Source organism: Arthrobacter sp. S39 (assembly GCF_004320525.1).
In the GTDB taxonomy this organism is placed as follows: Bacteria; Actinomycetota; Actinomycetes; order Actinomycetales; family Micrococcaceae; genus Arthrobacter.
Genome location: NZ_SIHX01000014.1, coordinates 1 through 56,079 on the forward strand (window position 1 = coordinate 1; position 56,079 = coordinate 56,079).

The 56,079-nt window shown below is 66.5% G+C and carries 52 protein-coding genes, 1 tRNA gene and 1 pseudogene (1 of these 54 only partly in view); 26 read left to right on the forward strand and 28 right to left on the reverse strand.

Features of this window, described 5'->3' with window-relative positions:
• Nucleotides 1-429: 429 nt before the first annotated feature.
• From EYS21_RS20225 to EYS21_RS20245, 5 genes are all read left to right on the forward strand, one after another.
• Nucleotides 430-1,998 (forward strand): NCS1 family nucleobase:cation symporter-1, encoded by a 1,569-nt coding sequence (locus tag EYS21_RS20225; protein ID WP_131135040.1) that lies wholly within the window; start codon nt 430-432, stop codon nt 1,996-1,998.
• Between the two features lie 34 nt (nt 1,999-2,032).
• The gene (locus EYS21_RS20230; RefSeq protein WP_131135041.1) at nt 2,033-2,782 is read left to right on the forward strand and encodes an aspartate/glutamate racemase family protein; all 750 of its coding nucleotides are present in this window, start codon (nt 2,033-2,035) and stop codon (nt 2,780-2,782) included.
• Between the two features lie 29 nt (nt 2,783-2,811).
• Entirely contained in the window at nt 2,812-3,579 is a 768-nt protein-coding gene (locus EYS21_RS20235; protein WP_131135042.1) for an SDR family oxidoreductase, read from the forward strand.
• Between the two features lie 218 nt (nt 3,580-3,797).
• A complete protein-coding gene (dctA, locus tag EYS21_RS20240; protein ID WP_131135043.1) occupies nt 3,798-5,309 on the forward strand; it encodes a C4-dicarboxylate transporter DctA in 1,512 nt (503 codons plus the stop codon).
• A 114-nt stretch (nt 5,310-5,423) separates the two neighbouring features.
• Nucleotides 5,424-6,095 carry a Pr6Pr family membrane protein gene (locus tag EYS21_RS20245; protein WP_131135044.1) on the forward strand — a complete coding sequence of 224 codons (672 nt, stop codon included), beginning with the start codon at nt 5,424-5,426 and terminating at the stop codon, nt 6,093-6,095.
• Between the two features lie 9 nt (nt 6,096-6,104).
• On the opposite strand, the gene EYS21_RS20250 is transcribed toward EYS21_RS20245, so the two are convergent.
• Genes EYS21_RS20250 through EYS21_RS20260 form a run of 3 tightly spaced genes read right to left on the reverse strand, consistent with a single transcriptional unit; the run spans nt 6,105 to nt 9,150 of the window.
• The gene (locus EYS21_RS20250) at nt 6,105-6,482 is read right to left on the reverse strand and encodes a sterol carrier family protein (protein ID WP_131135045.1); all 378 of its coding nucleotides are present in this window, start codon (nt 6,480-6,482) and stop codon (nt 6,105-6,107) included.
• A 37-nt stretch (nt 6,483-6,519) separates the two neighbouring features.
• Entirely contained in the window at nt 6,520-7,536 is a 1,017-nt protein-coding gene (locus EYS21_RS20255; RefSeq protein WP_131135046.1) for an asparaginase, read from the reverse strand.
• Nucleotides 7,537-7,572: 36 nt separating this feature from the next.
• Complete coding sequence (locus EYS21_RS20260) at nt 7,573-9,150, reverse strand: molybdopterin-dependent oxidoreductase (RefSeq protein ID WP_131135047.1); 1,578 nt, start codon at nt 9,148-9,150, stop codon at nt 7,573-7,575.
• A gap of 102 nt (nt 9,151-9,252) precedes the next feature.
• Between EYS21_RS20260 and purD the strand changes: the two genes are divergently transcribed.
• Both purD and EYS21_RS20270 read left to right on the forward strand, forming a co-directional pair.
• A complete protein-coding gene (purD, locus tag EYS21_RS20265) occupies nt 9,253-10,569 on the forward strand; it encodes a phosphoribosylamine--glycine ligase (RefSeq protein WP_131135112.1) in 1,317 nt (438 codons plus the stop codon).
• A 1-nt stretch (nt 10,570) separates the two neighbouring features.
• On the forward strand, nt 10,571-11,524 hold the full coding sequence (locus tag EYS21_RS20270) for a phosphoribosylaminoimidazolesuccinocarboxamide synthase (protein ID WP_131135048.1): 954 nt from the start codon (nt 10,571-10,573) through the stop codon (nt 11,522-11,524).
• A 57-nt stretch (nt 11,525-11,581) separates the two neighbouring features.
• On the opposite strand, the gene EYS21_RS20275 is transcribed toward EYS21_RS20270, so the two are convergent.
• Nucleotides 11,582-12,853, reverse strand: a complete 1,272-nt coding sequence (locus EYS21_RS20275; RefSeq protein ID WP_131135049.1) for a helix-turn-helix transcriptional regulator — start codon at nt 12,851-12,853, stop codon at nt 11,582-11,584.
• Nucleotides 12,854-12,985: 132 nt separating this feature from the next.
• Between EYS21_RS20275 and EYS21_RS20280 the strand changes: the two genes are divergently transcribed.
• Complete coding sequence (locus EYS21_RS20280) at nt 12,986-13,204, forward strand: hypothetical protein (protein ID WP_131135050.1); 219 nt, start codon at nt 12,986-12,988, stop codon at nt 13,202-13,204.
• Nucleotides 13,205-13,428: 224 nt separating this feature from the next.
• On the opposite strand, the gene EYS21_RS20285 is transcribed toward EYS21_RS20280, so the two are convergent.
• The 6 genes from EYS21_RS20285 to EYS21_RS20310 form a co-directional block, all read right to left on the reverse strand.
• A tRNA-Pro gene (locus EYS21_RS20285) sits at nt 13,429-13,505 on the reverse strand.
• Between the two features lie 75 nt (nt 13,506-13,580).
• Entirely contained in the window at nt 13,581-14,294 is a 714-nt protein-coding gene (locus EYS21_RS20290) for a GntR family transcriptional regulator (protein ID WP_131135051.1), read from the reverse strand.
• A gap of 115 nt (nt 14,295-14,409) precedes the next feature.
• A complete protein-coding gene (locus EYS21_RS20295) occupies nt 14,410-16,278 on the reverse strand; it encodes an ABC transporter ATP-binding protein (RefSeq protein ID WP_131135052.1) in 1,869 nt (622 codons plus the stop codon).
• Nucleotides 16,275-18,095, reverse strand: a complete 1,821-nt coding sequence (locus EYS21_RS20300; protein ID WP_131135053.1) for an ABC transporter ATP-binding protein — start codon at nt 18,093-18,095, stop codon at nt 16,275-16,277. The genes EYS21_RS20295 and EYS21_RS20300 overlap by 4 nt, the downstream gene beginning before the upstream one ends.
• Nucleotides 18,096-18,240: 145 nt before the next feature.
• On the reverse strand, nt 18,241-19,188 hold the full coding sequence (locus tag EYS21_RS20305) for a metallophosphoesterase (RefSeq protein ID WP_131135054.1): 948 nt from the start codon (nt 19,186-19,188) through the stop codon (nt 18,241-18,243).
• A 6-nt stretch (nt 19,189-19,194) separates the two neighbouring features.
• Nucleotides 19,195-21,465 carry a transglycosylase domain-containing protein gene (locus EYS21_RS20310; protein ID WP_131135055.1) on the reverse strand — a complete coding sequence of 757 codons (2,271 nt, stop codon included), beginning with the start codon at nt 21,463-21,465 and terminating at the stop codon, nt 19,195-19,197.
• Nucleotides 21,466-21,502: 37 nt separating this feature from the next.
• On the opposite strand from EYS21_RS20310, the gene EYS21_RS20315 reads away from it, so the two are divergent.
• From EYS21_RS20315 to EYS21_RS20325, 3 genes are read left to right on the forward strand one after another with little or no spacing between them, the layout of a single operon-like run.
• A complete protein-coding gene (locus EYS21_RS20315) occupies nt 21,503-21,658 on the forward strand; it encodes a DUF4177 domain-containing protein (RefSeq protein WP_011693223.1) in 156 nt (51 codons plus the stop codon).
• A 2-nt stretch (nt 21,659-21,660) separates the two neighbouring features.
• Nucleotides 21,661-22,194, forward strand: coding sequence for a RidA family protein (locus tag EYS21_RS20320; RefSeq protein ID WP_131135056.1), 534 nt, complete (start codon nt 21,661-21,663; stop codon nt 22,192-22,194).
• Nucleotides 22,195-22,209: 15 nt separating this feature from the next.
• A complete protein-coding gene (locus EYS21_RS20325; protein ID WP_131135057.1) occupies nt 22,210-23,121 on the forward strand; it encodes an NUDIX hydrolase in 912 nt (303 codons plus the stop codon).
• Here the strand turns inward: EYS21_RS20325 and EYS21_RS23810 are convergent.
• Nucleotides 23,007-23,489, reverse strand: a complete 483-nt coding sequence (locus EYS21_RS23810) for a GIY-YIG nuclease family protein (RefSeq protein WP_347559584.1) — start codon at nt 23,487-23,489, stop codon at nt 23,007-23,009. The genes EYS21_RS20325 and EYS21_RS23810 overlap by 115 nt on opposite strands.
• Nucleotides 23,490-23,689: 200 nt before the next feature.
• A complete protein-coding gene (locus EYS21_RS20335) occupies nt 23,690-24,367 on the reverse strand; it encodes a Crp/Fnr family transcriptional regulator (protein WP_131135058.1) in 678 nt (225 codons plus the stop codon).
• 275 nt (nt 24,368-24,642) lie between these two features.
• Here EYS21_RS20335 and EYS21_RS20340 point away from each other — a divergent pair, with 275 nt between their 5' ends.
• Nucleotides 24,643-25,827, forward strand: coding sequence for a MarP family serine protease (locus tag EYS21_RS20340; RefSeq protein WP_131135059.1), 1,185 nt, complete (start codon nt 24,643-24,645; stop codon nt 25,825-25,827).
• Between the two features lie 47 nt (nt 25,828-25,874).
• Here the strand turns inward: EYS21_RS20340 and EYS21_RS20345 are convergent, their stop codons facing one another.
• From EYS21_RS20345 to EYS21_RS20380, 9 genes and pseudogenes are all read right to left on the reverse strand, one after another.
• Nucleotides 25,875-26,939 carry a DUF2332 domain-containing protein gene (locus tag EYS21_RS20345; protein WP_131135060.1) on the reverse strand — a complete coding sequence of 355 codons (1,065 nt, stop codon included), beginning with the start codon at nt 26,937-26,939 and terminating at the stop codon, nt 25,875-25,877.
• 2 nt (nt 26,940-26,941) lie between these two features.
• Nucleotides 26,942-27,400, reverse strand: a complete 459-nt coding sequence (aroQ, locus tag EYS21_RS20350) for a type II 3-dehydroquinate dehydratase (protein ID WP_131135061.1) — start codon at nt 27,398-27,400, stop codon at nt 26,942-26,944.
• A 41-nt stretch (nt 27,401-27,441) separates the two neighbouring features.
• Nucleotides 27,442-27,921: a type II 3-dehydroquinate dehydratase gene (locus EYS21_RS23815; protein WP_278184759.1), complete on the reverse strand. Its 480-nt coding sequence runs from the start codon at nt 27,919-27,921 to the stop codon at nt 27,442-27,444.
• Nucleotides 27,907-28,125, reverse strand: a pseudogene (locus tag EYS21_RS23820) (LacI family DNA-binding transcriptional regulator); the annotation flags it as partial. The pseudogene EYS21_RS23820 and the gene EYS21_RS23815, both read right to left, overlap by 15 nt.
• Nucleotides 28,126-28,147: 22 nt before the next feature.
• On the reverse strand, nt 28,148-29,161 hold the full coding sequence (galE, locus tag EYS21_RS20360; RefSeq protein WP_131135063.1) for a UDP-glucose 4-epimerase GalE: 1,014 nt from the start codon (nt 29,159-29,161) through the stop codon (nt 28,148-28,150).
• 93 nt (nt 29,162-29,254) lie between these two features.
• Nucleotides 29,255-31,444: an alpha-galactosidase gene (locus EYS21_RS20365; protein WP_131135064.1), complete on the reverse strand. Its 2,190-nt coding sequence runs from the start codon at nt 31,442-31,444 to the stop codon at nt 29,255-29,257.
• 94 nt (nt 31,445-31,538) lie between these two features.
• Complete coding sequence (locus EYS21_RS20370; protein ID WP_131135065.1) at nt 31,539-32,885, reverse strand: sugar ABC transporter substrate-binding protein; 1,347 nt, start codon at nt 32,883-32,885, stop codon at nt 31,539-31,541.
• Nucleotides 32,886-32,955: 70 nt separating this feature from the next.
• Nucleotides 32,956-33,855, reverse strand: coding sequence for a carbohydrate ABC transporter permease (locus EYS21_RS20375; RefSeq protein ID WP_131135066.1), 900 nt, complete (start codon nt 33,853-33,855; stop codon nt 32,956-32,958).
• A gap of 12 nt (nt 33,856-33,867) precedes the next feature.
• Nucleotides 33,868-34,809, reverse strand: coding sequence for a sugar ABC transporter permease (locus EYS21_RS20380; RefSeq protein WP_131135067.1), 942 nt, complete (start codon nt 34,807-34,809; stop codon nt 33,868-33,870).
• Between the two features lie 213 nt (nt 34,810-35,022).
• Here EYS21_RS20380 and EYS21_RS20385 point away from each other — a divergent pair, with 213 nt between their 5' ends.
• Entirely contained in the window at nt 35,023-36,225 is a 1,203-nt protein-coding gene (locus EYS21_RS20385; protein ID WP_131135068.1) for a Gfo/Idh/MocA family oxidoreductase, read from the forward strand.
• A gap of 14 nt (nt 36,226-36,239) precedes the next feature.
• Nucleotides 36,240-37,259, forward strand: coding sequence for a LacI family DNA-binding transcriptional regulator (locus EYS21_RS20390; protein WP_131135069.1), 1,020 nt, complete (start codon nt 36,240-36,242; stop codon nt 37,257-37,259).
• A gap of 18 nt (nt 37,260-37,277) precedes the next feature.
• Here the strand turns inward: EYS21_RS20390 and EYS21_RS20395 are convergent, their stop codons facing one another.
• Both EYS21_RS20395 and acs read right to left on the reverse strand, forming a co-directional pair.
• Nucleotides 37,278-38,063, reverse strand: coding sequence for a DeoR/GlpR family DNA-binding transcription regulator (locus tag EYS21_RS20395; protein ID WP_131135070.1), 786 nt, complete (start codon nt 38,061-38,063; stop codon nt 37,278-37,280).
• A 173-nt stretch (nt 38,064-38,236) separates the two neighbouring features.
• Nucleotides 38,237-40,249, reverse strand: a complete 2,013-nt coding sequence (acs, locus tag EYS21_RS20400) for an acetate--CoA ligase (protein WP_131135113.1) — start codon at nt 40,247-40,249, stop codon at nt 38,237-38,239.
• Between the two features lie 419 nt (nt 40,250-40,668).
• Between acs and EYS21_RS20405 the strand changes: the two genes are divergently transcribed.
• The 3 genes from EYS21_RS20405 to EYS21_RS20415 all read left to right on the forward strand — a co-directional run bounded on the left by EYS21_RS20405 (nt 40,669) and on the right by EYS21_RS20415 (nt 43,648).
• Complete coding sequence (locus EYS21_RS20405; protein ID WP_131135071.1) at nt 40,669-42,075, forward strand: NADH-quinone oxidoreductase subunit J; 1,407 nt, start codon at nt 40,669-40,671, stop codon at nt 42,073-42,075.
• A 128-nt stretch (nt 42,076-42,203) separates the two neighbouring features.
• Entirely contained in the window at nt 42,204-42,974 is a 771-nt protein-coding gene (gene nth / locus EYS21_RS20410; protein ID WP_242633537.1) for an endonuclease III, read from the forward strand.
• Complete coding sequence (locus tag EYS21_RS20415) at nt 42,971-43,648, forward strand: CoA pyrophosphatase (RefSeq protein WP_131135073.1); 678 nt, start codon at nt 42,971-42,973, stop codon at nt 43,646-43,648. Before nth ends, EYS21_RS20415 begins: the two co-directional genes overlap by 4 nt.
• A gap of 15 nt (nt 43,649-43,663) precedes the next feature.
• Here EYS21_RS20415 and EYS21_RS20420 read toward each other — a convergent pair whose 3' ends face one another.
• On the reverse strand, nt 43,664-43,858 hold the full coding sequence (locus tag EYS21_RS20420; protein ID WP_131135074.1) for a DUF1508 domain-containing protein: 195 nt from the start codon (nt 43,856-43,858) through the stop codon (nt 43,664-43,666).
• Between the two features lie 206 nt (nt 43,859-44,064).
• Nucleotides 44,065-45,783 (reverse strand): bifunctional 3'-5' exonuclease/DNA polymerase, encoded by a 1,719-nt coding sequence (locus tag EYS21_RS20425; RefSeq protein WP_131135075.1) that lies wholly within the window; start codon nt 45,781-45,783, stop codon nt 44,065-44,067.
• A gap of 166 nt (nt 45,784-45,949) precedes the next feature.
• On the opposite strand from EYS21_RS20425, the gene ssd reads away from it, so the two are divergent.
• The 7 genes from ssd (at nt 45,950) to EYS21_RS20460 (ending at nt 51,334) form a co-directional block, all read left to right on the forward strand.
• Complete coding sequence (gene ssd / locus EYS21_RS20430; RefSeq protein WP_242633530.1) at nt 45,950-47,152, forward strand: septum site-determining protein Ssd; 1,203 nt, start codon at nt 45,950-45,952, stop codon at nt 47,150-47,152.
• Nucleotides 47,153-47,223: 71 nt separating this feature from the next.
• Nucleotides 47,224-48,417: a TadA family conjugal transfer-associated ATPase gene (locus EYS21_RS20435; protein ID WP_242633538.1), complete on the forward strand. Its 1,194-nt coding sequence runs from the start codon at nt 47,224-47,226 to the stop codon at nt 48,415-48,417.
• A complete protein-coding gene (locus tag EYS21_RS20440; RefSeq protein ID WP_131135077.1) occupies nt 48,414-49,274 on the forward strand; it encodes a hypothetical protein in 861 nt (286 codons plus the stop codon). The genes EYS21_RS20435 and EYS21_RS20440 overlap by 4 nt, the downstream gene beginning before the upstream one ends.
• Nucleotides 49,271-49,882, forward strand: a complete 612-nt coding sequence (locus tag EYS21_RS20445; RefSeq protein WP_131135078.1) for a type II secretion system F family protein — start codon at nt 49,271-49,273, stop codon at nt 49,880-49,882. The genes EYS21_RS20440 and EYS21_RS20445 overlap by 4 nt, the downstream gene beginning before the upstream one ends.
• A 209-nt stretch (nt 49,883-50,091) precedes the next feature.
• On the forward strand, nt 50,092-50,427 hold the full coding sequence (locus EYS21_RS20450; RefSeq protein ID WP_131135079.1) for a DUF4244 domain-containing protein: 336 nt from the start codon (nt 50,092-50,094) through the stop codon (nt 50,425-50,427).
• Complete coding sequence (locus tag EYS21_RS23825) at nt 50,424-50,978, forward strand: TadE family type IV pilus minor pilin (RefSeq protein WP_242633531.1); 555 nt, start codon at nt 50,424-50,426, stop codon at nt 50,976-50,978. Before EYS21_RS20450 ends, EYS21_RS23825 begins: the two co-directional genes overlap by 4 nt.
• Nucleotides 50,975-51,334, forward strand: a complete 360-nt coding sequence (locus EYS21_RS20460) for an Rv3654c family TadE-like protein (RefSeq protein ID WP_131135080.1) — start codon at nt 50,975-50,977, stop codon at nt 51,332-51,334. The genes EYS21_RS23825 and EYS21_RS20460 overlap by 4 nt, the downstream gene beginning before the upstream one ends.
• 77 nt (nt 51,335-51,411) lie before the next feature.
• Here EYS21_RS20460 and EYS21_RS20465 read toward each other — a convergent pair whose 3' ends face one another.
• Nucleotides 51,412-53,775 (reverse strand): DEAD/DEAH box helicase, encoded by a 2,364-nt coding sequence (locus tag EYS21_RS20465; protein WP_131135081.1) that lies wholly within the window; start codon nt 53,773-53,775, stop codon nt 51,412-51,414.
• Nucleotides 53,776-53,803: 28 nt separating this feature from the next.
• Nucleotides 53,804-54,496: a GNAT family N-acetyltransferase gene (locus EYS21_RS20470; protein ID WP_131135082.1), complete on the reverse strand. Its 693-nt coding sequence runs from the start codon at nt 54,494-54,496 to the stop codon at nt 53,804-53,806.
• 95 nt (nt 54,497-54,591) lie between these two features.
• Between EYS21_RS20470 and EYS21_RS20475 the strand changes: the two genes are divergently transcribed.
• Both EYS21_RS20475 and EYS21_RS20480 read left to right on the forward strand, forming a co-directional pair.
• On the forward strand, nt 54,592-55,059 hold the full coding sequence (locus EYS21_RS20475) for a hypothetical protein (RefSeq protein WP_131135083.1): 468 nt from the start codon (nt 54,592-54,594) through the stop codon (nt 55,057-55,059).
• 45 nt (nt 55,060-55,104) lie between these two features.
• Nucleotides 55,105-55,998 carry a rhodanese-related sulfurtransferase gene (locus EYS21_RS20480; RefSeq protein WP_131135084.1) on the forward strand — a complete coding sequence of 298 codons (894 nt, stop codon included), beginning with the start codon at nt 55,105-55,107 and terminating at the stop codon, nt 55,996-55,998.
• 19 nt (nt 55,999-56,017) lie between these two features.
• On the opposite strand, the gene EYS21_RS20485 is transcribed toward EYS21_RS20480, so the two are convergent.
• Nucleotides 56,018-56,079, reverse strand: the 3' end of a protein-coding gene (locus EYS21_RS20485; RefSeq protein WP_242633532.1) for a hypothetical protein. It continues 427 nt past the right edge of the window; only the last 62 of its 489 coding nucleotides appear in the window; its start codon lies off the right edge, out of view; its stop codon occupies nt 56,018-56,020.

The following is a 56,079-nucleotide window of genomic DNA, read 5'->3' on the forward strand; positions in this document are numbered from 1 at the left end:
TGCCCTGTTCCCTGATCAGCGAATCCAGGGACTCAACCCACTCGGCGGTCTCTTCCGGATCACGATCAGGCAGCTGGTTAGTCAACCCGCTGAGGATATGGGAGGTATCTTCTCCTGCAGCCACGTCAGCCTCGTTTCATCTTTGAATGTTGGGCTCTTGTTTTCGTATTGTGAGAAAACAATTTTGCCATTCGAGATTATCGAGAGGGTAGGGCCGCGGTCAACATGACCAGCGCGCCCCCGGCCAACCCGCGTCACGCGCTGCCCTGCGGACCGTTTGTGACCGCCACCCGAGCCGCCGGACCTTGACCCGGGGTGATCCAGCTCATACCCTTATTTCACTATTCAATAACTTCATTTCGCGATGTGGAATAACAGCAAGGTTCGATCAGGCTCACCACCGCGGAAAACCCAGAACTGGAGATCCAGATGCATACGACTCCACCAGTCGGCGTCGAACCGGCTCCCGCCCCGCCAGCGTTGTCGGGCAAGCCGATCCACCCTGCCTCGGGCATCGACGCCCTGTGCGACACAGCAAGCACCGCCGCCGGCCAGGCCATCAGCCCCACCCTCTACAACGTGGACCTCGCCCCGACGAAGCGGCAGGGCCGCCGCTGGACCGGGTACAGCATCTTCACCCTGTGGGCGAATGACGTGCACAGCCTCGGTAACTACGCGTTCGCCGTCGGCCTCTTCTCGTTGGGCCTTGGCGGCTGGCAGATCCTTGCAGCCCTCGCCATCGGCGCCGTCCTGCTCTTTGCGCTGCTCAGCTTCTCCGGGTTTATGGGCCAAAAGACCGGTGTGCCGTTCCCGGTCATGAGCCGGATCAGCTTCGGCATCCGGGGAGCCCAGCTTGCCAGCCTCCTGCGCGGCGCCGTGGCCGTTGCCTGGTTCGGCATCCAGACCTTCCTTGCCTCGGTGGTTCTGCGGGTCATGCTCGTGGCCATGGTTCCCTCGCTGCATGAACTGGACACCAACTCCATCCTCGGCCTGTCCACGCTGGGCTGGATCGCCTTCGTTTCACTCTGGATCGTTCAGCTGGTGATCGTCAGCTTCGGGATGGAAATGATCCGCAAGTATGAGGCGTTCGCCGGACCCGTCATTCTCATCACCATGGTGCTGCTCGCAGCCTGGGTCTTCATCGAGGCCAAGGGCGCCATCCAGTGGACGGGCATCCGCGGGCTCGAAGGCGGCGAAATGTGGCGGACCATCTTCGCCGGCGGCGCGCTATGGGTATCCATCTACGGCACGTTCGTGCTGAACTTCTGCGACTTCACCCGCTCGGCCGTGTCTAAAAAGTCGATCGTCCGGGGCAACTTCTGGGGCATCCCCATCAACATGCTGCTGTTCGGCGCCATTGTTGTGGTCCTCGCCGGCGGGCAGTACAAGATCAACGGCACCATCATCGAAACGCCGTCCGACATCGTGGAGAGCATCCCGAACACGCTGTTCCTGGTCCTCGCATGCCTCGCCATCCTGATCCTGACCATCGCCGTGAACCTGATGGCCAATTTCGTGGCCCCTGTCTACGCCCTGACCAACCTGTTCCCCAAACGCCTCGACTTCCGGAAAGCCGCCTGGGTCAGCGGCACCATCGGCCTGGTCATCCTGCCGTGGAACCTCTACAACAATCCGCTGGTGATTGTGTACTTCCTCGGCGGGCTCGGGGCCCTGCTGGGACCGCTGTTCGGCGTGGTCATGGCCGACTACTGGCTGCTCCGCCGCGGCAAGGTCAACGTCCCCGAGTTGTACAGCGAAAGCCCGTCCGGAGCGTACTTCTACACAAAGGGCGTCAATCCCAAGGCGATTATCGCGCTGCTGCCCGCGTCCGCCGTCGCGATCCTTATCGCTTTCGTCCCGGCCCTGGAACCCGCGGCGCCGTTTGCCTGGTTCTTTGGCGCCGGCCTGGCCGCCCTGACGTACTACCTGATCGCTGACCGCACACAGCAGTTCGACGACGTCGACGGCGAGGCCATCGCCGTGGCCAGCACGCACTGACACGCACACCCACGCCACGAACCACGGAGAGATTATGCGCATCCTCGTTGCCAACGTGAACACCACCCAGTCCATGACCGATTCCATCGCCGCCCAGGCACGGAGCATCGCCGCGCCTGGAACGGAGATTGTGGGGCTAACGCCCAGGTTCGGCGCGGATTCCTGCGAGGGAAACTTCGAAAGCTACCTGGCAGCGATCGCCGTGATGGACCGGGTGGCCGCCTACCCGGAACCGTTCGACGCCGTCATCCAGGCGGGCTACGGCGAACACGGCCGGGAGGGCCTGCAGGAACTCCTGGACGTGCCCGTCGTCGACATCACCGAGGCGGCCGCGTCCACGGCCATGTTCCTGGGCCACAAATATTCAGTGATCACCACCCTGGACCGGGCGGTGCCGCTGATCGAGGACCGCCTGAAGCTGGCAGGCCTCGACGCGAGATGTGCGTCCGTGCGGGCGAGCGGAATGGCGGTCCTGGAGCTCGAGGAGGAGCCGGAGCGGGCGGTCGAAGCCATCATCGAGCAGGCGCTGATCGCGGTCCGGGACGACAAGGCGGAGGTTATTGTCCTGGGCTGCGGCGGCATGGCCGGGCTGGACGAGGAGATCCGGCGGCGGGCGGGCGTACCCGTGGTGGACGGCGTGGCCTCGGCGGTGACCATCGCCGAAGGCCTGGTCCGCATGGGGCTGTCCACCTCCAAGGTCCGCACCTACGCGGCACCGCGGCCGAAGACTGTCATAGGCTGGCCCTTGTCCGCCGCGGCTGCGGTACCCGAGGGTGCGCGCTGACGGCAACCCCCTTGTTGAAAGGCACGTCCATGACTGACTCCAGCCCGTCCGCAGACTCCCGGGTCGCCGTCGTCACCGGGGCCGGATCCGGCATCGGCCGGGCGGTGGCCCGGCTGATGCTGGCCGACGGCTACCGGGTGGCCCTGGCCGGACGGCGGGAAGCGCAGCTCCTCGAAACGGCGGACGGACACCCGAACGCGCTGGCGGTGCCCTGCGACGTCACGGCGCCCGACGACGTCGAGCGGCTTTTCGAGGCCGCCCGCCTGCGGTGGGGGAGAGTGGATGTGCTCTTCAACAACGCCGGCGTCTTCGGGCCAGCCGCCTCCGTCGACGAGATCAGCCTGGCCGACTGGAACGCCACGGTGGCCGTGAACCTCACGGGCTCCATGCTCTGCGCTGCAGCCGCGGTCCGGGCCATGAAAGCCCAGCAGCCGCAGGGCGGCCGGATCATCAACAACGGCTCCATTTCGGCGCACTCACCCCGGCCGCGGACCGTGGCCTACGCCGTGACCAAACATGCCATGACCGGGCTGACCAAGAGCATCGAATTGGACGGCCGCGGTTTTGGCATCACCTGCGGCCAGATCGACATTGGCAACACCGCCACGGACATCATGGACACCATCGGGGTGGGCACGGGAGCCCTCCAGGCCGACGGCAGCCGCCGCGTCGAGCCCATGTTCCCCGTGGACGACGCCGCCCGCGCCGTCCTGCTGATGGCCGGCATGCCGGCGTCGGCCAGCGTGGGTTCCGTCGTTATTACCGCCGCGGGCATGCCCTTCATCGGCCGCGGCTAGCGGCAGCACCCTGACTTTCCGCTGCGTATCCGGACGCCCGCCCGGGGGTTCCCCCTGTCCGATGGCCGGATTCACAGCGGCTTTTGGCGCGCCTCCACGGATCCAGATTATTTCGCAATGTGGAAATTGATTTTCCTCTTGCGGAATTATGTGACCGGGGTTACGTTGGAAACAGACCCCGATCTCCGGGGCTGTTCCCGATTGATAGGTACAGATCAATGAAGATCCCAGATTCCGCGGCGCTGAAGGCGAGTTCGGCCCCGCAGAAGAAGAAGCCCCTGTATAGGTCGCTCTTCTTCCAAATTCTGATCGCCGTCGTGGCAGGTGTTCTTATCGGACATTTCTGGCCGGACCTCGGCTCGCAGCTGAGGCCGCTCGGTGATGGTTTCATCCAGCTCATCAAAATGATCATCGCGCCGCTGATTTTCCTGGTGATCGTCACCGGCATCTCAGCCGTAGGCGACGTCAAGGCGGTCGGAAGGGTCGGAGTCAAAGCCCTTCTGTACTTCACCGCGGCCACGCTCTTCGCGCTGGTCTTCGGCCTGATCGTAGGCAACATCGTCCAGCCCGGTGCCGGGCTGAACATCGATCCCAACACCCTCTCCCAGGAAGCGCTGACCGCGAAGACCGGCACGACGCCGCCCAAGGACGCGGCCCACTTCATCCTGGACATCATCCCCACCAGCGTCATCGGCGCTTTCGCGAACAACAGCCTCCTGCAGGTCCTGTTCTTCTCGGTGTTCTTCGGTGCGGCCATCGTGGTCATCGGCCGTGAGCGCTGCATGCCGGTCATCAGCCTCATGGACACCATCCTGGAGCTCATCTTCAAGATCATGTCCTGGATCATGAAGGTGGCACCGATCGGTGCGTTCGGTGCCATGGCGTTCATCATCGGCCAGTACGGGCTCGGAACCCTCAGCACGTATGCGAAGCTCATCGCCGCCTGCTACGGCGCGGCAATCGTCTTCATCGCCCTGCTGTTCCTCGTGGCCTGGAGCTTCGCCCGGGTTCCGCTGTGGCAGTTCCTGAAGTACACCCGTGAAGAGTTCCTGTTGGCCCTCGGCACCGCCTCCACGGAGGCCGTGATGCCGCGCATCATGACCAAGCTGACCAACGCCGGCTGCTCACGTGCAACAACGGGCCTCGTGGTCCCGACGGGCTACTCCTTCAACCTCGACGGCGCCGCGATCTACCTTTCCATTTCGCTGCTCTTCCTGGCCCAGGCCTTCGGGCACAACCTGGACCTCGGCCAGCAGCTGGCCGCACTCGGTGTGCTGCTGCTGACGTCCAAGGGCATGGCCGGCGTTCCCGGGTCATCGTTCCTGGCACTCTCCGCCACCGCCGCCGCCCTCGGCATCTTCCCGGTGGCCGGCGTCGCACTCCTCCTCGGCGCTGACCGGCTCATGGACTCCATGCGCGTGGTGGTCAACCTGCTGGGCAACTGCGTCGCCACTTTCGTGGTCTCCAAGTGGGAAGGCCAGTTCGACCGCAGCGTCATGGTCCGGGCGTTCCGCGGCGAGATCACCAACCATGACTCCGCCATCATGCTCGGCGTGGAGGACGACTTCGAGGACCAGGAACTGGAACGGATCAGCGGCGGCCAGGAGCCGTCCCCCAAGTTCCGCGGCGGCCCCAACCCGGGCGACATCCCCGGTTTCCAGATGAGCCGGCCTGCCGGCTCGCACGCCGCCCCGGCGCAGGAGAGCACTGCACCCGCAGTCCACGACTAGCGGCGGCCCCCAGCCAGCCACCGCCCGACCGTGCAGGCCCCGTCCCGGAACACACCGGGGCGGGGCCTGCGCGTTTCAGCGTCACGGGCCAGGAGCCTCGCCTAGGATCGGCTTATGACCGCAAACAGGGGACTTGCACTTTTCCGCTTTTGGTTCGCGCTGCTGGGTTTCGTGGCAGTGCTGTTCCAGTTCCTGCACCTGATGCAGAACGTTCCGGGCGCCAAGGCCGGAAACTACTTCAGCTACTTCACCATCGAGTCCAACATCATCGCCTTCGTCACGCTGGGCATCGCCGGCTGGTTTGCCTGGAAGGGGGAGAGTCCACGCTGGCTGGAACTGCTCCGCGGGGCCGCCACCGTGTACATGACCATCACGGGAATCACGTACAGCCTCCTGCTCAGCGACATCGACGTGAACACCCCCATCCCGTGGATCAACGTGGTGCTGCACTACACCGTGCCCACCATTATCGTCATCGACTGGCTTGTGGACCTGCCCAAGACGCGGATCTCCATCAGGACCTCGCTGCTGTGGCTGGCGTTTCCCCTGCTGTACCTGGTCTACAGCCTGGTCCGCGGCCCCATCGTGGACTGGTACCCCTACCCGTTCCTGGATCCGCGGAGCAGCGGATACGGCACAGTGGCGGTAATGTCGGTGCTGATCGCGGTGGCTGCTTTCGCATTTGCCGTCGTTGCCGCGTTGTCCACCAAACTCCAGGACACCGTCCCGCACCCTGCCACGGCGCCAGCCACCGGGCGGCACCGGGTTCCGATCGAAACACCCTAGGCCAACGGGTCAGAGCGGCAGGAGGGCGGACAAATCCGCCCTCAGGCCGGACGCCTCCACCCGGCCCGCCGCGACGGCGTCTGCCCAGCTCAACTGTCCGGTGACCATGCCCAGCCAGGTGGCGGCGTCGCACTCAATCACATTGGGTGGCGTCCCGCGCGTGTGCCGCGGGCCTTCCACGCACTGGGTGACGCCGAACGGCGGCACCCGGACTTCCACCGAGTTGCCCGGAGCCCGGGCCGTGACCTCCTCCAGCGTGTACCGCACGGCGGTGGCGGTGACGGCGCGGGGGACCGGAACGTCCGACGGCGTGGCCGCACCTTCGCGCCATGCGGCCAGTGCCGCTGTGCCTTCTTCGATGCCAATACGACGGCGCGCTACAGCCATACGGACGGCCTCCTTCAGAATGGGGTTGGGAAAAGGGTCAGTCCAGGAGCGCCGAGACGGCCGGCCCCAGCCGGATCCGGCCGACGGGCCGGCCACCGCCCAGTACGGGTTCGACTACTTTTTCCAGGACGCTGGAGACGCCCGGGATGTCTACAGCCCCGGCCGCGGCGAGCATTGTCAGGCCCACCAGGGAGGTGGCCCTCAGGTTTCCGTCCAGCATCTTGAGGGCCACCGCAACACCCTGCGGGGTGGCCATCACCAGCACGCCTTCCGCGCCGATCTTGGCGATGATCCCCAGTTCGTCCATCACGATGGTGTTGGCCTCGCCCCGGCCCTGCACGGCCCACGGGTAGTCCAGCATGGAGGTGGCAACGGTGGCGGCCCTGGCATTGGAGTTCTTGTCACCGGGTGCTTTGGCCAGCAGGGAAAAAGCGCGGGCAAGGCCGGTCAGCGAGACAGCGGCCACCGGAGCCCCGCAGCCGTCGATGCCCAGGTGGGCGATCTGTTCGCCGGTGTACTCCTCGATGACGCTGCGGACGCGCTGCTGCAGCGGATGGTTGGGTTCGAGGTAGCTGTGCGTGTCCCAGCCGTTCTCCGTGCAGGCCCACAGGAACGCAGCGTGTTTTCCGGAGCAGTTGAAGGCCAGCCTGGACTTGCCGCGCTCGGACCGGACCAGCCAGTTGCGGGCGGTCTCGTCCTGCGGCCACGCGGCCGGGCACTGGAGCTGGTCCTCCCGGACGCCCGCGGCCTTGAGCATCCCCTCCACCACGTCCATGTGGTCCAGGGACCCCACGTGGCTGGCGCAGGCAATCGCCACCTGCGCGCCGCGCAGCGGGACGCCGGCCTGCATGGACGCCAGGGCCTGCAATGGCTTGAGCGCTGACCGTGCGTAGATGGGGGTGGTGACATCGCCAAGCTCGGTCACCACGGTGCCGTCGGCCGCCAGGAGGACAGCCGAGCCGATGTGCCGGGACTCCACAAAGCCGCTTCGTTCGACGACGGCCAGTTCGACGGCGGAGTCCACAGTGAAGGTGGCATGCGGGTTGTGCGGCATAGTGCCAGTCTAGGGGCCGGGCAGGGGATTGCCGGGCTACTCCACGGTGACCATGACCGACTGCCAGCCCGACGCGCCGTCGGGTACGGGCTCGGCGCGCTGGTCCGTCTGGACCTCGCCGGTGCCGTCCGTGGCGCGGACTTTGATGTAGTGCGGGCCGGGGGTGGCGTCCCATTCGAAGGACCACTGCCGCCACGTGATGACGGAGGCCTCGGCGGACAGCGTGGCCTCGGCCCAGTCCGCGTTGTCGATCTGGACCTCCACCTTGGTGATGCCGCGGGTCTGGGCCCAGGCGGTGCCTCCGATGGCCGTCCGGCCGGCGGGAACCTTGGCGAACGACTTGGGGACCTCCACCCGGGCCATGGTCTTGATGGGGCCGCGCTCGGACCAGCCACGCTCCGTCCAGTACGCCTTGCTGTCGGCGAAACGCGTGACCTCGAGGTCCACTACCCACTTGGTGGCGGAAACGAATCCGTACAGGCCCGGGACCACCATGCGCACCGGATAGCCGTGCTCCAGCGGCAGCGGCTCACCGTTCATGCCGATCGCCAGCATCGCGTCGCGGTCGTCCTGCAGCACCTCCAGCGGCGTGGAGGCGCTGAAGCCGTCGATCGACGTCGAGAGCACCATGTCCGCGCCGTCCTTGGGGCGCGCCCGCTTAAGGACTTCGCGGATGGGCAGCCCCAGCCATTTGGCGTTGCCGGCGAGGTTTCCGCCCACAGGATTGGAGACACAGGTGAGCGTGACGTGCGATTCGATGAGGTCGGCGTCGAGCAGGTCCTGGAACGTGAGGCGGACTTCCTCCTCGACCAGGCCATGGACCCGGAGTTCCCAGTCGTCGGCGTTGATTTCCGGAACGCTGAGGGCCGTGTCAATCCGGTAGAAGTCGCCGTTGGCGGTGACCCAGGGGGTCACGCCGGCCACGGGTGACTGGACGCCGCCAGGCACTGCCGCAGCAGCCTTAACCGGCGAGGGCAGTGTGAGGGATTCGCGGGCCTGCGCGATGTTGCTGCGGGCGGCGCTGAGGAGCCGGCCGCCGGTGGCTGCGATTCCTGCGGCCGCCGCGGTGATCCCCGCCGCGGCGAAGAACCTGCGTCGGCTTGTGGCGGGACGCTCCGGTTCCTTTGCCGCGGTGTCTGCCGGGGCATCGGGCCAGGCCCTGGTCCGCCACAGCGGAGCTATCAGGAGGCGAAGCACCACCAGTCCGGCCAGCGTTCCGAGGACGGTGGGGATGGCATCCAGGGGCTTGACGCTTGCCCGTGTGACCACGCTGGCCACGATCACCGTCCCCATCAGCAGCACCCCGGCCACGCCGAGGGCCCACCTGCGGAAAGCCACCACACCCAGCACGCAGGCGAGCAGGGAGATGGTCAGGCCCATCCCGACAAACAGCGCAGCCTTGTCATTGGTGCCGAACGTGGCGATGGCGAAGTCCTTCATCCACGGCGGCGTGAAGTCGATGAACGTCGACCCCAAGGCGATCACCGGGGTGGCCCGCGCCGTAAAGAACGCACCGATCAGTTCTGCGACGGCAAGCACGACGGCGGCCGCCACCACACCGGCCAGCGCGGCCATGGCGGTTGGACCCTTGAGCCACTTCATCAGCTTCTTCATGCCACTGGTTCGTAGCGGACGGCCTGGGGGATTGTTCCGGGGGCGGCCGGGGGCCGAGACAGCTTAGGAGCCAGCCGGGTTCACAAAGTACCCTTGAAGATTGTGAAGGTACTCGTCATCGGCCCCGGAGGCCGCGAACACGCCATTGTCCGCTCCCTGCTCGCCGACCCCAACGTGTCCGAGGTCCACGCAGCTCCCGGCAACGCCGGCATCAGCAAGCTGGTCCCCACCCACAACATCAACGGTAATGATCCAGACGCCGTCGCGGCCCTGGCAATCAAGCTGGCCGTCGACCTGGTGGTGGTGGGCCCCGAAGCGCCACTCGCCGCCGGCGTGTCCGACGCCGTCAGGGAAGCCGGCATTCCGGTGTTCGGTCCCAGCAAGGCCGCAGCCCAGCTGGAGGCCTCCAAAGCGTTCGCCAAGGAGATCATGGCTGAGGCCGGTGTGCCTACTGCGATGGCCATGGTGGCAACGAATGCCGAGGAAGCAGCGTCCGCCCTGGACACCTTCGGCGCACCCTACGTGGTGAAGGACGACGGCCTCGCCGCCGGCAAGGGCGTGGTGGTCACCAAGAACCGCGACGAAGCCCTCGCGCATGCCCAGACCTGCTTCGACGCCGGCGGCACCGTGGTGATCGAGGAATTCCTGGACGGCCCCGAGGTTTCCCTCTTTGTCCTGTGCGACGGCCGCAACACAGTGGCGCTGTCCCCGGCGCAGGACTTCAAGCGCATCTTCGACAACGACGAGGGCCCCAACACCGGCGGCATGGGCGCTTACACCCCGCTGGAGTGGGCACCAGAAGGCCTGGTGCAGGAAGTCATCGACCGCGTGGCCCAGCCCACGGTCAACGAGATGGCGCACCGCGGTACCCCGTTTGTGGGTGTGCTGTTTGTGGGCCTGGCCCTGACGTCCCGCGGAACCCGCGTCATCGAATTCAACGTCCGCTTCGGCGATCCCGAAACGCAGGCCGTCCTGGCCCGGCTCAAGACCCCCCTCGGCGCGCTGCTGCTGGCAGCCGCCAAGGGCGAACTGGACAACGCGGAAGAGCTGCGCTGGTCCAAGGACACCGCTGTCGCCGTCGTTGTGGCCTCCGAGAACTACCCGGACACGCCCCGCACCGGCGACCGCATCCGGGGACTGAAGAAGGTGGACGAGCTCGACGGCGTACACGTGATCCACGCGGGCACCACGTTCGACGACGAAGGCAAGGTGGTCTCCGCAGGCGGCCGCGTGCTCGCCGTGGTTGCACTCGGCAGCGACCTCGTGGAGGCCCGTGAGAGGGCGTACGACGGCGTGGAACTGGTTCAGCTGGAAGGCTCCCAGTTCCGGACGGACATCGGCCGCAAGGCCGCCCGCGGCGAGATCAAGGTGTCGTCCAGCGCCACCGGATCCCTGCCCGTGACGAAGGCGAAGGCATAGCATGACCGAGAATTCCCCGCAGGAAGCGGACCAGAAGCGCGGCCTGAGCACGGCCACCCTGGATCTGCCGGGATGGACGCACGTCTACTCCGGCAAGGTCCGTGACCTCTACGAGCCCACCGATGAGTCCATCCGCGAACAGGTGGGCCAGGACTGCGTCCTGGTGGTGGCCAGCGACCGCATCAGCGCCTATGACCACGTCCTGACCAGCGAGATCCCGGACAAGGGCCGGATTCTCACCCAGCTCAGCCTGTGGTGGTTCGACCAGCTGGGCGTGGAGCACCACGTGCTGGCGTCCACCGTGGAAGGCGGGGTTCCCGCTGCGGTGGAGGGCCGCGCCATGATCTGCAAGAAGCTGGATATGTTCCCGGTGGAATGCATCGCCCGCGGCTACCTCACCGGGTCCGGGCTGCTGGAGTACAAGGCGTCCGGCACGGTGTGCGCCATCCCGCTGCCGGAGGGCCTGGTGGACGGGTCGCGCCTGGAGCACGCCATCTTCACGCCGTCGGCCAAGGCCGAGGTGGGCGAACACGATGCCAACATCACCTACGACGCCGTTGTTGGCATGGTGGGCGATGACATCGCGGGCCGGCTGAGCGAGCTGACCCTGAAGATCTACACCGCCGCGGAGGAGATCGCCCGCGAACGCGGCATCATCCTGGCTGACACGAAGGTGGAGTTTGGCTACGACGTCGTGTCCGGAGGCATCGTCCTCGGTGACGAGGTCCTCACCCCGGATTCCTCCCGCTTCTGGGATGCGGCCACATACCAGCCCGGCCAGGCGCAGCCGTCCTATGACAAGCAGTACGTCCGGGACTGGCTCACGTCAGCCGAATCGGGCTGGGACCGCGCCTCGGACGTGCCCCCGCCCGCGCTGCCGGCAGACGTTGTTGACCGCACCCGCAGCCGCTACGTCGAGGCCTATGAGAAGCTCACAGGCCGGACCTTCGCCTAGAGCGTTGGCGGTGGGCCCGGCTCCGGCCGGGCCCGCCGCTGTTTAACGGGCCTTTGGCTAGCTGGCCTGGGCCTTGCTGGCTTTCGCGGCCCGCTGCTGCGCCAGCCTGATCTCCAGCACCGCATCGAGTGCCTGCTGGACGCGGTCCGAGGCGCCGGCCGCGCTGAAGGCTTTCTGCGCTTCCTCCAGGTAGACCAGGGCTTCCTCGGACTCGCCGGCTGCTTTCAGTGACTTGCCCAGGAGCAGGGAGACCTCGCCGGCGGTGTGCTTGGCCAGGGCGTCTGATTCTGCGTGGATCTCTTGGAGCTTGTTGATGGCGGCCACGATGTCGCCGGTGAGGTAGAGCCAGCGGGCGCGGATGAAGGCCACTTCCAGCTGGTCTGTTTTGTTGCCGCCCACGATGGACAGGGCCAATTCGGCACGTTCAATGGAGGACAGCGTTTCCGGCTCCACGATCCCGGAGGAGAGGCGCACCGCGGCGGAAGCCTTGTTGAACCGCGCCCAGAGTTCGATGTCGTTGGCGGGGGAGAGCATCCTGGCGGCGCGCTCGTGGTACTTGATGCCCTCGGCGTAGTCATGCCGCATAAACGCCACGTTGCCGATCACCCAGGCCACCTCGCCTGCGAGCTGGGACATCGAGTGCTCGTCCACCTGGTCGTTCATGTCCTGGCAGAACTTCCAGGCCTCGTCCAGCCGTCCGCTCTCGGCCAGGGCTCCGATCAGGGCCCGGTGGGCGCCGATGATCAGGGTGGATCCCTTGGGCAGCTTCGCGCAGAGCTTCACGGCCTCCATGGCGTGGTCCACGGCGGTGCTCAGCTGGCCCTGCCCCTGGCAGATGCCGGCGAGCATCTGGCGGGCGCGCACGCCCAGGCCCACTGACTCGGTGGCCATGGGGTGCTCCAGCAGGTGCTGCATGATCTTCTGGCATTCCTGCCAGTTGCCCTGCTTGATCAGGCACTCGGCCTGCATGTAGGTCATGTTCCACCAGGCGCTGGTGTTTTTGCCCTCAAGGGCTATCTGCGCGGCCGTGGCAGCGTGTGTGGCGGCGAGCGGGTAATCCCGAAGGTCCCAGGCCTGGCGTGCGTAGAGTCCGGCGAGGACGTACTCGGCGTCGCTGACCGAGATGGGTTGGCTCCAGGCTTCCAACGCCTTGGGCGCCAGTTCCAGCCTTCGGGCCAGCTCCTCGATGACTTCGGCGGTGGGTTCCCTCCGGCCGGTCTCAAGAAGGGAGATATAGCTGGGGGAATACAGGTCCTTGCCCAGTTCAGCCTGTGTCAGCCCACGTTCGAGACGCTCCGCCCGGAGCTTCTCCCCGAATCCGTTGCCCACGGGATTTCCTCCTAATTCCGGACAGTCTTTGTACTCAATGCTTGACAGTCCCTGTGGAAAACATTTTACAATGTATGTCAACAAGGACAGTGCTGACTTTGTAACGAATCCGACTCGTATTGAGGAACTTATATGTTGAAGAAGATTGCAGCCGCAGCCGTTCTGGCTGGGGCCCTGGCGTTTTCTGCGGCGGCTCCGGCCGTCCTGTCTGCAGGTTCCATCGCTGATACCACCGGTGTATCTGTAGCAGTAGGTAACTGGCCCGATCCGATGTCCAAGAAAGTCAAGGACACCAAGGACAGTGACACCACTTACACCACGTACGTTGGCAACTGGCCAGACCCGATGTAATCACTCCTCACCAAAGGAGGCGAGGCCCCGGATCATGCGAACCATGGTCCGGGGCCATTCCTTTGCCCGGATTACGGCGTGACCGTTGCCAAAATGTTATCTTCCCGCTTGGTCGGCTTTGATGGGGCGACTCGCGCAGTCCCAATATTTGTGACAAGCGGCGGCAATTTGCTGTCATGTGGAAGCACAAAAGAGGGCCTCCCCTGGGGGAGACCCTCTTTGTTTGGTCGGGATGACAGGATTTGAACCTGCGACCTCTTCGTCCCGAACGAAGCGCGCTACCAAGCTGCGCTACATCCCGATCCGCTGCAAAAGCAACTTTACAAGAATAGCCGATCCGGGGTCCGGATGCGAAATCGGGCTGCGGGCTATCCTCTCAGCGGCCGCGCCGGCGGCGTCGTGCGGAGGCGTCCGCGCTGGCGGGGAGGCGCTCTGCCAGGACCGGCAACGAATCGTGGCGGCCCCGCTCCACGTGCGCGGAGGCCAGGGCGGCGGCCAGGGCGGGCTGGCCTGCGGCGATGGCCTGCACCAGTTCGGCATGCTCCTGCCACATCTTTGGGGTGTCACGCTCCGGCGTCAGGCGGAAGAGCCAGCGCACGCGTCCGTTCATCAGGCCTGTCATACGCCGGAGCAGGTGGTGGTCCGCGAGCTTGACGATTTCCTCGTGCAGGTCCGAGTTGCGGCCTGATGCGTGGGCCCCGGTCACGCCGGTGCGGGCAGATTCCAGGGCCTCCAGGAGGGCGGCCGGGTCGGCGCCTTCGGCTACCCGCCGCGCGGCGAATGACGCGGCCAGGGGTTCGAGCTGGAGCCGGAGGTCAAAGACCTCCTGGGCGTCACGGTACGTGAAGGAATGGACGACGGCGCCACGGCGCGGCTCCGTGGAGATGAAGCCCTCGGCCTCCAGCAGCGGCAGTGCTTCGCGCAGGGGAATGCGGGACACTTCCAGGTCTGCGGCAAGTTCCCGTTCGTTGAGCTTTCCGCCGGCCGGGAGCTGGCCGGAGATGATCCTCTCGCGCAGCACCTCCGCGACGCGCTCGGACAACGGCTCCGCGGGGAGTTCAGTTGCGCCGTTTTCCATCTCATCTGCCATGGGGTTCAGGCTATCCCAGCAGTGACCACCCGAATGCCCGCGCACCGCATGGCGCGAACGTACAGTTGAGGCCCGGCAACCGAGGCCTCAACTGTACGTTCGCGCCGAAGGCAGCTCAGACCAGGGAGTCCTTCCAAGCGCCGTGCAGTTCGGCGAACCGCCCGCCGCCGCCGATCAGGTCCGCCGGGGTGCCGTCCTCGACCACGCGGCCGTCGTGGACCACCAGCACGCGGTCGGCAGTTTCAACGGTGGAGAGCCGGTGCGCGATGATCAGCGCCGTGCGGCCGCCACCTGCCGCAGCGGAACCCGGGGCACCTGCTCCACTGCCGGCGTCGGCCGTTGCCTGCAGGAGCCGCGCCAGTCCGTTCTGGACAAGCCGCTCGGACGGGATGTCCAGCGAGGAGGTGGCCTCGTCCAGGATCAGCACCGCCGGCCGGGCCAGGAACGCCCGGGCGAAGCTGATGAGCTGGCGCTGGCCGGAGGAGACGCGGCCGCCGCGCTTGTTGACGTCGGTGTCGTAGCCTTCGGGCAGCTCAGTAATGAACTCGTGGGCTCCGACGGCCTTGGCAGCTTCTTCGATCTCCTCGCGGGAGGCCTCGGGCCGGCCCAGGGCGATGTTGTCCGCCACGGAGCCGCTGAACAGGAATGCCTCCTGGGTGACCATCACGATGTTCCGGCGCAGGTCCGTGGTGCTGAGGCTGCGGAGGTCCACGCCGTCCAGGGTGAGTGAACCGGCGGAGACGTCGTAGAAACGGGCGATCAGCTTGGCCAGGGTGGACTTGCCGGCACCCGTCTGGCCCACCAGTGCCACTGTCTGGCCGGCGGGGATGTGCAGGTCCATGGTGGGGATGACCACGGGGCCGTCGCCATAGCGGAACTCCACACCCGTGAAGTCGACCGTGCCCCTGGCGTCCCGCAGCGCCACCGCGTTCTTGGGCGGACGGACGGTGGGAATCTCCTCCAGCAGGCCGGACACCTTCTCCAGGGCAGCCTGGGCGCTCTGGAAGGAGTTGTAGAACATGGCCATCTGGTCCACCGGCTGGAAAAAGCGCTTGGTGGACAGGATAAGGGCCAGGAGCACACCCACGGCGAGGTCTCCGCCCAGGACCCGGAACCCGCCGAACAGCAGGACCGCCGCCACGCAGATGTTGCCGATCAGCACCAGGCCGGGCTGGAAGATGCCGTTGAGGTTGATGGAGCGGACGGTGACCCGCCGGTAGTCCTCGGAGAGCTGGCCGTACTGGTCAGCGTTTTCGCGTTCCTTGCGGAAGGCCTTCACGGCGCGGATCCCGGTCATGGTCTCCACGAAGTGCACGATCAGCCGGGCCGACACCACCCGGGATTCACGGAACGCGATCTGCGAATGCTTCTGGTACCAGCGCGAGAGGAAGTACATCGGCACACCGGCGGCCAGCACAATCAGCCCGCTCCGCCAGTCCAGTGCGAACACCGTGACGGCGGTGAAGACCATAAAGAGCATGCCCGAGGCCAGGGAACTTACGCCCGAATCGAGGAGTTCGCGCAACGCCTCCAGGTCCGAGGTCTGCCGCGCGATGATCCGGCCCGAGGTGTACTTTTCGTGGAATTCGAGGCTTAGGCGCTGCGTGTGCCGGAAGACCCGCACCCGGAGGTCCAGGAGCATCGCCTGGCTTAGCCGGGCGGTGGAGGTGACGTAAAGGGCCGTCAGCCCGGCCGTGGCGACGGCTGCCGCCAGGTAGCCGACTCCGGTGAGCACCAGCGGGAGGTTGTCGCCTGCCTGCAGCGCCGGTAGGGCGTGGTCGATGCCGAAGGCGATCAGCGCCGGCCCGGCCACCCGCGCGGCCTGGGACAGGACCACGGTGGCGATGGTCAGCCAGAACCTGAGCCGCACCGGACGGATCAGGGACCCCAGCAGGGCGAGCGACCGCCGTCGTACGGCTTTGCTGTCGCTCTTGCTGAGGTGGGCGTTGTCCTCGTTGGCCGTGCCGAAGGTTGCGGTGCTCATCGGATGGTTTCCTTTGCCTCGGCGTCGGCCGCTTCCTCAAGCTCCGACAGTTCCGAATCCAGGTCCCGGGGTTCCTGGTCCAGGCTGGCGATGACGTAGCGGTAGTGCGGGTTTTCCGCCAGCAGTTCCGTGTGGGTTCCGACGGCGGTGATGTGCCCGTCCTCGAGCAGGGCCACGCGGTCCGCCAGCGCCACGGTGGACGGCCGGTGCGCGACGATCAGGGTGGTGGTGTCCTTCAGCACCGAACGGAGCCGGTTTTCCACGAGCTCCTCCGTGTGCACGTCCAGGGCGGACAGCGGATCGTCGAGCACCAGGACGCGGGGCCGGGCGGCGATGGCCCGCGCCAGGGCGATCCGCTGGCGTTGCCCGCCGGACAGGCTCAGGCCTTCTTCGCCGATCAGGGTTTCCACCCCCTCGGGAAGTGAATAGGCGAAGTGGGCCTGGGCTACGTCCAGGGCCTCGTCCAACGCTTCCTCGGTCTTGTCCTGCGCGCCGAGCAGCACGTTGTCCCGGACGGAATTGGAGAACAGGGTGGTGTCCTCGAACGCGACACCCACCACCCGGCGGAGCTCCTCGACGTCGAACTCGCGCAGGTCCACACCGTCGATGGTGATGGAACCGTCCGTGACGTCGTACAGCCGGGGGACGAGCTGGATGAGTGCGCTCTTGCCGCTTCCCGTAATGCCCACCAGGGCCATGGTTTCGCCCGGCCGCACCTCCAGGCTGATCTCCTTGAGGATGGGCTTGTCCGGTGCGTCCTCGAAGGCAAAGGTGGCGTTGTCGAACCGCAGGGTGCCGCGCAGCTGGGAGGGCCGGCGGGGCTCGGGGGGACTGGTGATGGTGTTGGCCGAGTCCATGACTTCGAAGTGACGGTCGACGGCGGTCTTGGCGGTCAGTGCCATCGCCAGCAGCATGCCGGAGAACTCCACAGGCGAGGCGATGACGGCGGCGGTGGCGAAGAAGGCCACCAGGGCGCCGATGCTCAGCTGGCCGCTGGCGCACAGCATGACGCCCACCACCAGCCCCGCGCCCAGGGCGAGCTCGGGCAGCAGGGTGACCACCATGGTGAACGTGGCCTGGTGCCGGGCTTTGGAGATCTCTGTCTGGCGAAGTTCCTCGGCCTGCTCATTGAAGCTCTCCAGGGCCTCGCGGCTGCGGCCGAACGCCTTCAGGACGCGGATGCCGTGGACCGATTCCTCCACGGTGGTGGCGAGGTCGCCGGCCTGGTCCTGGCTGCGCCGGGCCACCTTGCTGAAGCGGGTCCGGAACCGGAAGCCGTACGCCATGATGGGTACCGCCGCGGCCAGGAAGATCAGGGCCAGCTGCCAGCTCATCGAGAACATGACTGCGATGCCGATGACCACGGTGAGGGTGGTGACCACCAGCATGATGGCACCGAAGGCCATCCAGCGGCGCAGGAAATTCAGGTCGGTCATGGCACGGGAGAGCAGCTGGCCGGACCCCCACCGGTCGTGGAAGGACACGGTCAGGTCCTGGAGGTGCCCGTACAGGGAGACCCGCATCCGGGTTTCCACGGTGGTGGCCGGGTTGATGACAAACTGCCGGCGGAGGGCCACGAGCACCGCCTCGGCGATGCCGAGGACCAGGATAATGATGGCGGCAACCCAGACGGAGTCCGGGGCGCCGCCGGCCTGGAGCGAGTCATTGATCAGGACCCGGAGCACCTGGGGGATGGTCAGCGCCACAACGCTGGCAAAGAGTGCACAGAGGAGCCCCATGATAAGCCGGGGGATGATCGGCCTGACGTGAGGATAAAGACGGCTGATGGATCTGAAAAATGAAGTCTGCTTGGCCATGCCCGCTTCTCAAGCTCTAAAACGAAGGTAGTTTCCCGTAGCAACTACCTTATGCCATGGGGTGATTCGATTCACAGCATTCCGCGGCACCGGGCGTGATTGTCCAGTTATCGCGATCCGCAATGAGCGGGAGGGGCGGGGAAGCCTATTCGCGGGCGGTGAGCGTCAGCAGGACGGCTTCGGGCTTGCAGGCGATCCTGATGGGGGCGAAGCGGGAGGTGCCGATGCCGCCTGAGACGTTGACCGGCGTCGTGGATCCGTTGCTCTCCCAGTTGTTGAGGCCCTTGGCCCGCCACGTTGGGAGGTCGCAGTTGGAAATCAGGGCCCCGTAGCCGGGGATGCAGAGTTGTCCGCCGTGGGTGTGTCCGGCCAGGAGCAGGTCCGCGCCGTCTTCGGTGAAGTGGTCCAGGACCCGCTGGTAGGGGGCGTGGATGACGGCCACGCGGAGGTGCGGGTTCTCGTCCTGGCCCCTGGTTCCGCGCGGCCAGCCCGCGTAGCGTTCACGGTTCAGGTGCGGATCGTCCACGCCGGAGAAGTCGAACCGCATCCCGCGCAGGACCAACGACTGGTTGCGGTTGGTCAGGTCCACCCAGCCGCCCATGCCGAAGCCGGCACGCAGCCGCGGCCAGTCCAGTTCGGTGGCTTCACGCTTCAGTTTGGACGGGCCCAGCAGGTACGTCGCCGGATTCTTGAAGCTGGGTCCGTAGTAGTCGTTGGAGCCGGGGACAAAGACGCCGGGAAATTCCAGCAGCGGCCGGAGCGCCGCCAGCAGCGGGTCAATGGCCTTGACGTGGCTGAGGTTGTCCCCGGTGTTGACCACGAGGTCCGGCTTCAGCGAGGCCAGGGACTGCAGCCACGCCGCCTTGGTGTCCTGGCCGGGAACAAAGTGGATGTCGCTCAGGTGCAGGATGGTGAACGGCTGCTGGCCGGCAGGGAGGATGGGCAGGGTTTCCTCGCGCAGGACAAACTGGTTCTTCTCCCACAACCCGTATCCGACGGCGGCAAGTCCGGCCGCGGCTCCGGCGGCAGTGGTGACGGCGAAGCCGCGCCCGATGTTCCGGACGCGGCTGGCCACTGCAGGGCTGACTGCCATCGGTAGCTAGCCCTTCTTGTCGCTGTTGCCGGGTGCAGGGTCGGTGGATGGCTGGCTGGACGGCTGCGGCGCGGGGGCCGTCGTGGCCGGCGAAGTGGGCGTCGTCTTGGCCGGTGTGCCGTTCACCATGTTGGTGGGCGGGGCCGTGAACGGGGTGGTGCCGTAGGCCGGGGCGACCTGGGCCATGTACTTGGAGAACATGGGTCCGGCGATCATGTAGCCGTCGATGGCCGGGTAGAACTTGCCGTTCACGGTCAGGTTCCGGCCCGGGCGGAGCTGGTCACCCAGCGGGTCGCCGAACCAGGCGGCCGTGGCCAGGCCGGTGGTGTAGCCCACCACCCAGGTGGAGCCGTTGGTGTCGTTGGTGCCGGTCTTCGCGGCCACCGGGAAGTTGGTCTTGGTCGACAGGCGGGGAACGATCAGGGAACCGGAGCCCCCGTTCAGGACTTCCTGCATGGCGTAGGCAACGCCGCGGGCCACTTCGGGTTTGACGGCGTCCTTGCAGTTGGAGGACTGCGCGGGAAGCTGGGCGCCGGTCTGGTCCGTCACGGAGGTGATGGCGATGGGCTCGCAGTACTTGCCGTCGTTGGCGAACGTGGCAAACGCGGAGGCCATGGTCAGCGGGGCCGTCTGGGTGGAACCAATCAGGTTGCCCAGGGTGGTCATCTTGACCTGGGGGTTGGGATCTTCAGCCGTGGGCAGGCCGCCGTGGATGCCCACGGCGTCCACGATCTTCTGGATGCCGCAGAGGTCAACCTGGGCCGCGGAGGCGAACGTGGCCGTGTTGATGGAGTTCATCAGGCCGTACAGGACCGTCATGCTCCTGTAGTAGCCCTCGTCCGAGTTCTGCAGGTCAAAGCTGCCTGGAATCCTGGCGTCATACCAGCCGACGGTGGGGTCCGGGCAGGTGTTCTTCCAGGGGAAGTTCTGCGGATACTTCCGCACGGACGCGTTGATGTTCGTGTTCATGGACTTGCCCTCGTTGAGCCATTCCGCGAACGTGAACGGCTTCATCGTAGAGCCGGGCTGGAACCCGCCCATGCCGTTGAGGTCGTTGCCGTCCTTGTCCAGCTTGTCCACGTTGAAGTTCACCTGGGAATCAAACTTGCCGTCCGCGGGCAGGAACGAGGTGTTCTGGGCCATGTTGATGATCTTGCCGGTGTTCGGCTGCACCGAGACGATGGCAGAGCCCCACTTGTCCGGGTTGGCGCCGGCCGCCGCATCGGACTCGGCCTGGGCGACATTCTGGGCGTTGGGATCAAGGGTGGTGGTGATGGTCAGGCCGCCACGGAAGACGTTGTTGATGCGTTCCTGGGCGTCCGCACCGTAGGCCGGGTTGTTCAGCAGCAGGTGCAGCACGTAGTCGCAGAAATACGGTGCCGTGGAGGCGTAGGCGCAACCCTGGCGTGCTGGTGTGACCTTCGGTTCCACCGGGGTGGCAACGGCGGCGTCATGCTCTGCCTGGGTAATTTTGTGCTGGCTCAACATCAGGCTCAGGACCAGGTCGCGGCGCTGCTTGGAGTTCTCGGGGTTGCTGATGGGGTCAAAAGCAGAAGGGCTGTTGACGAGGCCGGCGAGGAGGGCGGCCTGCGGAAGCGTCAGGTCCTTGGCGGTGGTACTGAAGAAGAGCTTCGATGCGGCTTCAATGCCGTAGGCGTCGCGGTTGAAGAACACGATGTTGAGGTAGCCCTCAAGGATCTGCTCCTTGGTGAATTCCTTCTCCAAGGCGATGGCGAGCTTCATTTCGCGGAGCTTGTCGCCCACGCCCTTGTTCACGCCGTTGAGCTTGATCTGGTCCTCGTTGCCCTCGGCGGCGAGGTTGGCGTTGAGGACGTTGTTGACGTACTGCTGGGTGATGGTGGAGGCACCCTGCTTGTTGCCGCGGGCTGTGCTCACCAGGGCCCGGAGGATACCGGTGGTGTCCACGCCGCCGTGGTCGTAGAACCGGCTGTCCTCAACGGCGATGACAGCTTCCTTCATGAAGGGCGAGATCTGGTCCAGGGAAACCTTGGTCCGGTTCTCTTCATACAGGTTGGCGATGAGGCTGCCGTCCGCGGCCAGGATCTTTGTCGACTGGCTGGGCGGGTCCACCTTCAGCTCCGCCGGCAGGGTGTCGAAAAACTCGATCGAACCGCTTGCCGCGCTGCCCGAGACGGCGGCAGCGGGGACCAGCAGGCCGGCCACCAGGACACCGCAAATAGCGCTCACGCCAAGGAAACCTAAAATCTTTCCGAGGGTAGTGGCTGTGTCGAAAATGGGGTTCCTACGAGTCACCATGTTTTCCACTTTACCGGCAAGGACTAGTCTTTCTTTCATGACCAAATGGGAGTACGCGACGATTCCGCTCATTATTCACGCCACCAAGCAGATCCTGGACCAGTGGGGAGAGGACGGCTGGGAGCTCGTCCAGGTAGTCACCGGACCGGACGGCAACGGACTTGTTGCCTACCTCAAGAGGGAGAAGCAGTAGCCGTGAGCACCCCCGCAGACACCACGTCCGGCGCGGAAACCGCGCCGATTTCAGCCGTTGAGCAGCGCCTCGCCGAGCTCGGGCTGACCCTTCCCGAGGTGGCCGCACCCGTGGCCAGCTACGTGCCGGCAATCATCTCCGGCAACCACGTTTACACCTCGGGGCAGCTGCCGTTTATTAACGGCAAACTCGAAGCTACGGGCAAAGTGTCCACCGGCACCGAAGGGTACGCCGACGAGCCCACGGTGTCCCCGGAGGACGCCCAGCGGTTCGCTGCCGTGTGCGCCGTCAACGCCCTGGCTGCCGTCAAGAGCGTCATCGGTGACCTTGACCGCATCACGAGGATCGTGAAGGTAGTGGGCTTCGTGGCTTCGGACCCGTCCTTCACCGGCCAGCCGGGTGTCATCAACGGTGCGTCCGACCTGCTGGGACGCGTCCTGGGCGACGCGGGCCAGCACGCCCGCTCCGCCGTCGGGGTTTCAGTCCTGCCGCTCGACTCTCCCGTAGAAGTCGAACTGATCGCTGAATTCAGCTAAGGACCGGTCACCTCTTTGCCTCAACTCGCCCGACGCCTGTTTGTCCTGCCCCCCGATCTTGAAGGGGCGGCACAAAGCTGGCTCGACCACGGCGAGCGGACGCCCCGCGCTGCCCGCCTCGCCTCGTCCGTCGTCCTGCTGCGCGATTCCCCCACCGGCCTGGAGACCTGGCTCGGCTACCGTCCGGGTTCCTCGCCGCTGGGGGTCCTCGCGTTCCCGGGAGGTTCCCTGGACGCGTCCGACGACGACGCGCTGGGCTGGCTGGGCCCCTCGCCCCAGCATTGGGCCGAGCAGATGGGGACGGACGACGTCGGGCTGGCGCGCCGGCACGTGGTGGGCGCCATCCGTGAGCTGTTTGAGGAAACCGGGGTGCTCCTTGCGGGCCCGGACCTCGCCAGCACCGTGGAGGGCACGTCCACCCCGGAGTGGATGCGGGCCCGCGAACTGGTGGCCAACCAGGAGAAATCCTTCATTGAGGTCCTGGCCAAACGCGGGCTCTCGGTGCGGACCGACCTCCTCAAACCCCTGGTCAACTGGCGCAGCCCGGACTTCGCGCACCACCGTTTCGACACGCGCTACTTTGCGGCCACTGTGCCGATGAACCAGCAGCCAACGCTCCTGGAAAGCAAGGGTGTTTGGGGCCGATGGGTTAACGCCGCCCAGGTCATCGCCGATCGGGACACCACCGCGCTGGGCGACGAAGTTGGCGTGGAGAACACCGCAGGCTTCACCCTCGGCCAGCTCCTGGTGCCCGGTTCGGAGATCATGCTTGAAAAGATGGCCGCGGCCAATGGCTGCATCGCCTACCTGAGCTACAAGCGCAAGGCCCACGTGTACCAGCCGCGTCTCGTGGAGGAGGACGGCAAACTCATGCTCGAAGTCGAGGCCGCCAAGACGGTAGCCGGAGACCCCCAGCGCGAGCGCTGAACCCGCGATCCGTGGTCGAGCCTGTCGAGACCCGGCCTGTGGGTGCCGGCCTCGGTGGTTGAGCCTGTTGGGACCCTACTGCGTCTTTCGAGTGCCGCGGGAGGCAGCGAGCCGCGGCAACTCGCTATAACGTCCCGCGATGAGGGCTTCCCGCTTGGCACGGCCCCATCCTTGGACCTGTTTCTCCCGCGCAAAAGCTGTTCGACGCGAGTGAACTCCTCGAGCCAGACGAGTTCCACCGGCCGACGACGACGTGTATAGGCAGCGCCGTCACCTGTCTGATGTTGCGCCAGGCGTATTTCCAGATTCTGCGTGCTGCCCACGTAGTAGGAGCCGTCCGAGCAGCGGAGCATATAGGCGAATGGCATGAGCTGATTCTGCTCGCCTTTCTGCGCCCAGTAAGGGTGGAAGGCGTCTATGTGGACAAAGCCGGGTCTCGACGGGCTCGACCACCGGGTCTCGACGGGCTCGACCACCGGGTCTCGACGGCTCGACCACCGGGCACGGTTAAAGCAGAAGGCCGGCCCGATTCCTCGGGCCGGCCTTCTGCTTACTTCTAAAATGCGATCTAGCGTGAGCGCTGGCGGAGTCGCTGCATGTCCAGGATCACCACGGCGCGGGCTTCGAGGCGGAGCCAGCCGCGCTGGACGAACTCGGCCAGTGCCTTGTTGACGGTCTCGCGGGAGGCGCCCACCAGCTGGGCCAATTCTTCCTGGGTGAGCTCGTGTGCCACCAGGACGCCGTCCGTGGCGGGGCGGCCGAAGCGGTCTGCCAGGTCCAGGAGCGCCTTGGCCACGCGGCCGGGGACGTCCGAGAACACCAGGTCCGAGAGGGAGTCGTTGGTGCGGCGCAGGCGGCGGGCCAGGGCCTGCAGCAGCTGGGCTGAAACCTCGGGACGCGTGCGGAGCAGCGTGTTGAGGCTCTCGTTCTTCAGCCCGGCCAGGCGGGTTTCGGAGACGGCCGTGGCAGTTGCGGTACGCGGGCTCGGGTCGAAGAGGGCCATTTCGCCGAAGAGTTCGCCCGGGCCGAGGATGGCCAGGAGGGATTCCCTGCCGTCCGGGGACGTGCGTCCCAGCTTCACCTTGCCGGAGACGATGAAGTAGAGCTGGTCACCCTGGTCGCCCTCGCGGAAAACTGAAGCCCCGCGGGAAAGGTCCACCTCGGTCAGCTCGTCCGTCAGCAGACGGAATGCTTCGTCGTCGAGCGTGGCGAAAAGGGGTGCTCGGCGCAGTACCTCGATGTCCATGAAATCTCCTGAATAAAAAGTGTCGGCTGTGGCGCTTGTGCCATTGTTTCAGAATTTTCAAGGTTCTGTGACGTACTTGGCAGCTGAAACGCCCTGAAGCACCGGCCAGGATGCCGATTGGAGCCGTGCGGGGCAACCGGCGGAGCATTCTTCCGGGCCGTGTCCGGACCCTGTCCGGAGTAATGCGGGAGCGGAATCCGGGCCGGCGGGGATCCACAGAATAATGTCAGCCGGCACCACTAGAATTGGGTTTCAATCGTTTATAAGGAGCCTTGGTGTTTGGCTTGACTGTTCTGGACCTGGTATTGATCCTGGCCCTGCTGTCGTACCTGGGCTATGGCCTGCGTAACGGGTTCCTGGTGACATTGGGCGGAATTGCCGGCTTCGCCGCCGGCGCCGTGGCCGCCTTTTTTGCCGTTCCCCTCGTCAGCGGCTTCGTAGATGACTCCGGGTGGAGGCTGACCGCCATTGTGGCGGCCGCCGTCGTCCTGATGGCCGTGGGGCACGGAACGGGCACCATGATCGGCCGCAAAATCCGCGGCGCCGTGCGGATCAGGCCGTTGCGCGCCGCGGACCGGCTGGTGGGCGGTGCAGTGAACGTTGCAGTCTCGGCGCTGGTCATGTCCATGCTCGCCTTCAGCGTCAGTTCCCTCGGTGTCCCGCTGGTGTCCCAGCAGCTGGCCGAGTCGAAGGTGATCCGGTTCATCGACGGGCTGACGCCCACGCCGGTAAAGGCCACCATGGCCCAGCTGCGTTCCACGGTAATCGGCAACGGCATCCCCACCCTCCTGGAAGGCCTCGACCAGGGGCAGCCGGTGGCGGTTCCCAACGCCAGCACTGACACGCCGGCCCTGAACCGCGCCGCCGAATCGGTGCTGAAAATCGCCGGTACCGCCTTCGAATGCGGCCAGAACCAGACCGGAACCGGCTTCGTCGTGTCACCCGGCCGGGTTGTGACGAATGCCCACGTCGTGGCGGGCGTGTCGCAGCCCGTGGTGGAGGTTCCCGGCGGCAGCGCCATGCCGGGACGCGTGGTCTACTTTGACACCAGGCACGATCTCGCCGTCCTTGCGGTGGACGGACTGCCCGCCGAACCGCTGGCCCTGAGCCCTGACCTGCCCAACGGCAGCCCGGCTGCTTTCGCCGGCTATCCGCACGGCGGTCCGTTCCAGTCCAAACCGGCCACCGTGCAGGACATCACCACCGTCCTGGTTCCAGACATCTACGGCAACAGCCCGGCACCCGAGGAGATCTACCGCCTCGCCGGCGACATCCAGCCCGGCAATTCGGGCGGGCCGCTGCTGACCACGGAGGGCCTGGTGGCCGGTGTCATTTTTGCCAAGGCTACATCCGACGCCGAACTGGGCTTCGCCATCACCATGGACGACCTCAACCCGGTCGCATCCCAGGCTCCGGCGCTCAGCGCCCCCGTATCGTCCGGGCAGTGCATCCAGAAATAGCAGGGCATCCGGACGACGCCCGGCCCGGCTGGCTTACGGCCGCCGGCTCAGAGCCACTCGAGGCTTTGGCCGTGGGGTCCGGTGATGGCCACAGGGGTGCCGTTGTGTGTGAGCAGGAACTTGCCCATGATCCGCTGCGGGTCCACTTCCGGGACCACGCTTGAGCCGTCCTCCTGGTAGATGACCATGTGCCCCTCGTTGCTGAGCCAATGGACGGCTCTGGTAGCTGCGAGCTGCAGCATGGTCTGCCGGAATTCGGCCCGGCCGCGGGCCGTCAGGTAGCCCATCACGGCGCTGTGGAACACCACCAGCGCAGTGTCCGCCGGCGCCCGGGCAGCAAGGTCCAGGAGTTCCTCGTTCAGGTCCCCGGCCACCAGCAGCGGCGGATCCTGCCGGGCGATGGCCACAGCCTGCCGGAGGCGGGCACGCCGGAACTCCTGCTCCGGCCACACGAGCGCCTCCAGCCACGCGACGTCGTCGGGATCAGCCACGTCCAGCGGGTTCAGGTCGATCCCCGCCCGCCACGCCACCGGCGGGAGCGCTGCCGGCACGGGCACTGAGCCGCTGATGGCGCACTTCAGCACCGGGGCCGCGGCGGCCCCGTCCGGACCGGGAGACAGCCTTGTGACGGTTGTGCCGTCGTCGTACTCGTAGCTGTACCGGTCCGGGTACAGCACCAGGCCCGCTGAGGCGCCCACCTCCAGCAGCGCCAGCGGCTTGCCCTCGGCCACCGAGATGGCCGCCAGCGACGGCAGCAGCGTGGCGCAGCGGCCGGCCTCGTTGGTCTGCGTGGAACGGGAGAGGACAATGCTGCTGACGTCGTCCCAGCGGGCCTCAAGGAAGCTGCGGAACTGCGCAAAAGGACCCGGCTGCGCCCCGAGGAACCGCGCGGCGGCCAGCAGCAGGTTGGGTTGGCGCTTGGTGTGCGGCCACCGGTCAATGCGCGCGATCAGCTCTGGGTCGCCTGCGATTCCAAGCGTCCACTCGGCGTAGCAGGGCGACGATCCGGGCGCTTCCACGCTGCCAAAGTGCCGGTACCACGCGGCGGTGCGGGACTCAGCCGGGACCGCCGTCCCGTCAGGTGCGGGCTGCGGGTCCTGCCCGGCCGCCATGGCTACAGCGCTTCAGCCAGGTAGTCGATGGCGAGCTTGTAGCCGAACACTCCGGCGCCCACGATCACCGCGGCGCAGACAGGTGACAGGAAGGAATGGTGCCGGAATTCCTCGCGCTGGTGCACGTTGGTGATGTGGACCTCGACGGCGGGCAGCTGCACCGCTGCCAGGGCGTCGCGCAGGGCAACAGAGGTGTGGGTGAAGGCGCCGGCGTTCAGCACAATCCCGACGGCGGTACCGCGGGCTGCGTGGATGGCGTCCAGGAGCACACCCTCATGGTTGGACTGGACACATTCCACGGTGAAGCCGTGGGCCTCGGCAGCAGTGGCGGCCAGCTGCTCGACGTCGGCGAGGGTGGACGTGCCGTATTTCTCCGGCTCGCGGGTCCCCAGCAGATTAAGGTTGGGGCCGTTCATTACGAGGATCGTGCCGCGTCCGGCAGCGGTGGTGGCTTCAGTCATGGATGCAAATCTAGCGCCTGCGAAGGCACTGCCGCGCATTCTTACGGAGCAGGGCTGCCGCTCCAGGCAGGTTCGCCTTCTCCAGAATTCGCTGAGGTGTGTGCCAGGTACTCAATGGCAAGTTTGTAGCCAAGAATGCCGGCGCCGGAGATCACAACCGTGCAGGCGGACGAAGGATCCCGGCAGCGGCTCTTGCCAAGACGGATTTCGACCGACGGAACCACGGCGGAAGCCAAAGCACCGTGGAGTCCTGCCGCCGACGGGTATTCGAGGGCGCCGGCGGTGACGATGATTCCGGCCGCCGAGTCCGCGGCCGCCCGGACAGCGCCAACCGTGTCGGCGTTGTCGCAGGTTTTAAGGGACACGCTGAACCCATGTATCGACGCAACAGCCTGGACCAGTTGTTCGATATCGGACGCTGAAGTGCCTGTTTGCTCGGACTGGCCGCCCGCCGGCCCCAGGACAACGAGGATTGTTCCGCGCGGGATGTTTGCGTCCTGGCTGCCCCGTCCCCGTGCCAGCTCCGATGCCGCGGCTGAGGCAACATAGCCGAGACTGTTTGCGGCGGCCAGGACTTTCTGCCGGGTGGCAGCGGAGACACGCGGAAGCCCACGCAGGGCTCGGGAGACGGTGGCCGTCGAGACATTTGCGGCGGCCGCTACTTCCCGGATCCCGGCGGTGTGAAGTGACCTTACCGCTTGACGGCCGTGGTCGGGACGGGACATGAGCGGCTCCGTCCCGGCTGTCCTAGGTGGAATAGCCATTCGGGTTATTCTTTTGCCAGCGCCAGTGGTCTTCGCACATCTGGTCGACGGTTTTGGTGGTGGACCAGCTGAGGTCGGCCAGGGCTGAGGTGGCGTCGGCCCAGAAGGCGGGGAGGTCGCCGGCGCGGCGTGAGGTGATTTCGTAGGGGATGGGCTGGCCTACGGCTTTTTCGAAGGAGCGCAGGACTTCCAGGACGGAGGAGCCTGTGCCGGAGCCGAGGTTCCAGCGGAAGACTCCAGGTCGGTCTGCGACGTGGTTCAGTGCGGCGACGTGTCCTTCGGCGAGGTCCACGACGTGGATGTAGTCCCGCAGGCAGGTGCCGTCCGGGGTGTCGTAGTCGCCGCCGAAGACCATGAGTTTTTCGCGGCGCCCGACGGCGACCTGGGCGATGAAGGGGACGAGGTTGTTGGGGATGCCCTGGGGGTCCTCGCCGATGCGCCCGGACGGGTGCGCGCCGACCGGGTTGAAGTAGCGCAGCAGGGCGATGTGCCAGCGCGGATCGGCGTCGCCGAGGTCCGAGAGGATGTCCTCGATCTGTTCCTTGGTCCGGCCGTAGGGGTTGTTGGCGCCGATTTCCATTTTCTCCACATACGGGATGGGGTTGTGTTCCCCGTACACGGTGGCGGAAGAGCTGAAGACGAGGGAGCGGACGTCGTGCCGGTCCATGACCCGGATGAGGTTCAGGGTGCCCACGAGGTTGTTGTAGTAGTACTTCAGCGGTTCGCGGACCGATTCGCCCACGGCCTTGAGGCCGGCGAAGTGAATCACGGCGTCGATCCCGCCGTTGGCGAACACCTTGTCGACGGCGGCCTCGTCCACCAGATCGGCGTAGTGGAACTCTGCTGCTTTGCCGCTCAATTCGGCAACACGCCACAGGGATTCTTCGCCGGAATTAACAAGGTTGTCGATCACCACCACGTCATGGCCGGCTTCCTGCAGGGACAATACTGTGTGGGAGCCGATGTACCCGGTGCCACCAGTGACCAGAATTTTCATTTGCCTCCCTTGGGCAGTGCGAAACTGCCCCGATGTTGCGCCTGCTTCTGGGAAGAGGGAACACCGGGGCAGCTTTCGGAGTCGGTCAGTCTGTTAGACGACCGAGAGCTTCAATACCAGGGCGTGTTCCGGGTTGAGGACCGGCATCGGGAGCCCGACCTCGGCCAGGAACCTTCCGCTGGCTTCGGCGCCCGAAGCCAGCCAGACCGGCGGCTGGGCCTGCGTGAATGTGTGCGCGTAATCGGCGTCGCCTGCCGCCGGGAAGATGGCTTCCACCCGGTATACGCGCTCCTGCTCCAGGCCGGGAACGGTGATTCGGCCGGGCTGTTCCGCAGCGGACGTCCGCGTGCTCACCAGGGAGAACAGCGCCGCCGTCGCACCCTCGTCCGCGACCGTGGGCGCCGGATCTGCGACCACACCGTGCAACATCAGCGAATCGTCCGGAACGTCGGCACGGACCATCCGGCCGCTGTGAATGAGGTCCCGGTGTTCCTTGTAGAGCCCGATGAAGCGTTTGAGCTGTTCACGCTCCGCCCCGGTAACCTGCCGGACATCCCACTCCATGCCAAAGTGCCCGAAAAGGGCTGTGATGGCCCTGAAGGACAGGTCGTGCGTGCGGGCCGTGGTGTGCGACGTCGTGGGGCCGACGTGGCCGCCCACGAGCTCCGGCGGGACCACGAGCCCGGTCCAGCGCTGGATGGTCTGGCGTTCCAGGGCGTCGTTGCAGTCCGAAGCCCAGATCCGGTCTGTGCGTTCCAGGATTCCCAGGTCCACGCGGGCGCCGCCGGAGGAGCAGCTTTCAATTTCGACGCCGGGGTGGGCCTTCTTGAGTTCGTCAAAGAGCCGGTAGGCGGCCAGGGTCTGTTCGTGGACCGAAGCGCGGCCGGCGTGACCGTGCTCGGTCAGGTCCCGGTTCTGGTCCCATTTGAGGTAGCTGATGTTGTTCCCGCGCAGGAGTGCGTCAACACGGTCGAAAATGTACTGCCACGCTTCGGGGTTCACGAGGTCGATCACGTGCTGGTTCCGCCACTCGAGCGGGAGGCGGCCACCGTCCTTGTGCGAGAGGGAAGCCGGACCCACGATCCACTCGGGGTGGGCGCGGGCGATGTCCGAGTCCAGGTTGACCATCTCAGGCTCCACCCAGAGCCCGAATTCCATCCCGCGGGAGGTCACGGCATCAATCAGGGGCGTGAGCCCGTCCGGCCACAGCGATTCGTCAACATACCAGTCGCCCAGGCCGGCGTGGTCGTCGCGGCGGCCGCGGAACCAGCCGTCGTCGAGCACAAAACGCTCCACACCGAGCTCGGCGGCCGAGTCGGCCAGCTCGATCAGGGTGGGCAGGTTGTGGTCGAAATAGACCGCTTCCCAGGTGTTGAGGACCACCGGACGGGGCTTGCCGCCGCCTGCGGCGGGGAGCACGTGGTGAGGGCGGGACCGGAACCAGGCGTAGAAGGCTTCGCTGATGCCGTCCAGGCCGCGGTCCGAATACGCGGCGAACAGGGCCGGGGTGGTGTAGCTGGCGCCCGGTTCGAGGATGACTTCGGCCGGGCCGAGGAGCTCGGAGCCGCCGATCATGGTGCGGCCGTCGCCGATGCTGTCGGCGAACTGTTCGTGGTTGCCGCTCCAGGCCAGGTGCGTGGCCCACACCTTTCCGTGGCGGTTGCCGAATCCGGCGGTGCCGGCGGCGAAGAGGAGTGAGGAGTCGTGCCCGGTGCGGCCGTGCCGGCCGGTGCGGACCCAGGTGCCCTGCTGGATGGGGCGGCGCTGCGGGTGCCGTTCGCGGCACCAGCGCCCGGTCAGGTCAAGGAGTTCGACGGCGTCCGGCGCCACCGGCAGGACGGTCGCCAGTTCGTCGAGCTGGTACGGGGTGCTGCCGTCGTTGGTGACGGTGTGCCGCAGCTCCAGCAGGCCGCCGTCGTGCAGGGTCAGGGCGGAGGACACGGTCAGGCCGGCGTCGGGATCGGACTGGACGACGACGGCTGCCTTGCCCTCGAGGCTCGCGGTGTTGACGCGGAGGCGGGCTGAGAAGTCCAAGCCCGAGACACCCTCGGCAATGCGGTGTCCTCGCAGGGCCGGGCGGCCCCGCCATGCCGAGGACGCCTGTGGCAGAAGCCCTGCAGGAACGGTGGCGTCGATGGACGACGGCGGGATAGCGGCAGTGAGGATTGCCAGGTCCGGGAGCGTGCTGCCAAGATCGGCACCCCAGTGGATGACCTCGGCCTCCCCGCTGTCGAAGCTAATCACCAGGCTGGTGCCGGCGGAACGGAGGTGGAGGGGGTCCATAAGAATTCTGTCCTTCTGAGTGGGTGTAAAGGAGTGGAGCTGCGCGCCGCGGGGAAGCCGACTCCCGCGGCGCGCAAGCTAATTGGCTGGTGCCCTATTTGAAGAGGGCGTTGACTTTCTCGTTGGCATCGCTCAGGGTGCTGGCGTCCTTCTTACCGGACAGCACAGCGTCCATTGCCGGTGCCATGAGGCCATCGACCTTGGCCGCATTTTCGGTGATGGGGAAGAGGAAAGTGGTCCCATCCTTGACGTGTGTGGTGAAGGCACTGACATCCTGGCCCTTTGCCTTGAAGGCCTCGGCGGCCTTCTCGGAGGAGCTCTTGATGGCGGGGAACACGACGGCCTTGGAGGCTACGACGTCCTGGCAGTCGGCGGAGGCCAGGTATTCGACCCATTTGACTGAGGCCGCGGGGTTTTTGGTACCGGCCCAGATGGAGTCGGCCAGGCCGTTGAACATGGACGCGCGCTTGCCGTCGGGTCCCTCGGGGGTGGGGGCGATACCGGTTTCGATGCCCTTGTAGCTGGTGTACTGGCCGATCATCCAGGAACCGTTGGTGTTGATGGCGGCCTTCCCGGCGCCGAAGGCGTCTGCGACGCTGGCGCCGACGGTCGTTTCAAGCTTGGGCATGTAGCCCTTGTTCGCGAGGCCGGACCACCATTTGATGGTTTCCTGGAACTTGGGATCGTCGTAGTTGAATTTGGTGCCCCACGGGTTCTTGTCGGTGTGGGTCCAGCCGGTGGTCGCAGTGAGGAAGCTCCATTGTGTCTGTCCCTGGCCGTTACCGGAATTTTCCAACCCAAGGCCATAGACGGCCACGTTGTTCTTGTCGAAGCCAGGCTCATCGCCGCGTTTGCCGTTCTTGTCCACGGTGAGGTGGGCGATGGCCTTTTCGTAGCTGCCGCCGTCCTGGGGGTTCCAGTCGAGGTCCTTCAGCTGTTCTTCGGTGTATCCGGCATCAGCCACCAGCTTCTTGTTGTAGAACATTGCTACGGTGTCCCAGTCCTTGGGCAGGCCGTATCGCTTGCCGTCCTGGCCTACCCACAGGTCCGCGAGGCCCTCGTTGTAGATATCCAGGTCGAGCTTGTCGTTCTTGACGGCGTCGTCCAGGGCGAGCAGCTGCTTCTTGGAGGCGTGTTCGGGGTATTTGGAGAGGTGGTTTGTAAAGACGTCCGGGGCGTTTCCGCCGACAAAGCCGTTGGTCAGGGTGGTCCAGTAATCGCCCCAGCCGCGCTGCGTGATCTTGACCTTGATGTCGGGGTTGGCCTTGGTGAAATCTTCAGCGCACTGTTTGTAGGCCGGAAGCTGGTTGGCATCCCACAGCCAGTAGTTGATTTCGCCCTTGGCCTCACCGGCGGTGGTGGAGGTAGATCCACCTCCACAGGCGGAGAGGGAGATGGCGATGGCTGCGGCGGCAGCGACGGCGCCGAGGGTTTTCTTCATGATCGACCTTTCGAAGAGGGCTTGGGGTTGCCCGGAGTGGAGTGTGTAGAGGGAAGTTGTTGGGCCAGGGCTATTTGATGCCGGAATATCCGATGGAGTTGACCACCTTCTTGCCGAAGGCGATGAACAGGATCAGGACGGGCAGTGCGGCGACGATGGTTGCCGCCATCAGGCCAGACCAGTCAGGTGCGCCTTGGGGTGACTGGGATTTGAAGACGCCCAGGCCAACAGTGAGGACCCTGACATTCTCTTCACTGCCGACCAGGAGCGGCCAGAAGTACTCGTTCCACTGGCCCACGAACGTCAACAGCGCGAGGGTGGCCAGCGGAGCAGCCGCATTTGGGAGCACGATCTGGAAGAAGATGCGCAGGTGCTTGGCGCCGTCGAGCATTGCTGCTTCTTCCACTTCGCGGGACATGCTCAGGAAGAACTGCCGCAGGAAGAAGATGGCGAATGCCGACATGAACAGGAACGGGAGCACCAGTCCGGCAAAGGTGTTAAGGAGTCCCAGGTTCTTAATGAGGAGGAAGTTGGGAAGGGCTGTGAAAATCCCCGGAATCATCATGGTGGCCAGGAACAGGGAGAAAACCTTGTCCCGTCCAGGCCAGCGCAGCCGGGCGAAAGCGTAGGCGGCAAGTGCACTGAAAAAGACCTGCGCCGCGGTAGTCACCGTGGAAAAAATGATGGAGTTGCGGAGGTAAAGCCAGAAGTCGATGGCGGCACCGGAGCCGCCCTCGGCGATGGCCTCCTCTGTGGACTGCATTCCAAAGACACGCTTGAAAGCGCCCCAGGAGAAGTCTGCCGGCAGGAGATTGGCGGAGTTGGAGGCCAGCGAGCCATTGGTCGAGAGCGCAGTACGTAGCATCCAGAGGAACGGAAGAATTGTGACGACGAGTGCAAGAATCACGAGCGCCCAGGCGCTGGCACGGCGCCAGTTGATCGGTCTGCGGGTAAGCGTTTGAGTAGTCATGGCTGGGATTCCTTAGTCCAGATCCGATTCATTGCCCTTGAGGAACTTCATCTGAATGAAGGCCACCAGGGCGAGGATCACGAAGAGAATGACGGACAGGGCCGAGGCGTAGCCAAAATCCGATTCGCCAAAGGCCTTTTGATAGATGTACATCTGAATGACGCGGGTGGCATTGACCGGGCCGCCGCCGGTGGTGACTGCGACGGTATCGAAGACCTGGAAGGACCCGATGACGGTAACTACCAGGACCAGCGTCAGGACCGGGCGCAGCAGCGGCATCGTAATACTCCAGAACGTCCTTGTTGGCGACGCTCCGTCCAGGGATGCCACTTCGTAGACATGGTGGGGGATGGCCTGGAGGCCGGCGAAGATGAGCAGCGCGGTGTAGCCCATGTGCTTCCAGACGTTGACGAAGGCGATGGTGGGGATGGCCCACTGTTCGCTCCCGAAGAAGGCCACGCGGGGAAGCCCCAGCCAGCTGATGATTTCGTTGACAATGCCCAGCTGGTAGTCCAGCATCCAGAACCAGAGCAGGGCTACGATCACGTTTGCGACAAAGAATGGCAGCAGCAGCGCGCCACGGACAAAGGTTGACTTCGCCACCCGGTGCATGAGCAACGCCAGGCCCAGTGCGATGGCTGTCTGCAGGCCAATGTTGATGGCGACGTACTGGAGGGTTACGGCCATCGCGTTCCAGAAGAGCTCATCCTTGAAGATGGCCGTGTAGTTGGCGATGCCGATCCATTCAGGCTCCCCGAGGATGCTGTATTCGGTGAAGCTCAGGTAGACGCCGCGGATGGTCGGGACCAGGCAAAAGGCAACGAGGCCGATCATGGCCGGGAGGATAAACAACAGGGCGATCTTGAGGTCGCCCAGCTTGCGGAATCCGCCGCGTGGCTTCGGTGCCCCCGGCTGGACCGGGGCGGATCTTGTGTGCTTGGCAAGGGTGGTCATCGTCGACCCTTTCCTGACTGTGATGTGGATAACAACTGATGAGAAATCTACACGAGTAGATTGAGGGTGGCAAGTGTTATTTTTCGTGGTGCGATTCAGGGTATTTATCCAGCAACTTTGCTATTGACTCGAGTAGATCTGGGTGGAACACTGGGAACCCTCATGGACAGCGCTTGCCCGGCGCCCCCACAGCATCCACGGAAAAGAGAGACAGTGACGTTTTCAATCGGCGTAGTAGGAGTCGGTCAGTTCGGCGGCCAGTTCGCCCACCTCTTTCATCTGCACCCCGGCGTCAGCGACGTCTATGTGGTGGATGAGCTTCCTCAACGGGCAGCTGAGGCGGTGGACCGCTACCACCTGGCCGGTTCGAAGGCGAGCTTCGAGGACCTCCTGGCTTCTGACGTCGACGCCGTTGCCATCTTCACCCAGCGCTGGACGCACGGTCCGCTGGTGGAGCAGGCGCTCCGGGCCGGAAAGCACGTCTACTCAGCTGTCCCCATGGCCATCTCCGAAGAGGAAATCGCCCGGATCATCGATGCAGTCCGTGAAACAGGCCTGGTCTACATGATGGGGGAGACCAGCTACTACAACCCCGCCACCGTCTATGCGCGCAAGCAGCACGCGGCCGGCAGCTTCGGCCGGATTTTCTACTCCGAAGGCGACTACGTCCACGACATGGACCTGGGCTTCTATGACGCCTACCAATACAGCGGCGGCGACCGCTGGAAGGAAACTGCCAGCTACCCGCCGATGCTGTACCCGACGCACGCTGTCGGCGGCGTGCTGGGCGCAGTCCCCGCCCACGCGGTCAGCGTCAGCTGCGTCGGAGTCAAGGATGACCGCAACGACGGCGTCTTCGACAAGGAAGTCAGCATGTTCGGCAACGACTTCTCCAACGCCACCGCCCTCTTTGAACTCAACGACGGCGGCGTGATGCGCACCAACGAGATGCGCCGCGTGGGCTACCCGTCCCACATCCGGGAGTCGCGGTTCCGGTTCTTCGGCACGGAGGCCAGCTTTGAACAGCTCGCGAAGGTGACTGTCTGGCAGGACAAGGAAAACGTCCACGACATTTCAGAGCAGTTCGAGGCCCGGCCCAGCATGTCCCTGGATGACCCCTCCCTCGCCAACGTTGCCCCGGAACTGAGGGATGCCTTTGTCTCCGGGCTCTCGCCGGTGCACGACGCCGACCGGCTGCCGGACGAGTTCCGCGGCGCACCCAACGGCCACGAGGGAAGCCACCACTTCCTGGTGGACGACTTCGTCACTGCCGTCAACAACGGAACGCTGCCGCCGGTCAACGCCTGGGTTGCCGCCCGGTTCACGCTGCCGGGCATCGTGGCGCACGAGTCTGCCCTCCGCGGCGGAGAGCGGCTGCCCATCCGCGACTTTGGCGACGCCCCGGGGAACCGATAGCTAGCATGTACACCATGACGACTCCAGCAGTGCAGGCCCCGCGCGGCCCGGTGACCCGCAAGGACGTTGCCCGGTACGCGGGCGTCAGCACCGCCGTCGTCAGCTACGTGGTCAACGGCGGGCCCAAGAAAGTGGCACCCGCCACCGAGGCGAAGGTCCAGGACGCCATCCGCGTCCTGGGCTACCGTCCCAACGCCGCGGCAAGGGCCCTGAAACTGGGATCCAGTGAGACGCTGGGCCTGGTCGTCCCGGACATTTCCAACCCCTTCTTCGCTCTCTTCTCCCACGCGGTGGAGGATGCAGCCGCAGCTCTCGGCTACGCCCTGGTGCTCAGCAACTCGGACGGGAACCTGGCCAAGGAGCGGCGGAACATCCGAAACCTCGCGGCCCGGCAGGTGGACGGGGTGCTGCTGGCCAGTGTTCTCTTTGAACCAGATCTGGAGGTCCTGGAAACGGCAGACATCCCGTCGGTGCTGCTGAACCAGGAACGGGATGCCCCCGGTTTCAACAGCATCGGCGTGGACCTGGCGGCAGGCGCCCGGATGGCCGTGGAGCACCTGATTGGCCACGGCCACACCAATATCGGCCTGGCGATGGGCACCAACGTCTCCGGCAGCACCGATGGCCGTGAAGTGGGCTGGCGGGAGGCGCTGCAGCATGCGGGCCTCCCGGAAGGACCCATCGTGTACAGCGAATTCACCAGGCCCGGCGGTTACGTTGCCGGGCAGCGCCTGCTGGCATCGGTCAACCGGCCCACGGCAATTTTCGCCACGTCGGATATGCAGGCGATCGGCCTGCTGCGGGCTGTGCATGAGGCCGGCCTGGCAGTGCCCGGCCAGATCGCGGTGGCGTCCTTCGACGGTTCCGTTGAGGCCGAATACTCCTGGCCGCCGCTGACCACGGTCGAGCAACCAGTGGCCGAAATGGCCGAAGCCGCTGTTGCGGCACTGGTGGGCGCCCGACGCGGCGAGGAGCCCCGGCACCGGATCTTCGCCACCAAGCTGCACGTCCGCCAGTCGTGCGGGTGCCCCTGAAAGAGGGCTGCCGGTTCGTTAGCCGGCGATCCGGACCTTCCCGGTCCGCTCGCCCAGGATCCGCTGGGCTTCGGCGCTGAGGCCGGCATCGCTGATGACCTCGTCCGCCTCGTCCAGGGCCGCGATGGTGCTGATGCCCAGCATGCCCCACTTGGTGTGGTCCGCCAGCACGACGACGTTGCGCGCCGCTGCCACAAAGGCACGGTCCGTCTCGGCCTCCAGCAGGTTGGGGGTGGTGAATCCGGCGTCGGCGTCCATGCCGTGCACGCCCAGGAACAGCACGTCCAGGTGCAGCTGCTTCAAGGCCGCCGTCGCAATGGGTCCAACCAGGGCGTCCGACGGCGTGCGTTCGCCGCCGATGAGGATCACCGTGGATCCGTACCTGCCTGAACCGGCCGAGGCGCCGTGATGGAAAAGATCGGCGATGCGCACCGAGTTGGTGACCACGGTGATCCGCGGACCGTTGACCAGTTCCTTGGCCAGAGCCCACGTGGTGGTCCCGGCGCTGAGCCCCACGGCCATGCCTTCGTGTACCAGTCCGGCCGCCTCCAGAGCGATCGCCTTCTTCTCGGCAGTCAGCTGGGTGGACTTGAGCTCGAAGCCCGGTTCGTGAGTGCTGACGTCGCCGGGGATTTTGGCACCGCCATGGATGCGCTCCAGCCGGCCGCCTTCCTCCAGCAATTCAATGTCCCGGCGCACGGTCATCAGCGAAACACCCAACTGCTGCGCCAAGTCGGACACACGAACAACCCGCTCGCGCTGGACAGCATCCACAATCGCCTGATGACGTGCAGCGGGGAGCATCTAAAACATTCCTTAAAGCCAGCGGACAGGGGCTGCACCAAGTCTAGGGGCATCGCACCCGGCATGCGGCGATTGAGGCACTAGGCAGGGAAGGTCGGTTATCCGGAAGCGTGCGTCAGAGCGAGGTACGAGCAGCACGCGGAGGATGACCGACCTTCCCTGTCGGAGGAGAGCTACTTCCGCAGGGACGCCGCGATCTGGGCCATGACGGTGTTGTCGGCCAGGGTCGTGGCGTCGCCTACTTCGCGTCCTTCTGCGACGTCCTTGAGGAGGCGGCGCATGATTTTGCCGGAGCGGGTTTTCGGTAGCTCCGGGACCACGAGGATGGTTTTGGGCTTGGCGATCGGGCCGATTTCCTTGCCCACGTGGTTACGGAGGTCCTGGATGATCTGGTCGCCGGAGTCCACGGCGTCGCCGCGGAGGATGACGAACGCGACGACGGACTGGCCGGTCGTCTCGTCCGCGGCACCCACGACGGCTGCTTCGGCCACGGACGGGTGCGACACCAGGGCGGATTCGATCTCGGTGGTGGAGAGCCGGTGCCCGGAGACGTTCATGACGTCATCCACCCGGCCCAGGAGCCAGATGTCACCGTCCTCGTCCTTCTTGGCGCCGTCGCCGGCGAAGTACATGGCCTCGAAGCGGGACCAGTAGGTGTCCTTGAAGCGTTCCGGGTCACCCCAGATGCCGCGGAGCATGGCGGGCCAGGGCTCGCGGATCACCAGGAAGCCGCCGTGGCCGTTGGGCACGGACTCGCCGAGTTCGTCGACGACGTCCACGGCGATGCCGGGCAGCGGCACCTGGGCGGAGCCGGGTTTGGTGGCCGTGACGCCGGGGAGCGGGGCGATCATCTGGGCGCCGGTTTCGGTCTGCCACCAGGTGTCCACGATGGGTGCCTTGTTGCCGCCGATGACGTCCCGGTACCACATCCACGCCTCGGGGTTGATGGATTCGCCCACCGAACCGAGCACGCGCAGGGAGGTGAGGTCGTACTTGTCCGGGATGTCCCGGCCCCACTTCATGAACGTCCGGATCGCGGTGGGTGCGGTGTAGAGGATGGAGACCTTGTACTTCTCGATGATCTCCCACCAGCGGCCCTGGTGCGGGGAATCCGGGGTGCCTTCGTACATGACCTGGGTGGCGCCGTTGATGAGCGGGGCGTAGGCGACGTAGGAGTGGCCGGTGACCCAGCCGACGTCGGCCGTGCACCAGTAGACGTCCGTCTCGGGGTGCAGGTCGAACACGGCCTTGTGGGTGTAGGCGCCCTGGGTGAGGTAGCCGCCGGTGGTGTGCAGGATGCCCTTGGGCTTGCCGGTGGTCCCGGAGGTGTAGAGGATGAACAGCGGGTGCTCGGAGTCATGCCCGACGGCGGTGTGCTGGGTGGAGGCGGCCCCGACGGTGTCGTCCCACCACTGGTCCCGGCCTTCGTGCCAGTCCACGTCCTGGCCGTTGCGCTTGACCACCACAACGTTCTGGACCGTGTGCCCGCCTTCGCGGGAGAGGGCGTCGTCGACGGCGGTTTTCAGGGCGCTGGGCTTGCCGCGGCGGTAGGTGCCGTCGGCGGTGACCACCAGCTTGGCTTCGGCGTCGTCGATCCGGGAGCGCAGGGCGTCCGCGGAGAACCCGCCGAACACCACGGAGTGCACGGCCCCGATGCGGGCGCAGGCCAGCAGCGTGATCACCGCTTCCGGGATCATGGGCAGGTAGACGGCCACCCGGTCGCCCTTGGCGACGCCGAGGGATTCGAAGGCGTTGGCGGCCTTCTTCACTTCCTCGGTGAGCTGGGCGTAGGTGTAGGTGCGGGTGTCGCCGGGTTCGCCTTCGAAGTAGATGGCCACCCGGTCCCCGAGACCGTTCTCGACGTGCCGGTCCAGGGCGTTGTAGGCGGCGTTGACCTCGCCGCCGACGAACCATTTCGCGAACGGCGGGTTGGACCAGTCCAGGGCCTGGGTGAAGTCCTTGGACCAGGTGAGCAGTTCACGGGCCTGCCGGGCCCAGAACGCGGGACGGTCGGCGTCGGCCTCCGCATAGTCGGCTGCTGTGACGACGGCGTCGGCAGCGAACTCGGGGGTCGGCGCAAACTTGCGGTTCTCGTGCAGCAGGTTTTCGAAGGCGTCGCCCTGCGCCTCGCCCTGCACGGAAGCTGCGGGAGCGGTGGCGGTGGAGCCGGGAGTGTCCTGGGACATGGTGAACCTCATCATTCATCGATCTTTGTTGCGCGGCGTGTACCGTTGCCGGGCCGTGCCCCACCGCTTTTGCGCGGCATTGGGCAAGGGCCGATCACGGGCCTTCCGCAAAGAGCTGTTCCGAAATCAAGACTAATGCTTGAGCGGGCGGCAGTGTGCGCCCTGTCACAGAGGCGCCCGCGAGCGGCGTTTATTAAGCGGTGAATGGTTTTGCGGGCCAGCCCCGGACGCCACGCAGGCACTCCTCCGGCTAGTGATAGCCAATGCTGTTGACTAGGCTGAGATTGAATTGTGACTTTCGACGGAGCCGTCCGGCAGGGTAACCGCGTTGCGTGCGACCCGGCCGGATGGAGCTTCCAGACGGCACGCATTTTGGGACTGGAAAGTCTTTCGGTGCCGCCACGCTAAGGAGAAACAGAATGAACCAGCAAAGCTTCGGCCAGAATTCCGGCCGTGCAACAGCGGCCGGACCTAATGGCCCGTCCGGGAGCAGCGCGGGGACAGGCCAGCCGGCGCCGGCAACAGGCAAGCCGGGCTCCCGCCACCAGGCCGTCCTGGGGCACTTCACCGTACGCGACCTCGCCGTCTTCGCCGCCACCCTCATTCTTTTCGTCACCTCCCTGCTGCCGGTCTTCCTGACCCGCTTCAATCTCTGGAATGCAGGCAACCTGTTCTTCCTGGGCCTGGGAATCGTCCTGCCGCTCATCGTCAGCGCACTGTTCGCAGCCCGCCGGCTCGCGCCCGCCACGAAGGTCCGGATCGGATCGCTGTCCATCGACCAGTTTGCGTCCGTAGTGGCGTCCTTCGCGCTGGCCTTCTTCTTCATCTCCGTGGCCGGTGACTACCACCCTGCGCTTCTTGCAGGGCTGATCGGCTCCATTGTGCTGTTTGCGGCCACCGTACTGGGCCGGTTCATTCCCTACTTCGCCAGCGACTTCGAGGGCCGCGCGGAGACCCCCGCCCATGTGGTCGCCCGTGAGTCCGCCGTTCCGCTGCCGAAACCGCACACGCCCAAGGCCCCGAAGGAATCCAAGGCCGCTGCGGCCGGCCCGGCCGTTGCCGGTGCTCATGGCGCTGCCGTGACCGGCTCCGCTGCCGGGGCGGCAGGTGTCGCCGCAGGCTCGGCCGCTGCCGCCGGTTCCGGTGCCTCCGCCAGCTTCCAGCCGGCCGGGTCGACGCCGGGAATGTCGCCTTTTGCGCCTTCCCCGCAGACTTTTGAAGAAGCCAAGCCCGCTCCTGCGGCGCAGGCCGCAGAGCCCACGCCTTCCCAGTTGCCTCAGCCCGTCCAGGACGCACAGCCGGCCGATGTGGCTAACGCGGCACCGTCCGCCCAGTCCGCGCAGCCCGCCCCGTCAGCCCCGGCTGAGGCGGCCGCCGTGTCATCGGCGCCGGAAGTATCCGAATGGCCCGCCGAGGGTGACTTTGGGCCCCCGACCCAGGCAGCCGACGTCGTGACTCCCGCCGCGGCGGCCGCAGCCGACGAAACCCCGGCAGGCAAAACCCCGGCAGCCGCGCAGGCCCGCCAGGAGCCCATCGCGGCCACCGCCGTCCACCAGCAAGTGAGGCGGGAAGAACCCATCGGCGCCACAGTGGATCCGGCCAGCCGCCCGGAGGAATCGGACGAGCAGCCGGTCCACGAGGCCTTCTGGTTCGCCGTCGCCCAGCACCGGACCGCCGTTGACCCCCGGACAGGTGCCCCCGCCTTCGTCATTGAACCGGGCGGCTGGGTCCTGGCCCTCGAGGACCGTGGCCATGAATTCCTGGTCCAGCACACCGACGGCCGCGTGGGTGTGCTGCGCGACCTGAGCAACATCGAGCGCGGCTAGCCGGGCCGGTGGCCACGTCACGAACTCCGAGGACGGGCGCGGCCCGGACTGCCGGAGCAGCCGCACCTGCGGGAGCCACATCCCGGGCGGCAGCAGCCGCGCCCGGTCCCAGGGTTTCCTCCGAGTCCCTGCTGGCCCTGAAGCGGCGTGCGCGGCGCATCAGCAAGGCCCTCGCGGAGAAGTACCCGTACGCCCATGCCGAGCTCGATTTCCGGAGCCCGTTTGAGCTGCTGGTGGCCACCGTCCTGTCCGCTCAGACCACCGACGTCACCGTCAACCAGATCACGCCTCTGCTGTTCGCGCGGTACCCCGACGCCCGCGCGATGGCCGAGGCCGACCCCTCCGCGATGGAAGAAATCATCAAACCGACCGGGTTCTTCCGGGCCAAAACCCGGAGCCTGATCGCTTTGGGCACGCGGCTGGTGGACGAATACAACGGTGTGGTGCCCGGCAGGCTTGAGGACCTGGTGACCCTGCCGGGGGTGGGCCGCAAAACGGCGAACGTGGTGCTGGGCAACGCCTTCGGCGTCCCCGGGATCACGGTGGACACTCATTTCGGGCGGCTGGCGCGCCGCTTCGGCTGGACCCTGTCCGAGGATCCCGTCCAGATCGAGTTCGACGTCGCCGAGCTGTTCGAGCCACGCGACTGGACCATGCTCTCGCACCGGGTGGTGTTCCACGGGCGGCGGGTCTGCCATTCCCGGAAGCCTGCCTGCGGCGCCTGTCCGGTGGCAAACTGGTGCCCCAGCTACGGACTGGGCGAGACCGATCCCGCCAAGGCCGCCAAACTGCTGAAATACGAGCTCGCTCCCGGCAGCGAACCGCTCCTCGCCCAGTTGCTGGCCGAGACGGACCGCGCCGCGGAAATCCGGATTGAATCACAGAAGCGGGTTCCGTGAGCGCCCGTCAGGACCTGCTCGACCTCGTACAGAGGACAGAATCCGGCAACGCCCCCGAGCCCGATGCCCTCTGGGCGGCGCTGACCGTGGACGAGAGCATCGCCCGCCGGGCCGCCGTACTGATGCTCTTTGGTGTCCTGGACACCGTCCCCGCCTCATCCGGCAAGCCGCTCGCCCCCGCAGACCTGGACGTCCTGCTGCTGGAGCGTGCGCACACGCTGGAGTCACACCCCGGCCAGGTCGCCTTTCCGGGTGGCAGCATCGATCCCGGCGAAACACCCGTGGCTGCCGCGCTGCGCGAAGCTGAGGAAGAAACCGGGCTGGACTCCGGCGGAGTGGAGGTCCTGGGCACGCTCCAGGAACTCGGGCTGGCCCGCAGCAACTTCCTGGTGACGCCCGTGCTGGGCTGGTGGGCCTCGCCGTCGCCGGTGCGGGTGGTGGACTACGGCGAATCCGCGCAGGTTTTCCGGATACCGGTCCGTGACCTGCTGGACCCGGACAACCGGGTCATGTCCACGGTCAGCCGGGGCGGGCGGACGTTCAACAGCCCTGCCTTTACCGTCAACGGGGTAGTAGTCTGGGGCTTCACGGGCATTGTGCTCACCGGGCTTTTTGAACAACTGGGCTGGGCCGTGCCCTGGGACCGGTCCCGCCTGCATGAGATCAGTATCTGACCGGCGCCGGGTAGATCAGGACTGCGGCTGCTGCCGAAGATCCACCACTACTCCTGTGGCCGCGTTTTCGCGCACGGCCTTAATTCCCTCGATCAAGGTTTTTACGCACTTGAAATTTGGCGAAACCGCCACGATGTTGCCGTCAGCGTCGGTGAGCCGGAGCCTGTAGGCCTCGTCACCCACGCGGTGTATTTCGAACCTGCCCGCCATGTGCCGGACCTCCCCTGGGTATGCATCTTTGCATGTAGTGCTTGACCCGCTTCTTGAGTCAGTTAATTGACTGTAACGCCGCTCACAGGCGCCCTGCCAGCTACTCCCGGGTAGGTTACTTTGCGGGGCGCACCGTGTCGGTCCACCGGCTTGTGACTGGAGGAGACGCCGCCGGATCGATAGGGTGCCGAGCCCGATTTGGGCCGCTATTTGGCGTTGTCGTACGAGTCCACCACGGCCACGCTGACGGGGAATTCCACCGGGATCCGGCCGAACAGCAGCTCCTTGGCCGCACTGGCAGCATCTTCGATCGCCACGATGCACGCGTCAACCTGCGGTTCCGGCGCGTGGACCATCACTTCGTCGTGGAGGAAGAATACAAGCTCTGGACGGCCGGTACCTTCCGCGCGCATGGCCCGGAGCCGCCGTCGTAATTCCGCGAGCCAGCACGCCGCCCAGTCCGCCGCCGAACCCTGCACCACGAAGTTCCGGGTGAAACGGCCGCGGGAGCGGGCGATCGATTCGGCCCGGCGCTGCTCCTCGGCCGTGGTGGACTGCTGGCTCTGGTACCACTGACGTGACGGCGGCGGGCTGCTGCGGCCCAGCCGGGTGGTGACGGTGCCGCCGGCCTCCCCGTCGCGCGCGGCCTGTTCCACGAAGCCCACGGCGCGCGGGTACGTCTTGGCCAGCTGCGGCATCAGGCGGCCGGATTCGCCGGTGGTGGCACCGTAGATGGCGCCGAGGAGGGCCACCTTGGCCTTGGCACGGTCGCCGCCGAAGCCCTGGGCGGCGATGCCGGCGTACAGGTCCTTGTCCCGCGCAGCTTCGGCCATTTTGGTGTCCTGTGCCAGTGCCACCAGGACGCGGGGCTCCAGCTGGGAGGCGTCCGCGACGATGAGCTTGTAGCCCGGATCTGCGTGCACGGCGCCCCGGATCTGGCGCGGAATCTGCAGCGCCCCGCCGCCGCGCGATGCCCAGCGGCCCGAGACGACGCCGCCCACCACGTACTCCGGGCGGAACCGTCCGTTGTGCACCCACGCATCCAGCCATGCCCAGCCGTTGGCAGTGTGCAGGCGGGAGAGTTTTTTATAGGCGAGGAGCGGTTCGATGGCGGGATGGCTGGACTCCTTCAGCTCCCACTGCCTGGTGGTCTTCACCTCGATGCCGTTGCGGTGCAGGGCGCGCATCAGTTCCTGAGGTGAATCGGGGTTCAGCCCGGGTGAGCTGAGCAGGGCCCGCAGTTCGGTGTTCAGGGCCTCGAGCTTTGCCGGACGGTGGCCGGACGGCGGGCGCGGTCCCAGGTAGTCGGCGAGGATTTCCTCGTGCAGGTCCTCCCGCCAGGGGACGCCGGCATGCTGCATTTCGGCGGCGATCATGGCTGCGGCCGATTCGGCGGCGAGGAGCAGCTGGAGCCGTTTGGGGCGGTTCTCCCCGGGGCTCGCCGCCGCCAGGGCCACCTGTTGTGCGGCGTATTCGGCCCGAAGTTCCTCGGGCGTGTAGCGGGGCGCTGTCCCGTGGCCCGGATCCTCGAAGAGTGCGCCCTGCTCGGCGGGCGGTGCGGGCGGCTGCAGTGCGCGCGGCGGCTGAAGGTCCTCATCCAGCGTGATCTTGTCAGCAGTCCGCGCGTAGTCGGTGTGAGCTGTGAACTCGGCACAGGCGAGGATATTGCCGCAGAGGCTCAGGTCATAGCAGCGGTCCAGTTCGATTCCTGCGGCCAGCAGTGACGGGTACCAGTCCTGGGTGCGGTGCCAGATCCAGCGCGGCGGCGGGCCGCCGTTCGGCCGGCTTTCCAGATTGCGTACGACGGCGGCAAGCTCGCCCGCGCTGACCACGCGCGGTTCCGGGGTGTTGGAGTGGGGGTCTCCGGCCTGGGTGAGTTCCTGGAGAGCTGCGCCCTGGGGATGGGCGGCGAGCAGCAGGTACATACGACAATTCTGCCCTGTCGCAGGGGTGGGCTTGTGCGGGTGGGCGCCGGGCGGGGCGGCTCCGGGCTGTCCTCCACGCACATTGTCATCCCGTGGTTGCCCGACTTTGTCCACATAGGACTGTTCACGGCTTACGGCTGCCCCCGCGGCGGGTCAGTGTTGACCTATGAGCAGGCACCAGCAAGCACCGTCACCGTCAGGCCCGGCCAGCGCTTCCATGCCAGTGCGGCGTGCGTCACCGGGGGAGCGGGCCGCGTCCGCGGGCGAACCGGCACATGCCCGCGGCCCTGACCCGGGCGCGTGGCTGCCGGAGGAGGCTGCCGAGGTGCTGCTGGTTACCGGGTCCGGCTTCCTGCAGGGTGAGGTGGAACGTATCGTCGCCGCCGCAGGCGGCAGGCTGCGTGCGGTGGCAGACGCCGTGGAAGCCGCAAGGTACTGGGACTCGTCGTCCGTGGTGCTTGTGGGCAGCGATGTCCGTGAACTGCCGCCCCGACGCCGCGCTCCTGCCGTGCTGGTGGGCCTCAACGGGGAGGGCGACAGCCTCTGGCACCTCGCGGCCGCCCTCGGAGCGGAGCGGGTAGCCGTGCTGCCCGATGCTGCGGCGTGGCTGGCCGAATACCTCAGCCGGTCGCGCTCGCCCCAGGCCGGTGGCCTGGTCCTGGGCGTCACCGGCGGATGCGGCGGCGCGGGAGCCACCACCGCCGCCATCTGGATCGCCCAGGCGGCTGCCGGGATGGGCGTCCGGGTGCTGCTGGTGGACGGTGATCCGTGGGGCGGCGGCCTGGAGTTGGCGCTGGCCGCCGAGGAACTCCCCGGCCTCCGCTGGCCGGACCTGGCCGGGGCCAGCGGAAGCATCGATCCTGATCAGCTCTCTGATTCGCTGCCGATTACCGGTGGTTTTTCCTTCCTGTCCTGGCCGGGGAGCCGGGACCGTCCCGCGCCCGTGGATGCGGCAGCGGCCGGCGGCGTCCTTGATGCGGCCCGGCGTGGCTACGAACTGGTTGTGGTGGATATCGGGCGTGGTGCCGAGCCCCTGCACACCTTCGCCTGGGATTGCGACCGGATCCTGGTGGTGGTTCCCGCCCAGCTGAAGGCAGCGGTGGCGTCGGCCCGGCTCCTTCAGGAGCTTCCGCCCGTGGAGGCCGCTTTGCTGGTCCGGGGAAAGCCCGGCGCAGCGCTGGACAGTGCCCTGATCGCCGATGCCGTGGGGCTTCCGGTCCACGGCCGGGTGCCAGACCTGCGCGGCGTGACGGGTGCCTCGGAGAGCGGACGCCTTCTTGAACTGGGGAAACGCCGCAGCGTGCGGCACTTTGCGGCTTCTGTCCTGGACCTGCTCGACGGCGACCTGGAAGCAGGAGTACTGCCGTGAACGCCCGGGCTTCTCGGATCCCGGCATCTCCATCGTCACCTGAAGGGGCCCGCCGCCGCCAGGCGCGTGTCCTGGATTCCCGGTTTGTCGACTCCCGGGGCCTGGATTCAGGGCTGCTGGAATCGGTCCGGGAATCGGTGATGGCCGACGCCGGACCGGTCACGGCCTCACGGGTGGCCGCAGCCGTCCAGGCCACCGGGAAAATGCTCGGAACAGCCGGCTCGCTCGCTGCCGTGGAACGGATCAGCGCCGAGCTCAACGGCCTGGGGCCGCTTCAGGAGCTCACCCGGGATCCGGCGGTGACGGACATCTTCGTCAACGCACCCGACTCCGTCTGGCTGGACCGGGGAAACGGGCTCGAACGCTCGGCCGTCTCCTTTGCCGGCGAAACCCAGGTCCGGGCGCTGGCGTCCCGGCTCGTGGCTGCCGGCGGGAGGCGCCTGGACGACGGCTCGCCCTGCGTGGACGTCCGGCTCGACGGCGGTTACCGCATCCATGCCGTCCTCCCGCCGATTTCCACGGCAGGCACCCTCCTGAGTGTCCGCATCCGGCGGGAGCAGGTTTTCACCCTCGATGAGCTGCGCGCCGGTGGGATGTTCGGCGAGACCGTCCAGGACGTCCTGGAACGCGTCGTCGGGCACCGGCTGAGTTTCCTGATCAGCGGTGCCACGGGATCAGGGAAAACCACCCTGCTGTCCACGATGCTGAGCCTGTGCTCTCCGCGCGAGCGCATGGTCCTGATCGAGGACGCTTCCGAACTGAACCCCGTCCACCCGCACGTTGTGTCCCTGGAATCCAGGCATGGAAACCTCGAGGGCGGCGGCGGAGTGGACCTGGGCGAATTGGTCCGCCAGGCGCTGCGGATGCGGCCTGACCGGCTGGTAGTGGGCGAGTGCCGCGGCGCCGAGGTGCGGGAACTGCTGACCGCCATGAACACCGGCCACACCGGAGGCGGCGGAACCATCCACGCGAACACGGCCACGGCCGTTCCCGCCCGCCTGACGGCACTGGGAGCGCTGGCCGGACTGGGGCAGGAAGCGGTACGGCTGCAGGCCGCCAGTGCCCTGGACGTTGTCATCCACGTGGACAGGCCGCCGCGCGGGCGCCGGGTTGCGTGCATTGGTGTGATGGAGGAAGGCCAGGGCGGCTTGGCCGTCGTTCCCGCCCTGGAGATGCGACGGGACCTGCTGACCCCGGGTCCGGCCTGGGGCCAGCTGGCCGTCCGGCTGGGCCTCGATGACCGCCTGACCGGAACAGCAGCGTGACTGCGCTACTGGCCGGCTGCCTGTTCCTGGCCGTCTGGCTCTTCCTGCGGCCGGCCCGGACTGCCGCCGTCCGGTTCCGCCATGCCGTTGGCAGCGCTGCGGGCGTTGGGGCTGATTCCGGAGCAGGCTTGTCAGGCGCATCCGGCCGGGGAAGGTCCGATGGCGGCATTTCCCTAGGGCAAGCGGCGCTGGCGGGGCTCCTGCGGCGGAGAAGCAGTAGCTCCGGCAACATCTCCATGACCCTGGTCGTTCAGCAGCTGGCGGCGCTGCTGAAGGGCGGCAGGACCCCCGCGCGGCTCTGGGATGAATTGTGGTTCCTGTACTCCGAACGGCCGGATGCTGCCCGGAACAGCGGCACCCCTGCCGGCCAGACCTCCGTGGCACGCCTGAGCCTCGGCTCTGAGGGGGTGCTCGGCGCGGCCCGGGCTGCCGCGTTCCGAGGCGCGCCGGTGTCGGACGCCATCGGGAGCGCGGTCCCGCCGGCCTTTCGGCAAGCGGGCGGCCGGGAGCCTCGGATCTGGGTCCAGTTGGCGGCATGCTTTGACATCGCGGAGGCCAGCGGCTGCCCGCTCGCTGACGTGCTGACACGGTTCGCCGCCCAGCTGGAAGTGGAGGACGACGCCGAAGCGGCCCGGCAGACTGCGCTCGCCGGCCCCCGGGCCACCGTCAGCCTGCTGACGTGGCTGCCACTGATGGGACTTGGGCTGGGCATCGCTTTGGGCGTGGATCCGTTGGCCATCCTGGTCGGGACCCCGCTTGGACTGGCGTCCCTCGCGGCCGGCATCGTTCTGACCGTCGCCGGCCGGATCTGGTCGGCCCGGCTGGTCCACGGGGCCGCCGGGGCGGGGGTGCCATGACCTCCCTGCTGCCTGCCGCCGTCGTGCTGGGATGCCTGGCTGCCGCCGCGGTCCTTGCTTTCGCCGGGCCGGGACGGGTGGGGCAACGGCTGAGGAGCTTGCAGCGTGGTCCGGGAACAGATTCGCGTCCTGGTCGGGCGCCGGGCGAACGGCGCAGCGAGTTGCCTGGAAGTCCCGACGGCCTGCGGGACACCGCGATGATGCTGGAACTGGTGGCCGCCATGCTGGACGCCGGGTCCGGCATCGGGCGTTCACTGGAACACGTCGCAGGCACGGCGTCCCCGGGGTACCGCCGGTCACTCCGGCCTGTTGTCGCCGCCCTGGCCATCGGGGCCGACTGGGAGACTGCCTGGCGCAGCTCCGAAGTCCGGCTGCCGGAAATACTGGAAATGCGCGACGCCCTGGGCTTCGCGGCCCTGACCGGGGCCCCGTCGTCTGCCATCCTGTACGCCCAGGCCGCCAGAATCCGCCGTGAGAGGTTCCGGGCGGCCGAAAAGCGCGCTGCGTCCCTCGGCGTGAAACTGGTGATTCCCTTGGGGCTGTGTTCGCTTCCGGCCTTCATCTGCCTTGGCGTGGTCCCCGTGCTGCTTGCCCTGGTGCCCTCCTGACCCCTGTGTCCCCGCCCGTGCCCCGCTCCTGACCAGCGCAAGCCTTTGAACCATTTCGTCGCGCCCCGGTTCTTTCCTCACAACTCCTCCACAACGGCGGCGAGCCACCCGCTTATCCACTTACGACAACCGGTCCCTTACCGGCGCCGGGCCGGCCCGGAAGAGTCGGAGGTGCCGGCAACCGGGCCGGACCGCTGAAAGGAAAAACCATGTTGATGAACCAAAGCACCGCCGTCGCCGCCACGGAACACCGGGCTTCAGCCGCCGGGGCCGCAGCCGAAGCAGTTCCCACAGCCAAGCAGCGGGGTGCGGCCGCGGAGACGGACAGCAACGTTGTGGAGCTGTACCCAGGCGCCAGCGGACGCGGGCAACGCCGCGGCCGGATGCGCCGCCTCGGATCGGAAGCCGGCATGGCTACCGCGGAATATGCCATCGCCACTCTCGCAGCCGTGGGGTTCGCAGGGCTGCTGGTATTCATCCTTCGCAGTGATGAGGTGCGCGGCTTCCTCCTGAACCTGATCCGCACGGCGCTGGCCCTGCCATGACCCGGGTGCGGCCCAGGCTCCGGCCCGATCGCCGGGCCGGTTGCTCCCAGCGCGGCCGCCCCGGGCGGGGGAACGCCCGCGGAGCCGTGACTGCGGAGTTCGCGGTGGCTCTTCCGGCCGTGCTCCTGCTCCTGGCGCTGTTGCTTGCGGGTGCGGCTGCGGGAGCTACCCAGCTGCGGCTTGAAGAGGCAGCGCTCGCCAGCGCCAGGGCACTGGCCCGGGGTGAAGGCCCGGCCGCGGCCGAAGCGATCGTGGGCAGGCTGGCCGGGTCCTCCGCCACCGCGTCCATCGCCGCCGACGGCGAATGGGTCAGCGTCACCGTTGCAGACAGGGTGGCTGGGCCGCTGGGGGCAACGGTGCCGTGGACGCTGACGGCCAGGGCCTCCACCCGCAATGAAACCGCGCGGGCTCAGGGCCGGACTGCGCCCAGTACGGCTGCCCAAAGTACGGCTGCCCAAAGCACGGCTGCTGCCAATGGCGCCGCCGCCCAACGCGCTGCGGCCCTCGAAACGGCGTGGACGCGGCACCCGACCATGGCGGCCGCGGCATGAGCGGCGGCCTCCTGGACCACGGCGAGCGCGGATCCGGAACCGTCCTGGCCGCCGGACTGGCACTGGTGGTGATCATGGCCATGTCACTGGTGCTGTTGCTGGCCCAGTCGGCCGTGATGGCCAGCCGGGCGGCGGCAGCGGCGGATCTTGCGGCACTCGCCGCGGCGGACGCCCTCCGCGGCCTGACCGTGGGGGAGCCGTGCGCAGTCGCGGCGGACGTCGCCGGCCAGCACGCCGCCAGGGTAGTCAGCTGCAGCGAAGGCGCGGGACAGACCGTAGAGGTCAGCACCGAGCTCGTAGCCAGGACCGTACTGGGAACAGCCACCGGCCGTGCCAGGGCAGGCCCGCCGCCGTAGCGCGCAACGTCCGGGCCGCCGGTACTGAAGTGCTCCGGGTCTGGCGTGCTCAAACCCTGAAACAGAGGAGGGTGGGGCTACAAGGCGACGGGAGATGCCTCGCTGGCGTCCTTGAGCAGGACATCTATAAGGGTGATCGCAGCCGCCTTGTCCAGCGGATTGTTCTTGTTCCCGCATTTGGGGGACTGCACGCAGGACGGGCAGCCGGCTTCGCATTCGCAGGCCTCGATGGCGTCCCGGGTGGCTGCGAGCCACACCTTGGCCTTATCGAAGCCGCGCTCGGCGAAGCCCGCGCCGCCAGGGTGCCCGTCATACACAAAGATGGTGGGCACCCCGGTGTCGGCGTGGATGGCGGTCGACACACCGCCAATGTCCCACCGGTCGCTGGAAGCCACCAAGGGCAGGAGCCCGATCGCGGCGTGTTCGGCCGCGTGGAGGGCGCCGGGAAACTGCGCCTCAATGAGCCCCGCAGCCGTGAGGGAGCGGTTCTCCACCACGAACCAGACGGCCTTGGTGAACAAATCCCGGGCGCCGAGCTCCAGCGGCTCCTCACCCAGGATCTCATTGGAGATCAGGGCCTTGCGCTGAAAGGAGACCACCTGCGTTGTCACCTTCACATCACCGAAGTGCACGGCGACATCGCCCCATTGCACCGTGCGCAGGGTCTCCAGAACTTCGATCTGGGTCACGTCACGGGCAGTGGTGTAATAGTCCGGATTCGCCCGACGGACAACCACGCAGTGTTCGTCCTCGTTCAGGTCTTCCACCACGTAGCTGTCACCCTGGTGGACGTAGACGGCCCCGGTATGGGCCTGGTAGTGCGTCTGCGGGGAGTCCATTGTCCCCAGCAGGGAGCCGGTATCGGCATCAACAATGCTGACCGGGCCGCCACCGTCGGCGCGGAGGTTCACCATGGCGGCGGCGCTTTGCGAGTGCGTCCAGAACCAGCCAGCGGGGCGGCGCCGGAGGTAGCCCTGGGCCACCAGCTGTCCCAGCAGCTTCTCGGCCGTGCTGCCGAAAAGGCCGAGCTCGGACACACCGAGCGGCAGCTCCGCAGCCGCGGCGCACAGGTGCGGCCCCAACACGTACGGATTGGAGGGATCAAAAACCGTGGCCTCTACGGAGACATCAAAAATTGCCTCAGGATGGTTCACCAAATAGGTATCAAGCGGGTCATCGCTGGCCACAAACGCGGCGATGGCGTCCTGTCCTGCGCGGCCCGCCCGGCCGATCTGCTGGAAGAGGGATGCCCTGGTACCGGGCCAGCCGGCCACCAGGACCGCATCCAGGCCGGAAATATCAATCCCGAGCTCCAGCGCCGAAGTGCTCGAAACACCCAGCAGCTCACCGGACCGGAGGGCCTTCTCCAGGGCACGGCGTTCTTCCGGCAGGTAACCGGAACGGTAGGCCGCCACCCGCTGCGGCAGGCTGGGGTCCACCTCATCCAGCAGGCGCTTCGTGATCGAAGAAATCGTCTCCGCGCCGCGTCGGGACTTGATGAACGCGATGGTACGGATCCGTGCGGAAACCAGGTTCGCCAGCAGGTCAGCGGTTTCCGCCACCGCGGTCCGCCGCTCCTTGGCGCCGTTCTCACCCTTGAGTTCGGTCAGCGCGGGCTCCCAGAAGGCCACGGTGGTGGCACCGTGCGGGGAACAGTCCTCGGAGACGGCCCGGACCGGGGCGCCGATCAGCCGTCCGAAGGACGTGCCTGGCTCGGACGCGGTAGCGGAGGCGGCAATAAACACCGGCTCCGGCCGGGACGTTCCTGCACCGTAGTAGGCGCAGATGCGGCGCAGCCTCCGCATCAGGTTGGCCACATGGGAGCCAAAGACGCCCCGGTAGCTGTGGGCTTCGTCCACGATGACGTACCGCAGCCGCCGGAAGAAGCTTGCCCACCAGGCGTGGTTCGGCAGGATCCCGAAGTGGAGCATGTCCGGGTTGGCGAGAATGACGTTGGCATGATCGCGGATCCAGCGGCGGGAAGCGGGGTCGGTGTCGCCGTCGTACGTTTCAGCCCTCACCGTGGGCAGCTTCAAGGCGCGGATGGCAGCCAACTGGTCCGCGGCCAGGGCCTTGGTGGGGGACAGATAAAGCGTCACGGCGCCGTCGTCGTGGATTTTTCCGGGCTCGGACAGGACCCGGAGCTCGGAACGGTGGATGGCGTCCAGCGCCGGCAATTGGTACGCGAGGGATTTTCCGGACGCAGTACCGGTGGCGATGACCACATTTTCGCCGCCGTGGGCGAGGTCGGCGGCCTCAATCTGGTGCCGGTACGGTTCATGGATGCCCAGCGAGCCGTAGGCTGCAACCAGGTCCGGATGCGCCCAGGCAGGCCAGGGCGCGTGGACAGCCTTCCGGGCGGGAATCGTGCGGACATGACGGAGCTGTTCCGGGTCCGGGCCGCGGCCCAGCAGGGGAATCAGGGAGTCATGGGGGATCACCGACAACATTCTGTCATTCGGGGAAAAATCAGCCGACGGACAGGTCTGCGCCTTCATCGGACGTGGACAGCATCAGGACCCGGCAAACAGTGGACCAGCCCAGATGGGAATACAGCTTCTGGCCGTCGATGGAAGCCAGCAACAGTCCGTTTTCCACATCCGGTCCGATGGCCTGCGCGGCCAGGGCCTTCATGATGAAGCTGCCCAGGCCTCGGCGCTGGAACGCCGGTTGGACCACAATCTTGTCGAATATCGCAGTCTCGCCCACCACAAAAACCCTGCCGCTCGCCGCCACCGTGTCACCCGAACGGACCACCGCGTGGTGGACGCCGTCGAGTTCCGATGTGACCAGGTTGAGGTCGTCGTCGGAGAGCCACGGATCCTCTGTATCCTGGGTGGCCATGTCGACAATCATCATGGCCTGCGAAGCGGAGGTGACATTCAGGCCGTGCTTTTGGGCCAGGGTTGTGTAGCGCGCGACGTCGTTGGTCAGGACAGTCAGGATCCTCGCCGGAGCTTCGGCAGTCTTGGCCACCAGACCAGCAAACTCCTCGTCTGAAGGATCGTGGGCGAAGTATTCCCAGTCCCCGGTGGTGTCTTTCCGCAGGGCAGCGGGGAACCGCCCTTCGGTGGCAGTCTGGTAGCCGCGGCAGCCGGCCCAGCCGGCCACCCAGACTTCAAGAAGGTGTGTGATGTCTCCAACCAAGGCGTCCGGACTCATGTGATGAGAGTATTCCAGCGCTGTCACTAGCAACAGGGGGTGCGGTACCCCGATGTGACTTGCTTACGCAATTGTGATCCGGCAAGACTGGCCGAATGCCCGCCGCGAAAGACCACTCCGCCCCGTACACGCTGCCGCTCTCCTTGCTTGTCTGCGTCGCCGCGACGGTGGCGGCGGTCGGCAGCGCCCGATACTGGGAGGCGGCCACTGGCCTCAGCTACTGGGCGTGGCTGGCCTGCGGGATCGTGCCACTGGTCGGGGGCGCGCTGATCCATCAGAGAACGAAGCAGCGGCTGGTGTTCCTGGGATCCCGCGCGGAACCGGACGGAGTGCGGCGGCCCGGGCTCGGCGGGCTCCTCACCGCGCTGGTCCTCTTCCTGCTGCCGCGGCTTGCGGGAGACGGCGCCGCCGCGCTCGCAGCAGACAGTGGCGCGCACGCCATGGTGGTCGCTGCGACGGCAACCGTGGCGACCTTCGGCGCCGTCGTCCTCGGCTACCGGGCCGCCGAAACCGCGCTGAACAGGCGCGACGCAGCCCTGGCAGCGAGGCAGGCCGGCCCCTAAGGCGCGGGACCGGCCCGGCACGGTGAAGCCAGTACCCTTAAATACGTGGCTTTGAACCGAATTGTGCTCTTTTACGGCTTTACCCCGCTCGCTGATCCGGACGCTGTGCGGCTCTGGCAGCGCGCCCTCTGCGAGAAGCTCGGGCTGACCGGACGCATCCTCATCTCCAAGGACGGCATCAACGCCACCGTGGGCGGCGAGATCGGCGCGGTCAAGCAGTATGTGAAGACCACCCGCGAATACAAAGGCTTCCATGGCATCGACGTGAAGTGGTCCGACGGCGGCGCTGACGACTTCCCCCGCCTCAGCGTTAAGGTCAGGGACGAGATCGTCTCCTTCGGCGCGCCCGGAGAGCTCAAGGTCGACGCCGACGGCGTGGTGGGCGGCGGCACGCACCTCCAGCCGGAGGAACTGCACCAACTCGTCGAAGCCAGGAAGCAGGCCGGCGAAGACGTGGTGTTCTTCGACGGCCGCAACGCGTTTGAGGCCCAGATCGGCAAGTTCAAGGACGCGATCGTTCCTGACGTGGCCACCACCCACGACTTCATCAAGGAACTCGACTCCGGCAAGTACGACGCCCTCAAAGACAAGCCAGTGGTCACCTACTGCACCGGCGGCATCCGCTGCGAGGTGCTCTCCAGCCTGATGGTGAACCGCGGCTTCAAGGAGGTCTACCAGCTCGACGGCGGCATCGTCCGCTACGGCGAAACCTTCAAGGACCAGGGCCTTTGGGAAGGCTCGCTCTATGTCTTCGACAAGCGCATGCACCTGGAGTTCAGCGAGGACGCCAAGACCATCGGTGAATGCGTCCGCTGCGCCGCCCCGACGAGCAAATTCGAAAACTGTTCCAACCTGAGCTGCCGCACACTGACGCTGTACTGCGCCGAATGTGCCTCCAGCCCGGAGACGCTCCGGTGCCCCGAAGGCTGCACTGCCTGAAACCTGCACCGCCTAAGACTCAGAGCAGGGTGAGCCGATACGCATAATTGGCCAGCGACCTGGGCTCAACCCGGATGCTCA

Coding starts and splice junctions, on each gene's coding strand:
- EYS21_RS20245 (WP_131135044.1), top strand. CDS start 5,424: ATGACCGCAAACAGGGGACTTGCACTTTTCCGCTTTTGGTTCGCGCTG.
- EYS21_RS20305 (WP_131135054.1), bottom strand. CDS start 19,188: ATGGCAGTCAGCCCTGCAGTGGCCAGCCGCGTCCGGAACATCGGGCGC.
- EYS21_RS23810 (WP_347559584.1), bottom strand. CDS start 23,489: ATGCCATTCGCCTATATGCTCCGCTGCTCGGACGGCTCCTACTACGTG.
- EYS21_RS20295 (WP_131135052.1), bottom strand. CDS start 16,278: ATGAGCACCGCAACCTTCGGCACGGCCAACGAGGACAACGCCCACCTC.
- EYS21_RS20405 (WP_131135071.1), top strand. CDS start 40,669: ATGAACCAGCAAAGCTTCGGCCAGAATTCCGGCCGTGCAACAGCGGCC.
- aroQ (WP_131135061.1), bottom strand. CDS start 27,400: ATGACTGAAGCCACCACCGCTGCCGGACGCGGCACGATCCTCGTAATG.
- EYS21_RS20260 (WP_131135047.1), bottom strand. CDS start 9,150: ATGAAGAAGCTGATGAAGTGGCTCAAGGGTCCAACCGCCATGGCCGCG.
- EYS21_RS20345 (WP_131135060.1), bottom strand. CDS start 26,939: ATGGCGGCCGGGCAGGACCCGCAGCCCGCACCTGACGGGACGGCGGTC.
- EYS21_RS20335 (WP_131135058.1), bottom strand. CDS start 24,367: ATGGACATCGAGGTACTGCGCCGAGCACCCCTTTTCGCCACGCTCGAC.
- EYS21_RS20365 (WP_131135064.1), bottom strand. CDS start 31,444: ATGGACCCCCTCCACCTCCGTTCCGCCGGCACCAGCCTGGTGATTAGC.
- EYS21_RS20450 (WP_131135079.1), top strand. CDS start 50,092: ATGTTGATGAACCAAAGCACCGCCGTCGCCGCCACGGAACACCGGGCT.
- acs (WP_131135113.1), bottom strand. CDS start 40,249: ATGTCCCAGGACACTCCCGGCTCCACCGCCACCGCTCCCGCAGCTTCC.
- EYS21_RS20460 (WP_131135080.1), top strand. CDS start 50,975: ATGAGCGGCGGCCTCCTGGACCACGGCGAGCGCGGATCCGGAACCGTC.
- EYS21_RS20425 (WP_131135075.1), bottom strand. CDS start 45,783: ATGTACCTGCTGCTCGCCGCCCATCCCCAGGGCGCAGCTCTCCAGGAA.
- EYS21_RS20420 (WP_131135074.1), bottom strand. CDS start 43,858: ATGGCGGGCAGGTTCGAAATACACCGCGTGGGTGACGAGGCCTACAGG.
- EYS21_RS20235 (WP_131135042.1), top strand. CDS start 2,812: ATGACTGACTCCAGCCCGTCCGCAGACTCCCGGGTCGCCGTCGTCACC.
- EYS21_RS20375 (WP_131135066.1), bottom strand. CDS start 33,855: ATGACTACTCAAACGCTTACCCGCAGACCGATCAACTGGCGCCGTGCC.
- EYS21_RS20270 (WP_131135048.1), top strand. CDS start 10,571: ATGACCGAGAATTCCCCGCAGGAAGCGGACCAGAAGCGCGGCCTGAGC.
- EYS21_RS20280 (WP_131135050.1), top strand. CDS start 12,986: ATGTTGAAGAAGATTGCAGCCGCAGCCGTTCTGGCTGGGGCCCTGGCG.
- EYS21_RS20380 (WP_131135067.1), bottom strand. CDS start 34,809: ATGACCACCCTTGCCAAGCACACAAGATCCGCCCCGGTCCAGCCGGGG.
- dctA (WP_131135043.1), top strand. CDS start 3,798: ATGAAGATCCCAGATTCCGCGGCGCTGAAGGCGAGTTCGGCCCCGCAG.
- EYS21_RS20475 (WP_131135083.1), top strand. CDS start 54,592: ATGCCCGCCGCGAAAGACCACTCCGCCCCGTACACGCTGCCGCTCTCC.
- EYS21_RS20310 (WP_131135055.1), bottom strand. CDS start 21,465: ATGGTGACTCGTAGGAACCCCATTTTCGACACAGCCACTACCCTCGGA.
- EYS21_RS20390 (WP_131135069.1), top strand. CDS start 36,240: ATGACGACTCCAGCAGTGCAGGCCCCGCGCGGCCCGGTGACCCGCAAG.
- EYS21_RS20315 (WP_011693223.1), top strand. CDS start 21,503: ATGACCAAATGGGAGTACGCGACGATTCCGCTCATTATTCACGCCACC.
- EYS21_RS20300 (WP_131135053.1), bottom strand. CDS start 18,095: ATGGCCAAGCAGACTTCATTTTTCAGATCCATCAGCCGTCTTTATCCT.
- EYS21_RS20250 (WP_131135045.1), bottom strand. CDS start 6,482: ATGGCTGTAGCGCGCCGTCGTATTGGCATCGAAGAAGGCACAGCGGCA.
- galE (WP_131135063.1), bottom strand. CDS start 29,161: ATGAAAATTCTGGTCACTGGTGGCACCGGGTACATCGGCTCCCACACA.
- EYS21_RS20230 (WP_131135041.1), top strand. CDS start 2,033: ATGCGCATCCTCGTTGCCAACGTGAACACCACCCAGTCCATGACCGAT.
- EYS21_RS20255 (WP_131135046.1), bottom strand. CDS start 7,536: ATGCCGCACAACCCGCATGCCACCTTCACTGTGGACTCCGCCGTCGAA.
- EYS21_RS20470 (WP_131135082.1), bottom strand. CDS start 54,496: ATGAGTCCGGACGCCTTGGTTGGAGACATCACACACCTTCTTGAAGTC.
- ssd (WP_242633530.1), top strand. CDS start 45,950: ATGAGCAGGCACCAGCAAGCACCGTCACCGTCAGGCCCGGCCAGCGCT.
- EYS21_RS20395 (WP_131135070.1), bottom strand. CDS start 38,063: ATGCTCCCCGCTGCACGTCATCAGGCGATTGTGGATGCTGTCCAGCGC.
- EYS21_RS23825 (WP_242633531.1), top strand. CDS start 50,424: ATGACCCGGGTGCGGCCCAGGCTCCGGCCCGATCGCCGGGCCGGTTGC.
- EYS21_RS20225 (WP_131135040.1), top strand. CDS start 430: ATGCATACGACTCCACCAGTCGGCGTCGAACCGGCTCCCGCCCCGCCA.
- EYS21_RS20445 (WP_131135078.1), top strand. CDS start 49,271: ATGACCTCCCTGCTGCCTGCCGCCGTCGTGCTGGGATGCCTGGCTGCC.
- EYS21_RS20290 (WP_131135051.1), bottom strand. CDS start 14,294: ATGGCAGATGAGATGGAAAACGGCGCAACTGAACTCCCCGCGGAGCCG.
- EYS21_RS20370 (WP_131135065.1), bottom strand. CDS start 32,885: ATGAAGAAAACCCTCGGCGCCGTCGCTGCCGCCGCAGCCATCGCCATC.